Annotated in this window: 56 protein-coding genes and 2 tRNA genes (1 of these 58 only partly in view); 10 read left to right on the top strand and 48 right to left on the bottom strand. The window is 61.4% G+C overall.

The features are described from left to right. From dxr to rpsP, 23 genes are all read right to left on the bottom strand, one after another. On the bottom strand, positions 1–265 hold the 5' portion of the coding sequence (gene dxr, locus DXD49_RS05500; RefSeq protein WP_117794432.1) for a 1-deoxy-D-xylulose-5-phosphate reductoisomerase. The gene continues 923 nt to the left of window position 1, outside the view; the window shows 265 of its 1,188 coding nt (coding positions 1–265); it begins with the start codon at positions 263–265; the stop codon falls past the left edge of the window. Then, positions 265–1,164 carry a phosphatidate cytidylyltransferase gene (locus DXD49_RS05495; RefSeq protein ID WP_233540145.1) on the bottom strand — a complete coding sequence of 300 codons (900 nt, stop codon included), beginning with the start codon at positions 1,162–1,164 and terminating at the stop codon, positions 265–267. The genes dxr and DXD49_RS05495 overlap by 1 nt, the downstream gene beginning before the upstream one ends. A 2-nt stretch (positions 1,165–1,166) precedes the next feature. Further along, positions 1,167–1,961 carry an isoprenyl transferase gene (locus tag DXD49_RS05490; RefSeq protein WP_117794431.1) on the bottom strand — a complete coding sequence of 265 codons (795 nt, stop codon included), beginning with the start codon at positions 1,959–1,961 and terminating at the stop codon, positions 1,167–1,169. A gap of 1 nt (position 1,962) precedes the next feature. Continuing rightward, positions 1,963–2,499, bottom strand: a complete 537-nt coding sequence (gene frr, locus DXD49_RS05485) for a ribosome recycling factor (RefSeq protein WP_006236112.1) — start codon at positions 2,497–2,499, stop codon at positions 1,963–1,965. Between the two features lie 2 nt (positions 2,500–2,501). Then, a complete protein-coding gene (gene pyrH / locus DXD49_RS05480; protein ID WP_035138557.1) occupies positions 2,502–3,224 on the bottom strand; it encodes a UMP kinase in 723 nt (240 codons plus the stop codon). Positions 3,225–3,341: 117 nt separating this feature from the next. Then, on the bottom strand, positions 3,342–4,211 hold the full coding sequence (gene tsf / locus DXD49_RS05475) for a translation elongation factor Ts (RefSeq protein ID WP_022094736.1): 870 nt from the start codon (positions 4,209–4,211) through the stop codon (positions 3,342–3,344). 45 nt (positions 4,212–4,256) lie between these two features. After that, positions 4,257–4,985: a 30S ribosomal protein S2 gene (rpsB, locus tag DXD49_RS05470; RefSeq protein WP_117735161.1), complete on the bottom strand. Its 729-nt coding sequence runs from the start codon at positions 4,983–4,985 to the stop codon at positions 4,257–4,259. Positions 4,986–5,204: 219 nt separating this feature from the next. Beyond that, positions 5,205–6,101 carry a tyrosine recombinase gene (locus DXD49_RS05465; protein ID WP_117794430.1) on the bottom strand — a complete coding sequence of 299 codons (897 nt, stop codon included), beginning with the start codon at positions 6,099–6,101 and terminating at the stop codon, positions 5,205–5,207. 20 nt (positions 6,102–6,121) lie between these two features. Then, positions 6,122–7,459, bottom strand: coding sequence for a methylenetetrahydrofolate--tRNA-(uracil(54)-C(5))-methyltransferase (FADH(2)-oxidizing) TrmFO (gene trmFO, locus DXD49_RS05460; RefSeq protein WP_117794429.1), 1,338 nt, complete (start codon positions 7,457–7,459; stop codon positions 6,122–6,124). Between the two features lie 14 nt (positions 7,460–7,473). Next, positions 7,474–8,409, bottom strand: coding sequence for a DNA-processing protein DprA (locus tag DXD49_RS05455; RefSeq protein WP_369831604.1), 936 nt, complete (start codon positions 8,407–8,409; stop codon positions 7,474–7,476). Continuing rightward, positions 8,406–9,929: a YifB family Mg chelatase-like AAA ATPase gene (locus DXD49_RS05450; RefSeq protein ID WP_117794428.1), complete on the bottom strand. Its 1,524-nt coding sequence runs from the start codon at positions 9,927–9,929 to the stop codon at positions 8,406–8,408. The genes DXD49_RS05455 and DXD49_RS05450 overlap by 4 nt, the downstream gene beginning before the upstream one ends. Then, on the bottom strand, positions 9,929–10,414 hold the full coding sequence (locus tag DXD49_RS05445) for a YraN family protein (RefSeq protein ID WP_117794427.1): 486 nt from the start codon (positions 10,412–10,414) through the stop codon (positions 9,929–9,931). Before DXD49_RS05445 ends, DXD49_RS05450 begins: the two co-directional genes overlap by 1 nt. A 189-nt stretch (positions 10,415–10,603) precedes the next feature. Then, complete coding sequence (locus DXD49_RS05440) at positions 10,604–11,392, bottom strand: ribonuclease HII (RefSeq protein ID WP_117742722.1); 789 nt, start codon at positions 11,390–11,392, stop codon at positions 10,604–10,606. Positions 11,393–11,485: 93 nt separating this feature from the next. Further along, entirely contained in the window at positions 11,486–11,827 is a 342-nt protein-coding gene (rplS, locus tag DXD49_RS05435) for a 50S ribosomal protein L19 (protein WP_006236098.1), read from the bottom strand. Positions 11,828–12,039: 212 nt separating this feature from the next. Beyond that, entirely contained in the window at positions 12,040–14,790 is a 2,751-nt protein-coding gene (ppdK, locus tag DXD49_RS05430; protein WP_117794426.1) for a pyruvate, phosphate dikinase, read from the bottom strand. 403 nt (positions 14,791–15,193) lie between these two features. Next, positions 15,194–16,069 carry a pyruvate, water dikinase regulatory protein gene (locus DXD49_RS05425; RefSeq protein ID WP_117794425.1) on the bottom strand — a complete coding sequence of 292 codons (876 nt, stop codon included), beginning with the start codon at positions 16,067–16,069 and terminating at the stop codon, positions 15,194–15,196. Between the two features lie 34 nt (positions 16,070–16,103). Beyond that, positions 16,104–18,200: a glycine--tRNA ligase subunit beta gene (gene glyS / locus DXD49_RS05420; protein ID WP_117794424.1), complete on the bottom strand. Its 2,097-nt coding sequence runs from the start codon at positions 18,198–18,200 to the stop codon at positions 16,104–16,106. Between the two features lie 3 nt (positions 18,201–18,203). Beyond that, complete coding sequence (locus DXD49_RS05415; protein WP_006236091.1) at positions 18,204–19,115, bottom strand: glycine--tRNA ligase subunit alpha; 912 nt, start codon at positions 19,113–19,115, stop codon at positions 18,204–18,206. Positions 19,116–19,174: 59 nt separating this feature from the next. Next, positions 19,175–19,738, bottom strand: a complete 564-nt coding sequence (gene lepB, locus DXD49_RS05410; protein WP_117794423.1) for a signal peptidase I — start codon at positions 19,736–19,738, stop codon at positions 19,175–19,177. Positions 19,739–19,740: 2 nt separating this feature from the next. After that, positions 19,741–20,499, bottom strand: a complete 759-nt coding sequence (trmD, locus tag DXD49_RS05405; protein WP_117735151.1) for a tRNA (guanosine(37)-N1)-methyltransferase TrmD — start codon at positions 20,497–20,499, stop codon at positions 19,741–19,743. Positions 20,500–20,509: 10 nt separating this feature from the next. Beyond that, complete coding sequence (gene rimM, locus DXD49_RS05400) at positions 20,510–21,001, bottom strand: ribosome maturation factor RimM (protein WP_233502215.1); 492 nt, start codon at positions 20,999–21,001, stop codon at positions 20,510–20,512. Positions 21,002–21,035: 34 nt separating this feature from the next. After that, positions 21,036–21,281, bottom strand: a complete 246-nt coding sequence (locus DXD49_RS05395) for a KH domain-containing protein (protein ID WP_229042092.1) — start codon at positions 21,279–21,281, stop codon at positions 21,036–21,038. Between the two features lie 42 nt (positions 21,282–21,323). Next, on the bottom strand, positions 21,324–21,665 hold the full coding sequence (gene rpsP / locus DXD49_RS05390; RefSeq protein ID WP_117735148.1) for a 30S ribosomal protein S16: 342 nt from the start codon (positions 21,663–21,665) through the stop codon (positions 21,324–21,326). 201 nt (positions 21,666–21,866) lie between these two features. Between rpsP and dinB the strand changes: the two genes are divergently transcribed. Continuing rightward, positions 21,867–23,120 (top strand): DNA polymerase IV, encoded by a 1,254-nt coding sequence (gene dinB / locus DXD49_RS05385; protein ID WP_117794422.1) that lies wholly within the window; start codon positions 21,867–21,869, stop codon positions 23,118–23,120. A 96-nt stretch (positions 23,121–23,216) separates the two neighbouring features. Here the strand turns inward: dinB and rsfS are convergent, their stop codons facing one another. The 19 genes from rsfS to DXD49_RS05290 form a co-directional block, all read right to left on the bottom strand. After that, on the bottom strand, positions 23,217–23,672 hold the full coding sequence (gene rsfS, locus DXD49_RS05380) for a ribosome silencing factor (protein WP_022094751.1): 456 nt from the start codon (positions 23,670–23,672) through the stop codon (positions 23,217–23,219). A gap of 28 nt (positions 23,673–23,700) precedes the next feature. After that, positions 23,701–24,234 carry a bis(5'-nucleosyl)-tetraphosphatase (symmetrical) YqeK gene (gene yqeK / locus DXD49_RS05375; RefSeq protein WP_199412313.1) on the bottom strand — a complete coding sequence of 178 codons (534 nt, stop codon included), beginning with the start codon at positions 24,232–24,234 and terminating at the stop codon, positions 23,701–23,703. Positions 24,235–24,321: 87 nt separating this feature from the next. Next, on the bottom strand, positions 24,322–24,999 hold the full coding sequence (gene nadD, locus DXD49_RS05370; protein ID WP_117794420.1) for a nicotinate-nucleotide adenylyltransferase: 678 nt from the start codon (positions 24,997–24,999) through the stop codon (positions 24,322–24,324). A gap of 3 nt (positions 25,000–25,002) precedes the next feature. Next, positions 25,003–26,469, bottom strand: a complete 1,467-nt coding sequence (gene obgE, locus DXD49_RS05365) for a GTPase ObgE (RefSeq protein ID WP_199568963.1) — start codon at positions 26,467–26,469, stop codon at positions 25,003–25,005. Positions 26,470–26,554: 85 nt separating this feature from the next. Further along, positions 26,555–26,812 carry a 50S ribosomal protein L27 gene (gene rpmA, locus DXD49_RS05360; RefSeq protein ID WP_089573443.1) on the bottom strand — a complete coding sequence of 86 codons (258 nt, stop codon included), beginning with the start codon at positions 26,810–26,812 and terminating at the stop codon, positions 26,555–26,557. A gap of 33 nt (positions 26,813–26,845) precedes the next feature. Further along, positions 26,846–27,220, bottom strand: a complete 375-nt coding sequence (gene rplU, locus DXD49_RS05355; RefSeq protein ID WP_035138585.1) for a 50S ribosomal protein L21 — start codon at positions 27,218–27,220, stop codon at positions 26,846–26,848. Between the two features lie 67 nt (positions 27,221–27,287). Beyond that, positions 27,288–28,100, bottom strand: a complete 813-nt coding sequence (locus tag DXD49_RS05350; RefSeq protein WP_117794418.1) for a TIGR03936 family radical SAM-associated protein — start codon at positions 28,098–28,100, stop codon at positions 27,288–27,290. Beyond that, positions 28,097–29,974, bottom strand: coding sequence for a TIGR03960 family B12-binding radical SAM protein (locus tag DXD49_RS05345; protein WP_117794417.1), 1,878 nt, complete (start codon positions 29,972–29,974; stop codon positions 28,097–28,099). Before DXD49_RS05345 ends, DXD49_RS05350 begins: the two co-directional genes overlap by 4 nt. Before the next feature lie 10 nt (positions 29,975–29,984). Beyond that, a complete protein-coding gene (locus DXD49_RS05340; RefSeq protein WP_117794416.1) occupies positions 29,985–30,914 on the bottom strand; it encodes a YcjF family protein in 930 nt (309 codons plus the stop codon). An 18-nt stretch (positions 30,915–30,932) separates the two neighbouring features. Continuing rightward, entirely contained in the window at positions 30,933–32,159 is a 1,227-nt protein-coding gene (locus tag DXD49_RS05335) for an FtsW/RodA/SpoVE family cell cycle protein (RefSeq protein WP_117794415.1), read from the bottom strand. Between the two features lie 9 nt (positions 32,160–32,168). Beyond that, positions 32,169–34,238, bottom strand: a complete 2,070-nt coding sequence (mrdA, locus tag DXD49_RS05330; RefSeq protein ID WP_117735139.1) for a penicillin-binding protein 2 — start codon at positions 34,236–34,238, stop codon at positions 32,169–32,171. 13 nt (positions 34,239–34,251) lie between these two features. After that, positions 34,252–34,818, bottom strand: coding sequence for a hypothetical protein (locus tag DXD49_RS05325; RefSeq protein WP_117735138.1), 567 nt, complete (start codon positions 34,816–34,818; stop codon positions 34,252–34,254). 11 nt (positions 34,819–34,829) lie between these two features. Continuing rightward, positions 34,830–35,771 carry a rod shape-determining protein MreC gene (gene mreC, locus DXD49_RS05320; protein ID WP_117794414.1) on the bottom strand — a complete coding sequence of 314 codons (942 nt, stop codon included), beginning with the start codon at positions 35,769–35,771 and terminating at the stop codon, positions 34,830–34,832. A gap of 78 nt (positions 35,772–35,849) precedes the next feature. After that, the gene (locus tag DXD49_RS05315; RefSeq protein ID WP_006236061.1) at positions 35,850–36,881 is read right to left on the bottom strand and encodes a rod shape-determining protein; all 1,032 of its coding nucleotides are present in this window, start codon (positions 36,879–36,881) and stop codon (positions 35,850–35,852) included. A gap of 127 nt (positions 36,882–37,008) precedes the next feature. Further along, the gene (locus DXD49_RS05310) at positions 37,009–38,313 is read right to left on the bottom strand and encodes a tetratricopeptide repeat protein (protein ID WP_233505235.1); all 1,305 of its coding nucleotides are present in this window, start codon (positions 38,311–38,313) and stop codon (positions 37,009–37,011) included. A gap of 11 nt (positions 38,314–38,324) precedes the next feature. Continuing rightward, positions 38,325–38,867 (bottom strand): peptidylprolyl isomerase, encoded by a 543-nt coding sequence (locus tag DXD49_RS05305; RefSeq protein WP_117735136.1) that lies wholly within the window; start codon positions 38,865–38,867, stop codon positions 38,325–38,327. Between the two features lie 107 nt (positions 38,868–38,974). After that, positions 38,975–40,117, bottom strand: coding sequence for a zinc ribbon domain-containing protein (locus DXD49_RS05300; RefSeq protein WP_158564865.1), 1,143 nt, complete (start codon positions 40,115–40,117; stop codon positions 38,975–38,977). A 231-nt stretch (positions 40,118–40,348) separates the two neighbouring features. Further along, positions 40,349–43,072: an HAD-IC family P-type ATPase gene (locus tag DXD49_RS05295; RefSeq protein WP_117794412.1), complete on the bottom strand. Its 2,724-nt coding sequence runs from the start codon at positions 43,070–43,072 to the stop codon at positions 40,349–40,351. 75 nt (positions 43,073–43,147) lie between these two features. Continuing rightward, positions 43,148–43,224: transfer RNA gene (locus tag DXD49_RS05290), tRNA-Arg, on the bottom strand. Positions 43,225–43,428: 204 nt separating this feature from the next. On the opposite strand from DXD49_RS05290, the gene aroF reads away from it, so the two are divergent. The 8 genes from aroF (at position 43,429) to aroQ (ending at position 51,997) form a co-directional block, all read left to right on the top strand. Next, positions 43,429–44,451 carry a 3-deoxy-7-phosphoheptulonate synthase gene (gene aroF / locus DXD49_RS05285; protein WP_117794411.1) on the top strand — a complete coding sequence of 341 codons (1,023 nt, stop codon included), beginning with the start codon at positions 43,429–43,431 and terminating at the stop codon, positions 44,449–44,451. 3 nt (positions 44,452–44,454) lie between these two features. Then, positions 44,455–45,369: a prephenate dehydrogenase/arogenate dehydrogenase family protein gene (locus DXD49_RS05280; protein ID WP_117794410.1), complete on the top strand. Its 915-nt coding sequence runs from the start codon at positions 44,455–44,457 to the stop codon at positions 45,367–45,369. 36 nt (positions 45,370–45,405) lie between these two features. Then, the gene (gene aroB, locus DXD49_RS05275; RefSeq protein ID WP_117794409.1) at positions 45,406–46,512 is read left to right on the top strand and encodes a 3-dehydroquinate synthase; all 1,107 of its coding nucleotides are present in this window, start codon (positions 45,406–45,408) and stop codon (positions 46,510–46,512) included. Continuing rightward, positions 46,506–47,825 (top strand): 3-phosphoshikimate 1-carboxyvinyltransferase, encoded by a 1,320-nt coding sequence (gene aroA, locus DXD49_RS05270; protein WP_117794408.1) that lies wholly within the window; start codon positions 46,506–46,508, stop codon positions 47,823–47,825. Before aroB ends, aroA begins: the two co-directional genes overlap by 7 nt. A 1-nt stretch (position 47,826) precedes the next feature. Then, positions 47,827–48,924 (top strand): chorismate synthase, encoded by a 1,098-nt coding sequence (gene aroC, locus DXD49_RS05265; protein WP_117794407.1) that lies wholly within the window; start codon positions 47,827–47,829, stop codon positions 48,922–48,924. Between the two features lie 153 nt (positions 48,925–49,077). After that, complete coding sequence (gene pheA, locus DXD49_RS05260) at positions 49,078–50,223, top strand: prephenate dehydratase (protein ID WP_117794406.1); 1,146 nt, start codon at positions 49,078–49,080, stop codon at positions 50,221–50,223. Then, on the top strand, positions 50,224–51,474 hold the full coding sequence (locus DXD49_RS05255) for a shikimate kinase (RefSeq protein WP_117794405.1): 1,251 nt from the start codon (positions 50,224–50,226) through the stop codon (positions 51,472–51,474). A gap of 85 nt (positions 51,475–51,559) precedes the next feature. Further along, positions 51,560–51,997, top strand: coding sequence for a type II 3-dehydroquinate dehydratase (aroQ, locus tag DXD49_RS05250; RefSeq protein ID WP_117794404.1), 438 nt, complete (start codon positions 51,560–51,562; stop codon positions 51,995–51,997). A 62-nt stretch (positions 51,998–52,059) separates the two neighbouring features. Here aroQ and DXD49_RS05245 read toward each other — a convergent pair whose 3' ends face one another. The 5 genes from DXD49_RS05245 to DXD49_RS05225 form a co-directional block, all read right to left on the bottom strand. After that, on the bottom strand, positions 52,060–52,908 hold the full coding sequence (locus DXD49_RS05245) for an acyltransferase family protein (protein ID WP_158564864.1): 849 nt from the start codon (positions 52,906–52,908) through the stop codon (positions 52,060–52,062). Next, positions 52,889–53,047 carry an acyltransferase family protein gene (locus DXD49_RS10055; RefSeq protein ID WP_117794402.1) on the bottom strand — a complete coding sequence of 53 codons (159 nt, stop codon included), beginning with the start codon at positions 53,045–53,047 and terminating at the stop codon, positions 52,889–52,891. The genes DXD49_RS05245 and DXD49_RS10055 overlap by 20 nt, the downstream gene beginning before the upstream one ends. 75 nt (positions 53,048–53,122) lie before the next feature. Next, positions 53,123–53,199 (bottom strand) — tRNA-Arg (locus tag DXD49_RS05235). A gap of 54 nt (positions 53,200–53,253) precedes the next feature. Beyond that, the gene (locus tag DXD49_RS05230) at positions 53,254–54,021 is read right to left on the bottom strand and encodes an ABC transporter ATP-binding protein (RefSeq protein ID WP_006236046.1); all 768 of its coding nucleotides are present in this window, start codon (positions 54,019–54,021) and stop codon (positions 53,254–53,256) included. An 11-nt stretch (positions 54,022–54,032) separates the two neighbouring features. Then, a complete protein-coding gene (locus DXD49_RS05225) occupies positions 54,033–54,878 on the bottom strand; it encodes an ABC transporter permease (RefSeq protein WP_022094778.1) in 846 nt (281 codons plus the stop codon). 160 nt (positions 54,879–55,038) lie between these two features. On the opposite strand from DXD49_RS05225, the gene DXD49_RS05220 reads away from it, so the two are divergent. Next, positions 55,039–56,010 carry a glycosyltransferase family 2 protein gene (locus DXD49_RS05220; RefSeq protein WP_117794401.1) on the top strand — a complete coding sequence of 324 codons (972 nt, stop codon included), beginning with the start codon at positions 55,039–55,041 and terminating at the stop codon, positions 56,008–56,010. Between the two features lie 102 nt (positions 56,011–56,112). On the opposite strand, the gene DXD49_RS05215 is transcribed toward DXD49_RS05220, so the two are convergent. Next, complete coding sequence (locus DXD49_RS05215) at positions 56,113–57,567, bottom strand: sugar nucleotide-binding protein (RefSeq protein WP_117794400.1); 1,455 nt, start codon at positions 57,565–57,567, stop codon at positions 56,113–56,115. Positions 57,568–57,671: the final 104 nt, after the last annotated feature.

The following is a 57,671-nucleotide window of genomic DNA, read 5'->3' as shown; positions in this document are numbered from 1 at the left end:
CGCCGAGCTTCGTTCCCTCGGGCAACTCCTGCAGCACGGCGTCATCGCCATGAGCGACATCGGCCACGGCAACCGCCGAAACCGAGAACTCGCGGGCAGCGGCAACGAGCTCCGAGGTGCTGGAATTAACGGACAGCGCCGTCACCTGTAGGCGATCGGCATGCTGGCGGCACACATCGAGCGCCTGGGTGCCGATAGAGCCCGTACAACCCAGGATGGCAACACGGAGGCGTCCATCGGGGCCATACGTCGTCTGGAATGACATTACAGCACGCCTCCGATCATCAAAAGCAGCTGCGCGGTAATGCAGCCGAAGATAAGCGAATCGCTACGATCGAGCATGCCGCCATGGCCCGGGATAAGATTGCCGGAATCCTTGACGCCCACGCCACGCTTGATGCGTGACTCGATGAGGTCGCCGATAACGCCCAGGACGGACACGACCACGCCGCACAGCAGCGCATAGGGCAGGCTGAGCTTGTAGAAGTGCGTCGCCCACAGGATGAGCCAAATCAAAACCGAGCCCAGGATGCCACCAACAAACCCCTCCCAGCTCTTTTTTGGAGAGATCTTGGGAACCATCTTGTGCTTGCCGATACGGCTGCCCACGATGTAGGCAAACGAATCGGAGACCCAAAGGGACGCGCAAACGCCCACCGAAAGCAGAGCGCCGGCAAAACCGGGCACGGAATCGCGCAGCAGCACGATAGCCGACAGCATAAAGCCAGTGTAGATGGGACCCATGAGCGTCACGGCCACATCAGAGATGCGGGTACGCGGCGACCAGACATACCAAATGCCCACCGCGAGCATCAGGGCAAAAAGCAGGGCATTCAACAACATCGAATCGCCCAACGCCGACAGCGGAAAGAGCACGGCGGCAGCGATACCCATACGCTCGTTCGCCATCTTGCCATCGAGCCTTGTCATACGGAAAAATTCATAGCAGCATAGACCGCTCATGACGGAAACAAAGATGGCCGTGGGCACGATACCCAAAACCAGGCACAGGATAAAGACGACGGCGTAGACGATACCGGCGGCGGCACGGGTAATAAAGCCCGCCAGCCACGAACCGGTGCCACTCTTCGCTGCAGGCGCTCCCGCAGTGCCAGCTTTGCGCGCAGGCGTCTTGGGAGCAGATCCCTTGGGACGATCGGACACGATTAAGCCTCCTCGGTCTTGCTCAGTCCACCAAACCTACGGTCACGGCCCTGATAGGCCAAAATGGCGTCGACGAGGCCCCAGCGATCAAAGTCGGGCCAATAGGTATCGGTGATGTAGAACTCGGAATAAGCCACCTGCCACAGCAGATAGTTCGAAAGGCGCAGCTCACCAGAGGTGCGAATCACAAGCTCAGGATCGGGAAGACCGGCGGTATAGAGGTGGGAAGCAACCATGTCATCATCAATTGCGGCAGGATCGATCTTACCGGCGGCAGCGTCGAGCGCAATCTGACGAACAGCGCGGGTAATCTCGGCACGCGCGCCGTAGTTGACGGCAAGCGCCAGCGTCATACCGGTGTGATCGGCGCACTCGGCAAGACCGCGTTCAAAAACGTCGCGGGTCTTCTTGGGCAGCGCGGAAATGTCACCCAAAAAGACGACGCGCACGTTTTCGCGCTTCAGAAGCGGCAGCTCGTCGATAAACGTCTTGGCAAACAGATGCATCAAGACGTTGACCTCATGCTGCGGACGGTTCCAGTTTTCGGTAGAAAACGCATAGGCAGAAAGCACGTCGACGCCCAGACGCACACAGGCAGTAATGATCTCGCGAAGGGAGACGATACCCGCCTTGTGGCCCTCAGTGCGTGCAAGACCGCGCGACGTGGCCCAACGACCGTTGCCGTCCATGATGCACGAGATATGGTGCGGAATGTTATTGAGGTCAAGGTCGGAAAAACCGACGCCCGCAGGGGCGTCGGCAAAGTACTCGACCAGTTTATGCTCGTCGTATTGCACCTTAGATCTCCATGACCTCGGCTTCTTTTTCCTTCAGAAGCTCCTCGACCTTGGCGACATACTCATCGGTGTGCTTCTGGACCTTAGCCTGCTCGCGACGGACATCGTCCTCGGTGAGCTCCTCATCGCGCTCGAGCTTGTTGTTGAAGTCGCGACGGATGTTACGGATAGACACCTTGGCCTGCTCAGCGTACTCGCGACACTCCTTGACGAGCTCGCGACGGCGCTCTTCGGTGGGAGCCGGGAACGGCAGACGAACGACGGTGCCATCGGAGTTGGGGGTAATACCCAGATCGGAAGCGCCGATGGCCTTGACGATAGCGTTGATGAGCGCCTTGTCCCACGGCTCGATGAGCAGCATGTGGGCCTCGGGGGTCTTTACGGCGGCAACCTGCGTGACCGGCGTGGGAACACCGTAATAATCGACGGTGATGTCGGACAGAATGTTAGCGTTGGCGCGGCCGGTACGGACCTTGGAGAAGTTATGCTTGAGGGACTCGAGCGACTTGTCCATGTGGGCGGTGATGTTCTCTGCCATGCTTAATCCTCCTGATAGACGAGCGTGCCGACGGGCTCACCCGAAAGCGCGCGCTTGACGGTGTCCTCGCCATCGATGTTGAGGACCAAAATCGGCATACGGTTATCCTGGCACAGTGCCGTAGCCGTGGAATCCATAACCTGCAGACCGCGGACGAGCACCTCATGGTAGGTGATCTTGTCAAACCGGACGGCGTCAGCACACTTGACGGGATCCTTGTCGTAGATGCCGTCAACCTTGGTGGCTTTAATCAGAATCTCGGCGCCGATCTCGCACGCACGAAGAGCCGCAGCGGTGTCGGTCGTAAAGTACGGATTGCCCGAACCGGCGGCAAAAATAACGACGTTGCCCTTGGAAAGGTGATTGATGGCGCGACGGCGAATATAGGGCTCGCAGATCTCGTTCATCTGGATAGCGCTCATCACGCGGCAGGGAACATCGTTATGCTCGAAGGCATCCTGCAGGGCAAGCGCGTTCATAACGGTTGCCAGCATGCCCATGTAGTCGGCCTGAGCACGCTCCATGCCACCGGCAGCGCCGGCCATGCCGCGGAAAATATTGCCACCACCGACAACGACGCCGACCTCATGACCAACGGCGAGCAGCTCCTTGACCTGCTTGGCAAGATGGTCGGTAACCTTGGGGTCGATGCCATATTGGCCGTCGCCCATCAGTGCTTCGCCGGAAAGCTTCAGAAGCACGCGTTTATATCGGATGTCGGACAAAGCGATCCTCCTTAAATTTGACTTTTAATATGATAACAAAGGCTTAACGGGGAGCCATGAAAAAGCAGGCTGTGAGTAAAACCCACAGCCTGCTCATTACCAGATACAAGAGCTTATTTACTCGCCACGGACCAGACGGTCAAAGGCAACGACGGTAATGGTGTCGCCGAGCTCCTTGGAGACCTGCTCAGCGTACTTCTTGATGGTGAGGGAGCTGTCCTTGATGAACTCCTGCTCGGTGAGCACGGACTGCTTGTAGAACTTCTCCAGACGGCCGACAGCCATCTTCTCCTGGATAGCCTCGGGCTTGCCGGACTCGGCAGCCTGAGCCATGTAGATCTGCTTCTCGTGCTCGACGGTCTCGGCCGGAACCTGATCGCGGGTGGCGCAGATCGGGGCGACGGCGGCAACCTGAAGGGCAACGTCGTGAGCGAAGGTCTTGAAGGACTCAGCCTGAGCGGTCTCGGCCTTCTCGAAAGCGAACTCGACGAGAACACCGATCTTACCACCCATGTGGATGTAAGAAGCGAGCGCGCCGTTCTCGGCCTTGCGGGCGGCGAAACGGGAGATCTTCATGTTCTCGCCCATGATGTGAATCATCTCGGTGAGCTCGGAGGAAACGGTCTCCTCGCCCATCGGCTTCTCGAGCAGAGCGTCGACGTCAGCAGGCTCGGTGGTAGCGACAACCTCGGCGACCTTGGAAGCAAAGCCGGTGAACTTGGCGTTGGAGCCAACGAAGTCGGTCTCGCAGGAGAGCTCGAGCAGAGCGCCGGTCTTGCCATCCTCGGAGACGAACGCGGCGACAGCGCCCTCGTTGGTCTCACGGCCAGCCTTCTTGGCAGCCTTGGCAAGGCCGTTCTTACGCAGAACGTCGACAGCGGCGTCCATGTCGCCGTCAGCCTCGACGAGAGCCTTCTTGCACTCCATCATCGGGGAGTCGGTCATCTCGCGGAGCTGCTTGACCATAGCGGCGGTAATCTGGGCCATTGTGGTTCCTTTCAAAGAGATGAAAAAGAATTAACTAAGACTGATTTACTCGGCCTTGGGCTCAGCGGCCATCTCGGCCTCGGAGACCTGCTCCTTGCCGGAGCCAGCGAGGCAGGCGTCAGCCATGAGCTCGCACATAAGGGTGACAGCGGAGATAGCGTCATCGTTGCAGGGGATGCCGTACTCGACCTCGTCGGGATCGGAGTTGGTATCGATCAGGGCAACGACGGGGATATTCAGGCGCTGGGCCTCCTTGATGGCGTTCTCCTCGCGCTTGGTGTCGATGACGAAGAGAGCCTGGGGCAGACCCTTCATGTCGCGGGCGCCACCGAGGTTGGTCTGGAGCTTGGTGAGCTCCTTGCCGAGAACAGCCTGCTCCTTCTTGGGAAGCACTGCCATGCGGCCGTCATCGACCATGGCCTCGAGCTCCTCCATGCGGTTGATGCGGGAGCGGATGGTGACGAAGTTGGTCAGCATGCCGCCGAGCCAACGCTGGTTGATGTAGGGCATGTTGGCGCGCTCAGCAGCGTTCTTGACGGCCTCCTGAGCCTGCTTCTTGGTGCCGACGAACAGCACGTTGCCGCCCTTGGCGACGTTCTTGACGAAGGTGTAGGCCTGGTCGGCGTCGAGGATGGTCTGCTTGAGGTCGAGAATGTAGATGCCGTTGCGCTCACCGAAGATGAACGGCTTCATCTTGGGGTTCCAGCGACGGGTCTGGTGACCGAAGTGGCAGCCGGCCTCGAGCAGGGTGCGGATATTAATCTTGGTAGCCATGTTAAACCTCCTGTGGTTTGCCTCCGCGCGGGGTCATCCTCCAAAACCAACCCGGACATGTGCTACCAAAGCCCGGGCACCACGGTATGAAGTAGCCGCGCGTGCGTGATAAAAACCTGTTGCCGTGAAGCAACCCGATGAATGATAGCAGGAATGCATCTTCCTGCCAACCCGCAATCAAAACCACACACCTGAGTGCGGCGCAGGACGTCCCAGCCACTATTCGCCGCGGGGATGGGCTTGAGCCACGGCCCGCTTAAGCCGATCGGGCGTGAGATGCGTGTAGATCTGCGTCGTGGACAGACTCGCATGACCCAGCAGCTCTTGAACCGAGCGAAGGTCCGCACCGCCCTCGAGCAAGTCGGTCGCAAAGGTATGGCGCATCGCATGCGGGGCGATGTCAGCCGGAATGCCGGCGAGCGTCGCCAGCGTATGGAACCGCCGCCTGAGCATGGCGGCGCTCATGCGATTGCCGCGCGCCGATATAAGCAGCGGATGCGGCCCGGTAGCGGGGTCACGGCGCTTTGCCCGAGCAAGCAACTCCGGCCTGCCCTCCTCAACATAGAGACGCGTCGCCTCGAGCGCACGACGATACAGAGGGACGATACGTTCCTTGCTCCCCTTGCCCCACAGGCGCAGCGTGCGTTCGGACCAAGCGATGGACTCCATATTGAGTGATGCGAGCTCAGAGATACGCGCGCCGGATGCATAGAGCAGTTCGAGCATCGCCGCATCGCGCAGTCCCGCGGGAGTTGAGGTATCGGGGGCTTTGAGGAGCGCCTCCACCTGTTGATTCGTCAGCACACCGGGCAGATCACGCGGGAGCTTGGGCGAGGAAATTGCCGAGACCGCATCGCCCTCAACGATCCCCTCTGCCGCCATCCACCGATAAAGTGAGCGAATGGCAGACAAGTGCGCCGCAAGGGTCCGAGCCGCCACCTGGTCACGCGACAGCTCGGCCAAATAGGAGCGAACCGTCCGTACGTCGGCGGCACGCGCATCGACGCCTTCGCGTTCGCACCATGAAGCGAAACGCTCCAGCCGCGAAGCGTAGGCCGTCACCGTGTTGGGAGAAAGTCCCTCGACGCGAGCAATATAGGCGATGAACGAGTCGATGGTGTCGTACAGGTCAAAGGCTATGACCGGTCGCCTCCAAACAGATCGGGGCGAGTGGCCAGATAGGCATCCAGGGCCTCGAGGGCGCGGTCCGCGTAGGCCTGGTAGCGGTCGCGCTTGCTGCGGCGTTTGCCGTCCTCGAGCGGCGGCACGAGGCCAAAGTTGACATGCATGGGCTGGTAGCCCACGGTGGCAGGATCGGTCGCATAGCCCACGAGCGCACCCAGGGCGCCCACACGCGGCAACTCGACGCCCGCGGTACCGATAGCCTCGGCATAGGTGTTGAGCGCCGCGAGCAGACCGGTCGCCACGGCCTCCATATAGCCCTCGGTGCCGGTGATCTGACCGGCCAGGCGCACGCCGGTACCGGGCACGGCAAAGGTGCCATCGAGCACGTGCGGGGCGTCGACAAAGGTATTGCGATGCATGACACCGTAGCGGAAGAACTCGGCGTTCTCAAGGCCCGGCACCATATGGAAGACGCGCTTCTGCTCGCCAAAGGTCAGGTTGGTCTGGAAGCCCACCAGGTTATAGGCGGTCTTCTCCTTGTTCTCGGCACGCAGCTGAATCGCCGCCCAGGGGCGACGTCCGGTACGCGGGTCGGTGAGGCCGACGGGCTTCATGGCGCCAAAGCGAATGGCGTCCTTGCCGGTGCGCGCAACTTCCTCGGCAGGCTGGCATGCCTGGAACAGATCGCCGCCCTCAAAGTCCTTGAGCACCACGCGGTCGGCCGTGGTAAGCGCCTCGATAAAGGCCTCGTACTCTTCCTTGTTGAGCGGGGCATTGAGATAGTCGCCGCTCCCCTGTTCCTCGTAGCGCGACTGCGAGAACAGCACGTCCATATCAAGCGTCGAGGCATCGACGATCGGGGCCGCCGCGTCAAAGAACGCCAGGGCGTCGCCACCGACGAGCTTCATGACCTCCTCGCTCAACGCCGGCGAGCACAAGGGGCCCGCGGCAATGACCACATGACCCTCGGGAATCTGGGTGACCTCGCCGTGGACAACCTCGATATTGGGACGGGCGGCAACCTCGGCCTCGACAAGCTCGGAAAACTTGACACGGTCGACCGCCAGGGCACCACCGGCGGGAACAGCCGCGCGACGGGCGCAATCGAGCAGGACCGAGCCCATGCGCTCAAGCTCGGCCTTCAGCAAACCAGCCGCAGAGTCCGGACGGGTCGACTTAAACGAATTGGAGCAGACGAGCTCTGCCAGGTGATCGGTATGGTGGGCCGGGGAGCTCACCTGGGGGCGCATCTCGCACAGCTTTACGGCGAACCCACGATCTGCCAGCTGGATCGCGCATTCCGAACCCGCCAAACCGCCACCGATAACCGTCACCTGATCAAACAGCATCTGCAAACACCTTTCTAATTGACACGTTTTCCATTGTGACCGAAGGGGGTCTGGGCGTGAAGGGCAAACTTGGAGGGCGCATACCTTCCATCCATCATGCGCTCGATAAGACCCTCGAGCTCAAGCGAACCCAGGAGTTTGAGTACGCCGACGGCATCGAGCGAGACGAGCGCCGCGATGTCATCGACCTTGAGCGGAGAGGCGATGAGCGCATGCATCACTGTCTGCTGTGTTGGATCCAGGTCGGCAATACCGGGAGCATCGGGGCGCGAGTAGCGCAGGGTGCCGTAGATGCGTGAAATAGCCATCTCGATAGATTCCTCGTCGATGATGCAGCAGGCACCGTTCGCAATGAGGTAATTCGTGCCACGCGACTCGGGCGATAGGATCGACCCCGGCACGGCAAGAAGTTCGCGCCCCAAATCCATAGCAGCCTCGGCTGTAGAAAACGTCCCGGAAGGCATACCCGCCTCGGATACAAAGAGGGCTTGCGACAGGGCCGCGATCACGCGATTGCGGCGCGGAAAGGCAAACTTGCGCGGACCCATGCCCCACGGAGAGATCGACACGATCGCGCCACCCGTATCGAGCGTGCGAGTAATAAGCCCCGCGCTCGAACGCGGGTAAACCACGTCGGCGCCCGTCCCCAGCACCACGACGTGTTTGCCGCCGGCGTTGACCGCAGCCCAACCCGAGGCCTGGTCACAACCGACCGCGCCGCCCGAAACAACCGTCACTCCCGCCTCGACCGCCACCTTTGCCGCAAGCTCTGCCACGGCAAGACCATACGGAGAGGCCTTGCGCGCGCCGATGATGGAGAGCGCAGGCGTCGAAAGCACCTCGGGGTTGCCGCGCACAAAGAGCGTCTGTGGTACATCAGAAAGCTCCAAAACGGTCTCGGGATACAACGCGTCACCTGGATGCAGCTCGAAGGTCCCCTCGGTCATCATTGGTCCCTCCTTCCCTGGTACATCGCCGCCTCGAGCACGTGGTCCTGCGTCACTTGCTCGTTCTCGGCGACGTCGGCGATGGTACGCGCGATACGCACCAGGCGCACGATGCCGCGGCCTGTGAGATGCGTGCGCTTCGACAAGCCGAGCACACACTTCTCCGCCGCATCATCGAGCTCAAAGGTCGAAACGACGCCGTCAATGGACCGCGTCTCGTCATCCTCGGCCTCGGCATCCGCATCGTCCATACGGGACTCACGCCAGGCGCGAAAGGCGCGACCGCGCACAACGTAGTCACGCAACTCAGCCGACGACATACCCTCCGCACCCTCGATAATCACTTGGGGGTCGGGACGGGTCACATCGATCATCATGTCGATACGGTCGGCCAAAGGACCGCGCAGCTTTGCCCGATAGCGCTCCACCATCGATGCCGAGCAGCGGCATGGCACCTCGCGATCGCCCAAAAAGCCGCAGGGGCAGGGATTGCTCGCAGCAAGCAACTGAAAGCGCGACGGGAAGGTAAAGGCCCCGTCGACGCGCACGATCCTCACACAGCCGCGTTCGATGGGCTGACGCAGCGTCTGCAGCACACCCGTGGGAAACTCGGCAAGCTCGTCCAAAAAGAGCACGCCGCCATGAGCCAGGCTGATCTCACCCGGATGCACCGGGCGTCCTCCGCCGATAAGGCCTGCGGTTGAAATACTGTGGTGGGGACTGCGGAAGGGCCGGTGCCCCGCCAACAAGCCATCAATGTTCTCACCCAAAACCGAATGGATGCACAGCGCCTCCTGTTGATCCTCAACGGAAAGCTCGGGCAGGATGCCGGTCATACGGCGCGCAAGCATCGTCTTGCCCGATCCCGGGGACCCAATCATGAGCAGGCCGAGTTCTCCTGCCGCCGCAAGCGCCATGCCGCGTTTAGCGACTTCCTGCCCCAGTACGTCGGCATAGTCGAGCTCGGGCTCAAAGGTCGCCTCGACGCCCTCAGAATCCAAATAGTGCCGCGCGGCATCGCCCATACCATGAGCAAGCTGAGACAAATGATCGATGAATCCGCAATCCACGCCCGCAAGCGGCACATGCTGATCGGACCTGCCGGCGATAAAGGACAGCCCCATATCACGCGCCAATAGCTGAAACGCCACCTCGCCCTTGACAGGAAGCACCGTACCGTCCAAGCCAAGCTCACCTGCGATAAGACAACGATCGAGGTTGTCGCGGGGAATCTGACCATCGGCCGCCAATACCGCAATGGCGATGGGCAGATCAAAGCCGCTACCGGTCTTGCGAATATCGCCGGGCGCCAGATTGACCGTAATGCCCGAGCGCGGAATCTCGAACCCGGCGGAGCGCATCGCGCAGCGAATACGACCGCGTGACTCCATCACCTCCATACTCGGAATGCCGAGCATCTGGATGCCCGGAACGCCACCGGCAAGCGAGACCTCGACCGTGACGTGAATCGCCTCGACGCCGCGGATGCAGGCCGCGTGAACGGCAAACGTCTCGAACGCCATCACGACACCTGCCAATCGAATGCGTTGTACTGATGCTCGATCTCGGCGATATGCCCGCCGCGGATGGTGACGCCCACGGCATCGAAGCGAATCGCCTTGAGCGGATAATGCTCCATGAGATAGCAACTTGCGATGCGGCGATAGCGGCGTTGCTTTTGGGCGTCCACGGCCTCCTCGGGAAAGACCCGCGTGTTGCAATCCAGTGCAACGCGTCTGGTCTTGACCTCGGCCATCACCACGACATCGTCGAGCTCATCGAGCAGCACCAGATCGGCCTCACCCTCGGTGCAACGATAACCCTGCTCCAGCAAGGTGTAGCCGCGCTCGTTAAAGTAGTCGATGGTGATCAGCTCGCCCAGCATGCCCAGTTCGCGGGGGCTGAGTCCCTTGATAAGCTCAGGCGTCATCGCCCCGCAATCGAGCTCGCCGTTTTCCCAACGCTCCTTGAGCTGCTGCGTCTTGCTCTTTTTGCTTGCGGCACTCATGGGGTCTCCTTTCCCGCACACTGCATTGCCCCGATGATGAGGGCACCTTTCATGCGGGTAAGTACCGGAAACAAACCAAAAGCTGACCAAATGCCGTCAAAAAAAGGACCGTACGCAACAATCACGTTGCACACGGCCCGGTACCAGCAGGTTTATAAAACGCTAGGGGTCCCTTTCTCCACAATTGACCTAGAAAAGGCGCTCAGTCTGCAAAAAGTTTCCGCAAAAGCTCACGCGGTGCAGTGGACAAAGTCCATGTTTGCGAATGGCCTCGATATGCTCGGGGCTTGCATAGCCCTTCGACTCTGCCAGATGGTACTCGGGGTACTCGGCGTCGTACTCGACCATCATCTCGTCACGCGTGACCTTGGCCATGATGGACGCCGCGGCGATGCAGGCGATTTTGGCATCGCCCTTCACCACATCGCGCTCGTTAGGAACGGCGCCCAAGGGGTTGCCATCCATGAGGACGCAGTCGGGCTCGAGCCCCGTATCGGCCACGGCGCCCGCGACGGCAGCGCGGATGGCGCGGGCCATGCCCATATCATCGATATCCTTCGGCGCGATATGGCAAAAACCAATCGCCGTCGCCACCTCGGCAATCTTCACCGAGAGCAGCTCGCGTCGCGCCGGCGTGAGCTTTTTGGAATCGTTGATACCCCAGACGCGCGGCTCCATAGGAAGACAGACGGCGCACACCGTCAGAGGACCGGCCACCGATCCGCGACCCACCTCATCGACACCAACGACCACCCCATCGCCGCCAAGCTCATGCATAAGCTCGTACATGTCATTGACGCGCTCACGCTCGGCAAGCTCTTTGGCATGGCGTTTGAGGGCGCGTTCACAAGCCTTGATCACCTGCTGGCGCGGGTCCTCGCGATAATGCTCCACGAGGGCGGGAATCTCCTCAAACGTAGCGCTCGCCAGCTCACCGGCAACCTGCGATGCCGAAACCGAGCTCGTCATGTTGGCCATACCAGGCCCTCCTTGCATGCAAATCAGATAAAAAGAAGGGCCACCCGAAGGTGACCCTTGTGTCCAAACGAGTGGACAGACGCTGCGATCTTCTTAGCGCTTCTCGGGGATGCGAGCAGCCTTGCCCACCTTGTCGCGGAGGTAGTACAGCTTGGCGCGACGGACGCGACCATGACGAACGACCTCGAGCTTGGCGATCTTGGGGCTGTGAAGCGGGAAGGTACGCTCAACACCGACACCGAAGGACATCTTGCGGACGGTGAAGGTCTCGCGGGCACCGGCGCCGGCCATGCGGATGACGTCGCCCTGGAAGACCTGGATGCGCTCGCGGTCGCCTTCCTTAATGCGGTAGTGAACCTTGACGTTGTCGGCGACGCGAACCTGAGGAATGTCCTCGCGGATCTGCTGACGCTCGATTGCGCGGATGTAATCCATGTGCAATTCCTTACTCTTCTAGAGGTGCCGTACCATCTTGGCCGGCACGTAGTTGAACAAACGTATTTGAGTATACACGCGCGGGTTTCTGCTGCAAGAACAATTTTTTACGCAGACAAAAAGACAAAACCCGCACATGATAACCGCCCGCCTCACGAATGAGACGGGCGGCATGAAGGGGGGGGCTACACTAGGCGTCTACACCCAAAACGTTAGGCAGAACGCTTGGCCTCGAGCTTGGCCTGAGCGGCGGCCAGGCGCGCCAGGGGCACGCGGTAAGGCGAGCAGGACACATAGTCCACATCGGCCACGTTGAACAGGCCCTTGATAGACTTAGGGTCGCCGCCGTGCTCACCGCACACGCCAAAGTGCATGCCGGGGTTGGTGGCGCGGCCCTTCTCGACAGCCATGCGCACCAGCTCCAGCACCGCCGCGTCGATGGTCTCGAAGGGGTTGTCCTTCAGGATCTTCTTATGCATGTACAGCGGGATGAACTTGGCCTCGGCGTCGTCGCGCGAGAAGCCAAAGGTCGTCTGGGTGAGGTCATTGGTGCCAAAGCAGAAGAAGTCGGCGTGCTGGGCGATCTCGTCGGCGACCATGCAGGCGCGCGGCAGCTCGAGCATCGTGCCCACGGGAATGTTGAGCTCGACGCCCTCCTCGGAGGATACCTCGGCGATGACACGATCGATGACCTCGCGGGTTTGGACATGTTCGGCAGTGATGGAGACGAGCGGAACCATGATCTCGGGACGCGGGTCGACGCCTTCCTTGATAAGGCGGGCGGCAGCCGTGGCCACAGCGCGGACCTGCATGAGCGGCAGATCGCCAAAGACGACGGACAGGCGCACGCCGCGCAAGCCCAGCATGGGGTTGGACTCGACCATGCCGTCAATGCGACGCAGGCGGGCGCGCAGGGCAGTGAGCTCCTCCTCGGGAGCGCCGGCGGCCTCCTTCTTGGTGATGGCGACCTCGAGCTCGCGAGGATTATCCAAGAACTCGTGCAGCGGCGGATCAAGCAGGCGAACGACCACATCGCGACCGGACATGGTCTTGAACATCGCCAAGAAATCCTCAGTCTGGACCTTGAGCAGATCGGCCAGGGCCTGCTGCTTCACAGCCTCGTCGTCGGACAGGATGAAGCTCTGGATAATGTTCTTACGGTCGCCCAGGAACATGTGCTCGGTGCGGCACAGGCCTATGGCCTCGGCGCCAAACTCGAGCGCGAGCGCGGCATCCTCGGGGTTGTCGGCGTTGACGCGCACGTGGTTGGCGTGACCGTCGGTCTCGTCCAAGCGGATCTCGTCGGCCCAGGACAGGATGGTGTCCAGATCGCCGGTGAGCTCAGCGGAGACCAAATCGACAGCGCCATCGACGACGATGCCCTGAGTGCCATCGATGGAGATGATGTCGCCCTCGTGCAGCACGCGGTCGCTGCCCTCGATGAGCACGACCTTCTCGGCCGCGTCGATATGGAAACGCTCGACACCGCAGACGCAGGGGGTACCCATGCCACGGGCGATAACGGCGGCGTGGCTCGTCTTGCCACCATGGCTCGTCAAGATGCCCTCGGCGGCAACCATACCCTTCAGGTCATCGGGGTTGGTCTCCCAGCGGACCAGAATGACCTTATGGCCCTCGGCAGAACGCGCGACGGCGTCATCGCTCGAGAACACGACCTCACCCACGGCGGCACCGGGGCTGGCGTTAAGGCCGTGTGCAAGCGCCTCGTACTTCTTAGAGGAGTCGAACTGCGGGTGCAGGAGCTGGTCGAGCTGCGCAGGGTCGATGCGGCTCACGGCCTCCTCACGGGTGATGAGGCCTTCCTCGACCATCTCGATAGCGATGCGCAGAGCGGCGGTGGCGGTACGCTTGCCCACGCGGGTTTGGAGCATCCAGAGCTTGCCCTGCTCGATGGTAAACTCGATGTCGCACATGTCACGGTAGTGATCCTCAAGCGTCAGGAAGACACGCTCAAGCTCCTCACCTGCGGACTCGAGGCCCGGGGTGGTCTTGAGGTCGGCAATGGACTCGGTGTTGCGGATGCCGGCGACGACGTCCTCGCCCTGGGCGTTGACCAGAAAGTCACCGTAGAACTCCTTGGTGCCGTCGGCCGGGTTGCGCGTAAAGGCGACACCGGTCGCCGAGGTCTCGCCCTTATTGCCAAAGGCCATAGCCTGAACGTTGACGGCGGTGCCAAGGTCGTCGGAAATGCCGTGCTGCTTGCGGTAGATGCAGGCGCGCTCGTTCATCCAGCTGCCGAAGACGGCCTGGATAGCAAGGCGCAGCTGGAGCTCCGGATCGTGCGGGAAGACAGGCTTGCCGTCGGCGACCTCGAGCTCGGGGTACAGGGCGGCCTCGACGTACTCGGAGAAGATACCCTTGAACGTCTCGACGAGCTCCTGCAGATCCTCGGCCGAAAGCTCGGAGTCGACGCGGGCGCCGGCGACCAGGCGGGCATGGGTCAGGGCATTCTCGAATAGGTCGGCGTCAACGCCCATGACAACGTTGGAGAACATCTGGATAAAGCGACGGTAGCTATCCCAGGCAAAGCGCGGGTTTTGCGTCTGGGCGATGAGACCCTGAACCGAGTCGTCGTTGAGGCCCAGGTTGAGAACCGTGTCCATCATGCCGGGCATGGAAAACGGAGCACCCGAGCGAACCGACACGAGCAGCGGATCGTTAGCGTCACCAAGCTTCTTGCCGCAGCGGTCCTCGAGGTCTGCCTCGGCGGCAACGATCTCATCGAGTGCGCCCTCGGGCCAGACGTTACCGGCACCGGAGTACTCAACACAGGTCTGGCAGGTAATGGTAAAGCCACCGGGGACCGGCAGGCCGATGCGGCTCATCTCGGCAAGGTTTGCGCCTTTGCCGCCAAGCACGAAGTTCATGGACTTGTCGCCCTCAGTGACACAGGTGCCCTGAGCGTCGGTTCCAAAACGGTAAACCCTCTTGCAATCGCTCACGATACTTCCCCTTCCATGCGCTCTCGCGCACGACCGTGGTAACGAATCGACCCGCCGGATGCGGGCCGTGAGGGAACTATACGGCGGGTTTTGAGCGGGCTTGAGCAGAGGATGCGCGGTTTGGTAAACGTGCTAAAACTGGCGGTAAACGGTAGGTAAAGGTGGTTACCTTATGAAGATACCAATGCAAGTAACTTGCAGGTCAAAAGCGGTAATAACTGCTAAATCGCTTTACCATAATCATGCATTATTTTGAGGTAGTCTCTTTGGGTGGCTAATTTGGGACGGGGCTATTTTAGCTACCCCACACGAGCGTTCGGCCCCAAGCCGTATCCGGATTATGGGTAGCTAAAATAGCCCCGTCCCAAATTAGCTACCCAAACACAACCTTATCCCAAATGGGCTACGTTTGTTGGGCCCGACGGGCGGCGCGGCGTGCGCGGGCTTCTTTGATTTCCTCCAGATGGCTAATGATCTCGGAGGCGCTCTCCTCGATCGCCTTGCCGTCGGTACGCACCACAAAGCAGCCCAGGCGCTTCATGAGGGCACGGGCTTCCTCGAGCTCGCTGCGCACGCTCTCGGGCTCGGCATAGGAACCGGCGACGGCGCGGGCGTAGTCATCACCCAAGCGGCTATCGCGAATTTCGGAAATCACATCGACGGTCGAAATCAAGCCGAACAACCGCATCGGGTCGACCTCGAAAATTGACTTCGGCGGCTCCATGCCATGGGCAAAAGGAACATTGGCAACCTTGTAACCCTGATAGGCCAAATACATCGACAGGGGCGTCTTGGACGTGCGCGACACGCCCAGCAGCACGATATCGGCACCCGACAAATCGTCGCAACCACGCCCGTCATCGTGCTCGACAAAATACTCCATGGCCTCGATGCGGTGGAAATACCGGTCATCGGTCTTATGGATCACACCCGCCACTCCTTTTGGCGGCACGCCAATAAGCGACGACAGCACCGCAAGCGTCGGACCGATCAGATCGACCGAGCGAATGTGCAGCATACCCAAGTAGTCGAGCACGCGAGCACGAAGCGCCGGGTTGACGATGGTGTGGAACACGGCAATATCGCGATGGTCGGCATCGACGCGCGGGCCCACAAACGACTCGACCTGCTCCACTGAGTTCACCTTGGGCAGGCGCAAGAGACGAAAAGCCCCTTCATCAAATTGCCCGGACGCCGCAAGCACCACCTCACAAGCGGTATCACCGAGCGAGTCGGAGATAACGATAACGGTTGGACGAGCGGTGACCGGGCAATCCATGCGGGGCTCCTTTTGCGCTTACTCGCAGGCTAGCTTACTTTTTGCGGGCAAGCTCACCGATGTTGGCGATGCCGGAGAAAACGGCCTCGAAGCGGTTGAGCAGCTTAAGGCGATTATCGCGGAGCTGCTCGTCCTTGTCCATGACCATAACCTCGTCAAAGAAGCGGTCAATGGGGGCACGCAGGGCGGCAAGGGCGGCAAATGCCGCAGGGTAATCCTCGGCAGCAAGGGCTGCGTCGACGGCAGTCTGAGCGGCCTCGGAGGCGTCGGCGAGAGCAAGCTCGGCATCGCCCATCAGGCTACGGTCGTACTCCGCACCCAGCTCGGGCTTGGAGATATGCGCGGCGCGGGCATAGGCGGTGGCCAGGTTGTCGAAGGTCTCGGCGTCGTTTTTGCGGGCCTCGTCGAGGGCAGCGCAGCGGGCGAAGAAGACGGACGGGGCAATGATGTGCACCGCGGAGACGGCGGCAACGGTATCGGCCGGGATCTTCTCGTCGCGGGCCATGCTCACCAGGCGGCCATGGAAGAAGTCGCGAACCTGCTGGGCGACCTCGGCGGCGTCGAACTCAATGCCCTGCTCACTGTAGAGCTCAAGGGCGAAGTCGATCAGCGACGTGGGATCGATCGGCAGACGGTCGCGCAGGATGTTGATGATGCCGATAGCGGCACGACGCAGCGCATAGGGGTCCGAAGAGCCGGTCGGGGGCTCGCCGATGGCAAAGATACCGGCGATGGTATCGAGCTTGTCGGCGCAGGCCACGATGCAGCCAGCGGTGCCCTCGGGCAGCTCGTCACCGGCAAAGCGAGGACGATAGTGATCGCGAATAGCATGGGCGACCTCGTCGTTCTCCCCCATCGCGCATGCGTAGTAACCACCCATCACGCCCTGCTGGCTCGTGAACTCGACGACGGCGTTGGAAACCAGGTCGGCCTTGCACAGATGCGCGGCGCGAGCGGCATCGGCAGCCAGGTGGGCGCCCAGATGGGCCTCGCGTGCAATAGCGAGCGCGAGCTGCTCAATACGCTCGGACTTGGCGAGCACGCTACCGAGCTTCTCCTGGAAGGCAACCTTGGCCAGACGCTCACGGAACTCGTCGAGGGAGATCTTCAGGTCCTCCTCGTAGAAGAACTTTGCGTCGTCCAGACGGGCGCGCACGACGCGCTCGTTGCCGTCGATCACGCGCTCGGCGTTCTCGGGCTTGCTGTTGGAGACGACCACAAACTCACGCGTGAGCTTGCCCTCGCCGTCATAGATTGGGAAGTAGCGCTGGTTGGTGAGCATGGACTCGCAGATAATCTCGTGCGGGACCTTGAGGAACTCCTCGTCGAAGGTACCGACGAGCACCGTCGGCCACTCGCAAAGGTTGATGACCTCTTCAAAGACCTTCTTGGGCGTATCGACATGGCAGCCGGGGCGAGCAGCCTCGACTTCGGCGATACCGGCAAGGATGGCCTCACGACGGCGCTCGGCAGAAAGCACACCGGCTTCCTCGAGCACCTGCTCGTAAACAGCGGGGCTGGCGACCACATGGTCACCGGGGCCAAGCACGCGATGGCCGCGCGTGGTATTGCAGCTCGTCACGTCAGCAAAGGACACGGGCACGACATCCTCGCCCAAAAGGCAGCAGATCCAGCGGACCGGACGCACGAACGTGGCGTGCTCGTGACCCCAGCGCTGAGAGCGGTAATTGGGCCACTGCAGGCCGGCGATGGTCTTCTCGCACAGGGCCGTCAGAATCGGGGTGGCCGGGGCAGAAGGGATGTTCTTCTCGGCAAAGACGTACTCACGGCCGTCGGTGTCCTCGCGACGGGCCAGGTCCTCGGCAGCCACACCGCACTTGCGGGCGAAGCCCTGGGCGGCTTTGGTGGCGTTTCCGTCGGCGTCGAAGGCGATGTTGGCCGCGGGGCCACGCTTAACCTCGTGAACCTCATCGGTCGCGGTGGCGACGTCGGCAACGAGCGCAGCCAGGCGACGCGGGCTCGAGATCACGCGGACCTCGCCGTGGGCCAGACCGGCCTCGTCGAGACCCTTGGCAATCATGGTGCCAAGCTGCTTGACGGCATTGTTCAGCGGTGCAGAGGGCATTTCCTCCGTACCGATCTCAAACAGGAAATCCTTAGCGTCTGCCATGGCTTACGCCACCTCGCCTTCCTGGTCGGCATTCTCGTTGACTCCGGCGACCTCGGCCATGTAGGCCTCGCAGCACGCCTTGGCGACGGCGCGGACGCGCAGAATGTAGTTGGCGCGCTCGACTGCGGACAGCGCACCGCGGGCATCGAGCAGGTTGAAGGCGTGGCTGCACTTCATGACGCAGTCATATGCCGGCAGCGGCAGCTTGCGCTCCAGGCAGGAGTGGCACTCAGCCTCGTAGTCGTCAAACTTCTGACGCATCATTTCGACGTTGGCGACCTCAAAGTTGTAAGCGCTGAACTCGCGCTCGTTCTCCAGGAACACGTCGCCGTAGGTCATGGGCGTGCCGTCGGGCAGATAGCTCCACACCAGGTCGTAGACCGAGTTGACGCCCTGGGCGTACATGGCGATACGCTCCAGGCCATAGGTGATCTCGACGGGCACGGGGTCGACCTCGATGCCGCCCACCTGCTGGAAGTACGTAAACTGCGTGACCTCCATGCCATTGAGCCAGACCTCCCAGCCAAGACCCCAGGCGCCGAGCGTCGGGCTCTCCCAGTCGTCCTCGACAAAGCGGACGTCATGGTCGTTGGGGTCTAGGCCAATGGCGGCCAGCGAACCCAGGTAAAGCTCCTGGGCGTTGACCGGTGAGGGCTTGATGAGCACCTGGAACTGATAGTAGTGCTGCATGCGGTTGGGGTTCTCGCCGTAGCGGCCGTCGGCAGGACGGCGGCAAGGCTGCGCATAGCAGGTGCGCCACTCGGCGGGACCGAGCGAGCGCAGCGTGGTCGCGGTATGAAAGGTACCGGCACCGACCTCGGAGTCATAGGGCTGCATAATGACGCAGCCCTGCTCGCCCCAGTACTGCTGGAGGCGCAGGATGATGTCTTGGAAGGAAAGCGATGAAGCGTTCATGCCTCTAATATCCCCTCGTCGAAACGATTACACGGTTAGGTACTGTACTATAGCGGTTTTTAGTCGACAGCGCCGATACGGTTGAGCGGCCAGTAGCGCACAAGCGCCACGGCGATCAAGTCGGAGCGGTCGACCGGGCCAAAATAGCGGGAGTCAGCAGAGTTCTCGCGGTTGTCGCCCATCACCCACACGCACCCGTCGGGAACGGTGTAGGGATAGCTCACCTGAGCGCCAGGGGCCTGGACCGAAAGCGGCCAGCTCATGCCGGTCGTATAGTCCTCATCGAGCGTCTGGCCGTCAACGACCACGTGTCCGTCCTGAAGGTCGACCGTCTGGCCGGCCGTGGCAATAACTCGCTTGACGAGAACATCGTGCTCGGAGGTGCCATCGGGGTTGTGGAATACCACAATATCGCCCTGTTTGACGGGCTGACCGAGCTCGAGGCTCACCTTTTGCGCCAGGATCTGATCGCCAATCTCGATCGTAGACTCCATGGAGCCGGTAGGCACCACAAAGGGTTCAACCACAAACGAGCGAATCAAAAAGGTGGCGACGAGCGCAATCGCGACGACCACGATCCACTCAAAGGCACCCTTTAGCACGGAATGCTGCGATGGAACCATTCTCACTCCTCGCTTAGCGAATACGACGCGTCCAAAATCTCTTGCGCGTACGCGCGCTCCTCAGGCGTAAGCCGCGCCGTCTCGATCAGATCGGGTCGCCAGCGGCAGGTACGCTCAATGGCATTCTTACGGCGCCAGGCGTCAACCTTGGCATGATCGCCACTCACGAGCACCGGGGGCACACCCTCGCCGTTGAACTCGGCGGGGCGGGTGTACTGCGCATATTCGAGCAGGCCACCGTCCTCGGCAGTCGAGAAGGACTCATCCACGTTGCTCATCTCATCGCCCAGGGCGCCGGGGATGAGGCGAACGACAGCATCGGCCACGACCATGGCGGGGAGCTCGCCGCCCGTGAGCACATAGTCGCCGATCGACAGGCGCTCGTCGGCATACGCATACGCGCGCTCATCGACGCCCTCGTAGCGACTGCACACAAACAGCAGGCGCTCACTTTTGAGTAGGCGCTCGGCCACATGCTGCGTAAAAGACTCGCCACAGGGGGTAAAAAACACCACAGTGGGCTTGGGACCCTCTGCGCTAATGGCCTCGACGGCCTCGGCAATAGGCTCGACCTTCATGAGCATGCCCTGCCCGCCGCCGTACGGCTCGTCATCGACGGTACGATGGCGGTCGTGCGTCCAGTCGCGCAGGTTATACGCCTTAAAATCAAAAAGGCCGGCCTTGCGGGCGCGGCCCAAAATCGACGTGGACATGACGGGCTCAAACATCTCGGGAAAGACCGAAAGGGTCTCGATCAGCATGTTGTCCTCCCTACTTGTCCATATCGATCAAACCATCCATAACGTGGACGGAAATTGCCCCCTGATCGGGAAGATCGAGCACAACCTGCTCGATCACGGGAATCAGTACCTCGCCGTACCGATCGCCCTCGACAACCCAAACATCGTTGGCGGGCGTCGACATAATCTCGACAATCGTGCCGAGCGAGCCAAAGCGCTCATCGACCACCTCGCGACCCATCAGGTCGGTATAGGCGGCGTCGAGCGAATCGAGCTCAAAATCGTCACGATTTGCCAGCACATAGCATCCCGTGATGCCCTCGGCGGCCGTCAAGTCATCAATGCCCTCAAACGCGACCAGATCGCCATCGCCCGTATCGTTAACGGATGCGACCGTGCAAAAGCGGTCGCGCTTGAGTGCCGGCGGCGTCAAGGCGACGCGCATACCCGGCTCCAATACAGAAGGAAGCCCCCGCAGCGGCTGCGCGAGGACCTCCCCCTTCCTTCCGTGCGGCTTGACCACACGGGCGATGTTTTTGTACTGGGACCTCAAGGTCCTAGCCCAGAACCTCTACCTCGACTGCAGTGTCGAGGCGAGCGGCCAGTGCACGGGCGAGCGTGCGAATGGCCTTGATGGTACGGCCACGACGGCCGATGACCTTAGCGACGTCATCCTCGGCAACCGAAACCTCAATAGTAGAGGCGTCTTCGCCATCGATGACCTCAAGGCTCACGGAATCCGGGTCGTCGACGATCTGAACAACGAGATATTCGACGAGATCGGCGATGCGATCTGAGAGCATTGCCTCACCCTCGAGCTGTGCAGCGTCAACCTCAGGCACGATTTACTCCTCGGCGCCCTCAGCGGCCTCAGCGGCAGCCTTAGCGGCCTCGGCCTCTTTGGCGAGCTGCTTCTTGGACTTCTTGACGACGGTCTCGGTCTTCTCGCCCTCGTTGGCGGCCTTGACCAGAGCGACGACAGCGTCGGTGAGCTGAGCGCCCTTGGCCTGCCAGTCGGCGATCTTCTCGAGATCGAGGTTGATGGTCTTGGGGGCGGTCATCGGGTTGTAGCGGCCAACCTCCTCGATGATACGACCGTCACGCGGGGCGCGGGAATCGGCGACGACGACACGGTAGTACGGACGCTTCTTAGCGCCGTGACGAGCAAGGCGAATCTTGACTGCCAAAGGAAACTCCTCCAACCAAGCAGCTTTAGGCTGCAACTACAAACAAACAGTTGAACATAATACGCCATCGACGCGGGCAGGTGAAGTCCGTGAGACCAACTTCTTCGGTGTAGTCGAAGGCAAATCCATATCTTAGACAAGAATTCGCGATTTGCAAGCACATCCACGCACCCCACATGAGCTGCGCGGTATACTCATGCCATGAAAAGACGCGAACATACATACGGTTATGAGGATGCTGCGGGCGTCACGCCGCCGCCCTGGACGGGACCGGCGGTGGGCCTCATGGACCTCGACGCGTTTTTTGCGAGCGTGGAGATGCTCGACCACCCCGAGTGGCGCGGCAAGCCGCTCATCGTGGGCGGTGACGCCGATTCTCGCGGTGTTGTATCGACCTGCTCCTACGAGGCACGTCGCTTTGGCGTGCATTCCGCCATGCCCTCGGCCGAGGCACGGCGCCTGTGTCCGCAGGCCATTTGGACGCATGGGCATTTTGATCGCTACCGCGAGGTCAGCGCGCAGGTCATGGCGATTCTCGCCGACGAGACCCCGCGCGTTGAGCGCGTATCCATCGACGAGGCTTTTATCGATATCACACCGGGTCGCTTTGCGCCCGAAGACCCGTTGCAGGTTGCACGACGCATAAGCGACCGCGTGGCAGCGCTCGGCGTGACCTGCTCCATCGGTGTCGGCTGCAACAAAACGGTCGCAAAGATCGCAAGTGAGCGGGACAAGCCGTTTGGATTGACCATCGTGCGTCCCGGAACCGAACAGCGCTTTTTGGCCGCGCTGCCGGTATCTGCCATGAGCGGCATCGGGCGCTCGGCCGAAGAGCGACTGCGCCGCATGCGCATCTACACGCTCGGCGAGCTGTCACGTGCACCGGAATCCACCTTGGCCTCTATTTTTGGTGTCAACGGCGTACGCATGCGCCAGCGTGCTCTGGGACTCGAGGTTTCCGAAGTCACGAGTCTTGATGAGGAACGCGAGGTTAAATCGGTGAGCAATGAGCGCACCTTTGCGAAAGATTTGACTGAGCGTGGGGACATCGAAGCGGCGATTGCACTGTTGGGAGAGTCAGTGGGACGCCGTCTGCGCCGTCAGGGACTAACGGGCGCCACGGTGACGCTCAAGCTCAAGTATTCGTATGGAAGCGGGCGAACGGCGCAGCGGCGGCTGCCTCATCCGACCGACGATGAGAACATCTTCGTGGCGGTTGCACTCGAACTGCTCGACAACATCTGGCAGGAAGGCATGCATGTTCGCTTAGCTGGCATCGGCATGAGCGATTTCGATCACCAAGGCGGGATCCAAACCGACCTGTTCTGCGAGATCGATGACCGCGGAGCCCAATCCAGCGACCGCCGCGACCTCTCCGTCGCCATCGACGCCGTCCGAGACAAATTCGGCGACACCGCCCTATCCTTCGGCCGCCAATCCCGCTTCAACGATTAACCACCTTTGGGTAAAAAGAAAGCCGGGTAGCTGCGGAAAACCGCAACTGCCCGGCGATATGCGTGAGGTTAGCTAAACCCCGTCTCAAATGAGCTACTAGAGGAGGTTGAGGGGGAGCTGGGGGGCGTCGCCCCAGAGCTTTTCTAGGCGGTAGAAGTCGCGGGCTTCGGGAGTGAAGACGTGGACGACAACAGAACCGTAGTCCATGAGCATCCAGGTCTTCTGCTCACGGCCCTCGATGGAGAACGGATGCTCGCCGCAAGCCTCGGCGACCTTCTCCTCGATCTCGTCGACGATCGAATCGACTTGGCGGTTGTTGGTACCGGTGGCGAGCACAAAGTAGTCGCACACATCGGAAAGCTCGGTCAGGTCGAGCACCTGCACGTCCTCGCCCTTCTTGTCGTAGGCGGCCTGCGCGGCGGCGCGGGCGACATCCTCGGCGGCGACACCGCTCGCGGACAGCGAGGCGGCGGTGCGGTCGGACGTGGCGGCGAAGCTCTTGTGCTCCACACCCTCAAGAATCTGCTCGTCGGTCATGGTCTCGTCGGCCATGGAATACCTCTTTCTAGACGCACCCGAGCTAGCGCAGCTGGGCGTAATGGTTGTAAATCGTAATAGCCGTGGGATAAAGATAACGCCCGGTCTGAATCACATAGACCAGACCCTGCGCAAAACAGGAGAAGAACAACTCGTCGAGCGAGGACTTCCCCACCATCTTGCGCAGCGCATGGGCATAATCGCCGTGGCGGTTGGGTTCGATGGCATCGGCAACAAAGACCACCATATCGAGCGGCATCATGTCGCAAGCGCCCACGGTGTGACGGTCGACAGCCTGAAAGACCGCCGGCGACAGCTCGGGAAAAAGCTGCGGAAGCTCACAGGCGGCAACAGGGCCATGCAAAAGCGGCGTCGCAGCGGAAGGAGAGCCGGCAATCTTAATGCCATAATGCAGAGCGCGCGTGACCAGCTCGTCGTCGGAGAGCACCTTGTCCCAGTCATGGATCAGGCCGGCGGCGGCGGCATCAAAGCGGTCGACACCGTACACCTCGGCTAGGTGCAACGCAGTCTCGGCAACACCAAGCGAATGGACATAGCGCTTGCGCTTATCCTTCATGCGAACATCGAGCAGCCCATGAATACGCGCCAGCAGCGCGCGCTCATCGCCCTCAAACTGATCCTCTACCGGCAACGTAGACCCCCATCACTCAAAATCTTTTTGACCCAGATCGGCATACAGCCCGCGTTTACGAATATAGCCGAGCACGGACTCGCTCGTAAGATAGCGCACACTCATACCGCGGGCAACTCGCTTACGAATGTTGGTCGAGCTGATCGCCAGCGCCGGAATCTGGATATAGCGCACGTCGAACGGCAGACCCGACTCTTTGATTCGGGCAAGCGCCGTATCGATATCAAAGCCCGGTCGCGTCGCCGCAATAAAGGTAGCAAGCTCAGCGATTCGTTCGGCATCATGCCAGGTCACAATATCGATAATTGCGTCGGCGCCCGTAATAAAGTAGAGCTTTACCTGCGGCGGGTAAAAGTCGCGAAGGGCATGAAGCGTATCGGCCGTATAGGTTACGCCCGGACGGTCGATCTCGAACCGGCTCGCCAAAAAGGCCGGGTTCGCGGCGGTGGCGAGAACCGTCATGGCATAACGGTCCTCGGCAGGCGTCACCGGCTTGTCAAGCTTAAAGGCAGGCGTGCCCGCCGGCATAAAGAGCACGGCATCCAAGTCGAGGGACTCGCGCGCCTGCTCAGCGGTCACCAGGTGTCCGTAATGGATGGGATCAAAGGTGCCACCCATAATGCCAAGCCTAAACTCCTGCCCAACCTCTAGAGGAAGCTCGGGCAGACCGATTCCACCGCGCAGCGACATGGCTTACTCGCCCTCCGGAGTCTCGACATCGTCCGCGGCATCCGCCACATCGACAACCTCGACGCCCTCATCCGCAGCATCGGCCACGTCAATGGCCTCAACGGCAACGTCCTCGCCAGCATCCTCGAGCTCCTCGTACTCCGAGAAGTCCTCGGCGCCCTCAAAGTCAAAGGCGCGCTGGCAAATGCGGACCTCGTCGCCCGCACGGCAGCCGGCCTTCTCGAGCGCATCGTCGACACCCATGCGCGCAAACTTATGCTGCAGGTAGATGATGGCTTCCTCGTTTTCCCAGTCGGTCTGGATGACCATGCGCTCAATCGCGCGACCAACCACACGGAACGCACCGGGCTCTTCCTGGACAATGCGGAACCGCTTCTCACGCTGCAGGCGGCGGCGCTCCCACTCATCGTCGCGCAGAACGACCGGCTCATCAGAGACCGCCAGCTCGGCGCGAAGCTTAGCCACCTGCTCGCCCACGGCAAGCATCAGCGTGTTGAGGCCGGCGCCAGTCACGGCGGACACGGCAAAGAACATATGGCCATCGTCGAGCGCCGCACGCTTAAGGTCGGCAATCTTGTCGGCCGTGCCCGGCGCATCGCACTTGTTGGCGACAACGATCTGCGGACGCTCCGAAAGCTCGGCGCCATACTGCTCGAGCTCGCGGTTAATAATGCGATAATCCTCGACCGGATCGCGATCCTCAAACCCGCCCGTCATGTCGACGACGTGCATGATCAAAGCCGTGCGCTCAATGTGGCGCAGGAACTGATGGCCCAGCCCCTTGCCCTCGCTCGCGCCCTCAATAAGGCCGGGGACGTCGGCAACGACGTAAGAATATTCGCCGGCACGCACCATGCCGAGGTTTGGCACGAGCGTGGTAAACGGGTAGTCAGCGATCTTGGGACGGGCGGCACTCATGCGCGCAATGAGCGAAGACTTACCCACCGAGGGAAAGCCCACGAGCGCGGCATCGGCCATAAGCTTCATCTCGAGCTCAATCCAGTGCTCCTCGGCCGGTTCGCCCAGCTGAGCGAACGCGGGCGCGCGGCGCACCGACGTCACAAAGTGGGTATTGCCCAGGCCACCGGCACCGCCGGGCGCCACGACGACGCGCTCGCCATCGTGCACCAGGTCGGCAATCTCGAACATCGGGGTCTGCGTCTCGGGGTCGAGCTCGCGCACCACGGTACCCATAGGGACCTTAAGAATCAGGTCCTCGCCGCTCTTGCCATTGCGACGAGCGCCCTGGCCGTGCGTGCCGCGCTCGGCGCGGAAGTGATGCTTAAAACGGTAATCGATCAGCGAAGACAGCTGAGCATCGGCCTGGATGACGACATTGCCGCCACGACCGCCGTCGCCGCCATCGGGGCCGCCCTTGGGAACAAATGCCTCGCGCCTAAACGACATGCATCCGGCTCCGCCGTCGCCGCCGCAAACGGTAATGCGGCTGATATCGGTGAACTGTGACAACAGAATCGCCTCCTACAAAAAAGAGGGAGACCCTTGAATCCTAAAACTCAAGTGCCTCCCACATATGTGCTCTATGAAGGGTGAATTACGCGTTCGCGAGCGGGCGTACGCTGACCCTGTGCTTGATACCCTTGTGGAACTCAACGGTACCGTCGACCAGCGCGAACAGCGTGTCGTCCTTGCCACGGCCAACGTTCTCACCCGGGTGGATGTGCGTGCCGTGCTGACGGACGAGAATCGTGCCCGTGGTTACCGTCTGGCCGGCGAAGCGCTTCGTGCCAAGGCGCTGACCGCGGGAGTCACGGCCATTACGGGAGGAACCGAGTCCTTTTTTGTGTGCCATTGTGTATACCTACTCTTTCGTTACGAGTGTAATCTACTCGGCGACGGGAGCCTCGGCAACAGCCTCGGCCTCTGCCTTGACAGCCTTCTTGGCGCGGGACGTAGCCTGGACCTTCACGATCTTCAGCTTGGTGAGCTGCTGACGATGACCCTTCAGACGACGATAGCGCTTACGCTTGTGGAACTTGAAGACCAGCTGCTTCTCGCCCTTGAACTGCTCAACGATCTGAGCGGTAACCTTGGCCTTGGCCAGCTTGTCGGGATCGGTGACGATCTTCTTACCATCGTTGAGGAAGATGACCGGCAGGGTGACCTTGTCGCCCTCATTGCCCTCGATCTTCTCGACGGTGATGACATCGTCGGTGGCGACCTTGTACTGCTTGCCGCCCGTGTTAACGATTGCGTACATGTTTACTTGCCCTTCATGCATCAGTTAGTGCAACAGCCGAATATAGTAGCAGGCGATAATACCCCCGTCAACGAGTATGTGGAGCAAATCCACAAGTTCGCACAGGTATGGGGCTGACGAGTCGGCCCTCGTCGTCCTCGCATGCTTGATTCTGACGCTCGACATCGTAGGAGCAGATGGTCACGAGGTCTTGCATACCGGTGGAAACAATAGGTGCATCCACGCCCGGGGTCAAGCCCTGCAACAAAACATCAGCAGCGGAAAGCAAAATTTCCGGACGCATGGAGCCCTCGTTGTCGGCATGGGTGTCGAGCATGAGCACCAAATGGTCCGGGCGATCCCCCGCCGTGAGCTCATAGCCCACGAGCGTGTGATCCAAATCCAAGCGCTTGCTTTTTTTGCCGCGCGCGTAGTCGATGCCATGGTCCGCGCGCAGTGCGTCGATCGCGCGACGCACCTCGTCGGCGCTTACGGGCGCCTCGGGATCCAAGTGCAGGTCAATGCGATACGACAGGCGCGTGAGCTGCGCCGTCAACGCCGACGTGCGCACGTCGATGTACGCCGCCTCGATGGGTGCCAGATCGGCCGGAGACGCCGCAGCCAGGCGCCCAAACGCCTCGTCGAGCGCCACGAACTCGGTCATAAACAGGTCATACCACTCGCAGGTCGACGACGTACCCACCGGTAGCGCCGAAGAGAAGCCCACGCGCATGTGCGGAGAGAAGCCCTGCGTGACGGCATAGGGAAGTCCCGCACGGCGCACGATGCGCTCAATGGTATGGATTACTTCGAGATGGCCCAGGTACTTAAGGCGATCGCGCTTGCCATAGCGAACACGAAGTCTAAAGAGCGTGGGGTTGTCGGTCAGGCGCTCACTCATGCGCGATCACCCATCAATACATTCTTGGCGTGGAGCGTGGGGCAGATTCCGCAGCCGGTGCACGACGTGCGGGTGCAGTCGGGAGTCGTGACACCCTCGAGCGAGCGTCGGTACTCGCGCTCGAGGAAGCCGCGCGTGCAACCGGGGCTCACGTGCTCCCACGGCAGGCGCCAGTCCAACTCGTAGGGCAGGTGCACGAGCTCATTGAGGTCGATGCCGTTTTTGGCAGCAGCCCCCTTCCAGTTATCGAGCGAGAAATGCTCTACCCAGGCGTCAAAGCGAGAGCCCGCGCGCCAAGCATCGATGATGACGGGCGTCATGTCACGACCGGCGCGGGACAGCGCGGCCTCGATGAGCGAGGTCTCGGCATCGTGGTAATGCACGCGGACGGCACGGTTGCGAACGCTCGTGATAAGCAGCTTCTGGCGACGCTTGACGTCGTCGTAATCGAGCTGCGGGCACCACTGGAACGGCGTGGCAGCCTTGGGGATAAAGACCGAAACCGAGATGGACACCGAAATCGAGCCGCGACGAGCCTTGGGCACCACGGAACGACCGAGTTCCAGCACGTGATCGGCCAGATTGGCGATGGCCACGATGTCCTCGTCGCGCTCGCCGGGAAGGCCCATCATAAAGTAGAGCTTCATGCGGTTCCAGCCGGCCTCGAAGGCCGCCTTGGCCGCACGGTCCAGGTCCTCCTCGGTCACGTTCTTGTTAATGATGTCGCGCATGCGCTGACTGCCGGCCTCGGGCGCGAACGTCAGGCCGCCCTTCTTTTCGCCGGCGACCGACTCGGCCATATCCACGCCAAACGAATCCAGGCGCTGCGACGGAATGGACACGCGAATACCCGTATCCTCCAGGCGACGGTTGAGCCTGCCGAGCACGTCGCGAATGCAGGAGTGGTCAGTCGTGGAGAGCGAGGTCAGCGACACCTCGTCATAGCCGGTCTTTTCCAGACCCTGAATCACCGACGAGACGATCTGGTCGGCCGAGCGCTCGCGCACCGGGCGATACGTCATGCCTGCCTGGCAAAAACGACACCCGCGGGCGCAGCCGCGCAGGATCTCGATAGACAGGCGGTCGTGGACCAGCTGTGCATAGGGTACGCACGACTGCGACAGCGGATTGGTGGCACCAAAGTCCTCGACGACGCGCTTGTAGACCACAGTCGGCGCATCCTTTCCCTCACGCGGCACGGTGTAGCCATGCGGCGAGCAGGGCTCGTCGTGACGAACCTCATAGAGCGACGGCACGTAGTTGCCGGCAATGGATGCAAGCTGCTCAACAATCTGCGCGCGCGGGACCCCTTCGTCACGCAGACGTCGATGCAGCTGGCAGGTCTCGAGCAGCGATTCCTCGCCCTCGCCAATGAGGATAGCATCGAAGAAGGCCGCGTACGGCTCGGGGTTGTACACCGAAGGACCACCGGCGATGACAATGGGGTCGTCCTCGGTGCGGTCGGCCGCCAACAGCGGAATGCCAGCGAGGTCGAGAGCCTCGAGGAAGTTCGTCACCGCCATCTCGTGCGGCACATGCAGGCCGACGATATCAAACGAAGCGACGGGGGCGGCACCTTCGAGCGACAGCAGCGGAATACCCGCCTCGCGCATGGCGTCACCCATATCGGGCCACGGCACATAGCCGCGCTCGCAGGAGATGCCCTCGGCCTGGTTAAGAATGTTGTAGAGGATGGCGATACCTTGGTTGGGCAGACCGACCTCGTATACGTCCGGATAGATCAGGCAACAACGGTAATCGGCATCGGCCTTGGAAAGCGTGCCCCACTCGTGATCGATATAGCGGCTCGGTTTCTCGACCTTGGCGAGCAGCGGCTCAATTAAATGAAAACAATCTTGGTATGCAACGCGCAACGGAAAACCCCTAAGCAGCGAGATCGGATGCGTCCTGGTAGGACGCCATAGGACGGGTAGCGCCCGCGACCGTGGTCACCAGATCGCGAACGCGGGAGAACGTGGCAGTGACCACCTCGTTGGCACGGCTGTAGTCGACATCGCGCTCGTAAAGCGAAACGAGCGCACGGCCCATACCATAGGTGCCCGCGGCGGCAGTGAGCGCCTTGACGGCAAACCCAATATGCGGCGTCTGCTTGACGAGCACGCGGGTGACCGCGCGGATCACAAGACCGCCGGCAAGCACGCCCGCGACCTCGTAGCCGCGCTCGGGCTTAATGCCGCGCCCAAAGACGGCAGCGAGCTCAAAGAGCATACCCACCTGCGCCAGCGCCATAACGGGATAATCGGCGCCCGGCAAAAACACCAACGCACCGGTCGCCATATTGGTAAGCGCGCACGAGGTGATAATACGATTGGCCGCCGCGATGCGCATGAAGGCAAAGTTCGCCGCAAAAGCCGTTTCCTTGTCGGTGCGATCGAGAATCCAGCGGGCAAGCGTCTCGAGCAGATACGTCTTATCGGTTGCCGCTACCACGCCGAGCATGGGCGTGGACTCCTCGATAAACGGCGCCTCCACAGCAGACTCGGCAAGCACGCATACGGGCGCGCCGGCGATCACGAGCTCCTGCACGGCACTCTCCAAGCGGTCAGAACCACACGAGAGCACCAGTGCCACATCAGTATCGGTCTTTGGAGCAATTCGCTCCTCCCCCAGACGCTCGACGCGCACAATGCCCGAGGTCGTCTGCGGCACAAAGGCGTCACGCACCGTCTCGGCCAGAAAGCGCGAGGCGGACGAATCCAGATAGACCGAGACGCGCACCGGCGTATCGGAATCCTTCTTAACGGACGCGCCCATCTTAAAAGCGCGGGTCAGCTTATCTACGGGAATTTTCATAGCAAACTCCTCCAGCGGTTACGCGGCGCCCGAACGATGCCGCCATATGGATTGTACGATACCCACCGTCAGCAGCTGAATCATCATCGAAGACGAACCAAAGCTAATAAACGGTAGCGGAATACCGGTAATCGGCATCATGCCGATGCACATGCCGATGTTTTCGAAGGTCTGGAACGCCCACATGCCAACGATGCCCACACACGAAAGACGCAAAAACAGCGACTCACACTTAAAGGCGACGCGAATCGTCGAAAAGATCAACAGCACGTAGAGGCACAGGAGCAAAAAGGAACCGCAAAAGCCAAAGGTCTCGGACAGGAAGGCGAAGACGAAGTCGGTGTGGAACTCAGGCAGAAAGCCGCCGGCCGACTGCGTCGCATGGCCCAAGCCCTTACCAAAGAAGCCGCCCGAGCCAACGGCGATAAGCGACTGCTGCAGGTTGTAGGCATCGTCCGAATCGGCATTATCGGGGTCGATAAAGACCGTCAGACGGTTCATCTGATACTGCTTGATGAGCACATCGTGGCCGAGCAACGAATCAAAGACCGAATCGAGCGCCAGGACGAGGGCCACCAGGCCCACGAGCAGGGCTAGGGTCGACAGCACCCATTCGCGGCGCGCACCGCTCATACAAATGACGATGGCGCCCGAAACCAGCACGACCAGGCCCGAGCCCAGGTCGCCCATGGCAACGACGGCCAAAAACGGAATGGACAGCATGCCGCAGAGCTTGACGTAGTCGCGAGCGGTATCGATACGACCGTTATACTGCGAGCCAAGCGTAGCAATAAAGAAGATGGTGATGAGCTTGGCAAGCTCAACCGGCTGGAATGTCAAGCCGATACCGGGAATCTTGATCCAGCCCGTCATGCCCAGACCGCCCGTATAGGACAGACCCGGAATCTTGGGCGAAAAGATCACGATCAGGTCGATGACGAGCAACGCCGTCGAGAAATTGGAAATACCGCGCAGGTCGATACGCCAGACCAGCACCGCCAGCACCGCACCGATGCCAATTCCCAGCAGATGGCGTGAGAACGAGGCATCGGCCTTAAACTGCGAAGCCGACCAGATAATGATGGCACCGTAGGCGACAAGCGCCACAGTAGCCACGAGCACACCGATATGCACCTTTTGGCGAAACGTGCCGCGCGAGGCCGAAAGTTGCTTGTTGACGCGGTCCAGGCTGCTGCGAGAGCCGGTCTTGGTTGAACGGAACAGATCCGCCGGAGAAAAACCCATCGCAACCTCCTATCGAACCGAAGAATCGCCCGAGGCCGAAGAGGTATCGGGCTCGTCATAAATCACGCCGAGCACGTCGCGCACGACATGCATCGCGGTATCTGAGCCACCGCCGCCCTGCTCCAAGACAGTAGCGATGACATACTTGGGGTCATCGGCCGGTGCATAGGCGCAGAACCACGCGTATTCGTCCTCGCCGCTTTTCTCGCCCGTGCCCGACTTGCCGTATACCTGCGGCGTCAGGGTGCCAAAGTGAGCCGCCAGGGACGTCGATGCCGTGTAAATCACGTCGTGCATGCCGTTGCGAACAAGAGCCAAATCCGAATCGCTGTTGATCTTGGCCTCCAGGCGCTTCTTCTTGCCCTTGCCGTTGTACTTATAGGCATCGCCGTCGCCATCGCGCGACACGGCAGACAAAAACACGTGAGGCACGTACTGTTTGCCGCCGTTGGCAAGACCCATATAGGCGCACGCCATCTGCAGGGGCGTCACCAGGATGTCGCCCTGGCCGATGGCAATGTTGGTCATATCGCCGGCATTCCACTTACGATCCTCGGCAGAGGCATCGGTGAAGTACGACTCTTTCCATTCGGCATCGGGAATACGGCCCGCGCCCTCACTCGGCAGATCGATACCGCAGGTCTTGCCTAGGCCCCAGCGACGAAAGACCTCCTGCAGGCCCTCGGGATGTTGCTCGTCATAGAAGAACGCCTTGCCCATGTCGTAGAAGACGGGGTCGCACGAGTTGGCGATACCCGACTGCAGCGTCATGGTGCCGTGGCCGGAATGCAGCCAGCAGCGCTTGCCCCAAGCCTTGCCCAAGCCCGTCCAATAGCCCGTGCAGTTGGTAGTCTGCGTTGAGGTGTAGGTTCCAAACTCAAGACCGGCCAGTGCCGAGAGTGGCTTGATGGTCGAGGCCGACATGTACTGTCCGCTAATGGCGCGGTTGAGCAGCGGGTGTGAACCCTCGTCATCATTGAGCTCGGTCCACACGTCATTTGAGACGCCGCCGATAAAGACGGACGGATCGAACTTGGGCTCGCTGGCCATGCCCAGGATCTCGCCATTGTTGGGATCGAGACACACCACGGCGCCGTTGCCGGCATTGCTGTAGCCAGTGGTCTTGGCAAGCTCGATAGCGCTCGCCAGCGCCGTCTCACAGGCCTGTTGGATCTTAAGGTCGAGCGTGAGCTTAATGTCGGAGCCGGCCTTCGCGGGCACGGCGCCGGCCTGACCGGTCACATTGCCCGAGGCATCGACCTTGACGGTCTGCTCGCCACGAATACCCTGCAGCAGGTTTTCGTAGTAGCTCTCAACGCCCGCTTGGCCCACGATATCGCCCGACTGGTACGTAATCCGGCCAGCAGAAGCATCATCAACGCCAGAGGTTTTCTTATTCTGGGCCTCGAGCTGCTCTGAGGTAATGGTGCCTGTATAGCCCAAAATGTGACAGGCCGTCTCGCCGTACGGGTACTGGCGCTCGGTACGCTCGGCAATCTTGACGCCCGGGAACTCGCCGGCATGCTCCTGAATATAGGCAACCGTGGAGCGACGGACATCCGTCGCGATGGTATGCAGGCTCTGGGCGCCCTCGGAATTGTCCTGGATATTGCGAAGGACCGCCACGTAGGGCATACCGAGCACGTTGGCAAGATGGCGAACCAGAACCTCATCCTCGGCAAGGTCGCGGTAGGCCACGACAGCAAGTGAGGGACGGTTCTGGACAAGCGCCACGCCATTGCGGTCGAGGATGCGGCCGCGCACAGCGGGTGTGGTAACGGTGCGAGTCTGATTGCTATTAGCCTGCTTCTCGTAATAGTCCGACGAGACCATCTGCATGCCCCACAGCTTGACGGCAAGCGCCGCAAACATCGCGCCCACACCCGCGGTGAGGATGGAAAAGCGGCCCTTAAAGGCGGTCGCCGCGGTATTGCCCTCGCCCTCGGTGGCGCGCGGGGCCGTTCCATGCTGCGTATCGTAGGTAAAACGGGAATCGCCCCGACGCATGATGACCAGCGCGACCACGATGGCCACGACCAGCACGATACCGGCGATAATAACCGTCATCTGGGAAGACATCTACGGGCCTCCCCTATTTGAGCTTGCGGGTCTTGGGCTTAAAGCGCATACCCGTCTGGCGTCCGCCACGTGCGGAGAATCCATAGCCGGACTGCGGCACGACGCCGGACATCAAAAACGGAATGGCAACCAGACCCGTCAGGATCGAGGACGGCAGCGCATGGCCGAAAATCGCCACGACAAAGCTCGTCTCCAAACCCATAAACAGCAAGATGATGCTGTAGATCACATTAATGACGAGCGCGAAGGTGCCCACCGTGATGCCGCGCGCACTCGGGGTACCGCCCGTCTGACCGGCGGCGCTGTGCACCAGGGCAAAAGAACCCACGGTCAGCAGGAGCGACATAACGCCCACCGGCACGGCAGCGGACAGGTCATAGAACAAGCCGCTGCAAAAACCACACGCGACGGCACGGGTCGGGTCGCCCGAGAACACGCTTAGGCACACAAGAATAATCATAAAGTTGACGCGACCGCCCGCAATTGAGATCTGCGGTGCGAGGCCTGCCTGCAGCAGCACGCACACGATGGCGGCGATTACAAACGTGCGGGAGCTCATCCCCTGCTCGTGTAGATCCATGGACATGCCCCCTATTCGCTCGAGCCGGAATCGGTCGTCTCGGACGTGTCGGGACTGTCATCCGAGCTCTCGTCCTTCGTCTTGGTCGCAGCATCGCGCGACGTTCCCTGCGGCGTGCTGTTGGCCGTGCTCACGTCCTCATCCGAGGCCGACTGTTCGTCGGTCAGCGAGGTAATGACCAGCACTTCCTCGTTGTTCTCGGCCGTCGTCTGAGCGCGCACCACAATGGTGTAGTACACATCGTTTGCCGATTTCTCAACCGACGAGACGGTGCCGAGCGGTAGACCCTTGGGGAACACGCCACCGATGCCCGAGGTCACGATGATGTCGCCAACCTTAACATCGGAGTCGACGCTCACGTACTCAAGACGCAGCGTGCCGTCAGCCTGACCCTGCAGCATGCCCTGGGCGCGCGTGTCCTGCACCATGGCGGACACGCCCGAGTTCTCGTCGCCAATCAAGCGCACGGTCGACGTTTTGGCCGATACCTCGATAATCTGGCCGATAACACCGGCAGAACTCGTCACGGGCATGTTGATGGTAAGGCCGTCGGCAGAGCCCTTGTCGATGGTAACGGTCGAGGTCCAGGCATCGCCAGAGGCACCAACGATACGAGCAGCGGTCGATTTGAGGTTGTAGGTCGACTGCAGGCCGACCAGCCCCTCCAGACGCTCAGCGGTCTTTTGAGCCTCGGAGAGCTCAGCAACCTTAGAGGTCAGTTCCTCGTTTTGCTTCTTAAGCTCGTCAAGCGTGTCCTGCGACGCCGTAAGGTTAGAGAACACGTTGCCGATCGCATTGAAGGGAGCCGCCACAGCCGAACCCACAAAGCGCACCGGCGAGGTAATCGTCGTCACGCCCGAACGCACGGCATGAATCGGTCCTGCCTCGCCCTCGCGGATGTAAAACGTGAGCAGCAACACCGAAATCAGGCTGAAAACAATCAACGGGCGCATACCCGTTGATTGTCGCTTGGTATTCAGATTTGTGGAGAAACCCGAAGATCGTGCCAAATGGAATCCACCTTTTGGAAATTAAGCATTGGTCTGGACGAAGCCGCCATCAAACGCATTGGCCTCGAGCACGCGGGCACAGCCGTTAACGACGTTATCGAGCGCCGTGGGGCTGACGTTGACCGAAACACCGGTCTCATCGCGCAGGCGCACGTCGAGACCGCGCAGCAGCGCGCCGCCACCAGTCAGCAAAATGCCGTAGTACATAAGGTCCGAGGCAAGATCGGGAGGCGTAGCGTCGAGTGCGTCCTTGACGGCCTTGGCCATCTCGTCGAGCGGCTTGTTGAGCGCGCGACGGATCTCCTCGCTCTCGATGCGCACGGTCTTGGGCAGACCGGTGATCACGTCGCGGCCGTTGACCTCGACGTCGAGCTCGTCCTTGAGCGGCACGGCGGAGCCGACCTTGATCTTGATGTCCTCTGCCGTACGCTCGCCGATGGCCAAGTTGTAGGCATCACGAACGTGCGTGAGGATGGCCTGATCGAACTCGTCGCCGGCAATACGGATGGACTGCGAGACGACGATGCCACCCATAGCGATAACGGCAACCTCGGTGGTACCGCCACCGATGTCGATGACCATGGAGCCGGTGGGCTCCTCGACGGGCAGGTCGGCGCCGATAGCAGCGGCCATGGGCTCCTCGATCAGGTAGGCCTGGCGAGCGCCAGCCTGGATCGTGGCCTCAAAGACGGCACGCTTCTCGACCGACGTGACACCGGAGGGAACGCAGACGACAACGCGCGGACGCGGGGTCCACGGATAGCGCTTCTCGGAAGCCTTGTCGATAAAGTAGCGGAGCATGGCCTCGGTAACATCGAAGTCGGCGATGACGCCGTCCTTCAGGGGACGAACTGCCACGATGTTACCAGGCGTACGGCCGAGCATGCGCTTTGCCTCGATACCGACCGCCAGGATGCGCTCGTCGTTCTTGTCGATGGCGACGACAGAGGGCTCGCGGATGACGATGCCCTTGCCGCGCACAGAGACAAGCGTATTTGCGGTGCCGAGGTCGATGGCAAGATCGCCCGCATAGCTACCGAAGAACATATCCATCAAAGAAAACAACGCAACTCCTGATGTGTTGGATGATTGCTGGAAAACTACTAGCTCATCATACTAGCGCAAGCCCGGCACCTCACTTGCGGTGAAGCGCCGGGCAAAGCTAAATCCCATAAGGTCACTACTGGTTGTCAGCAGCCGAGAAATCCATATCGAGCGAGGAAACGGCCCAGCCGATATGGTTGCCGGAGCGCACGAATTTAACGGTGTACTCCTGCTCGCCTCCCTTGGACAGCGATGCCTTCACCTTGGCGGTCGTCTCGGTCATGGACTGATCCATGCCCTCGACTGACACGGTGGCACCCTGCGGAATCGAGGAGATGATCATCGACTTGGCGTCCTCGGACAGGCCCGAGGCCAGGCAAGACTCGGCCTTTGCGGTGTCACCGTCGCCGGCAGCCTGGAACAAATCGGTAACGACAGACTCCTGAGACGGGAAGCCAAAGCCGCGCGTGTAGGCAAAGCCCAGACCGCCCGCGGCGATCAAAATGAGCAGAAGCAGCACGATGAAGACTTTGAGACCCGTGTGGCGATGGCGGCGACGAACCTTGGCCTGCTTACGATCCTGACGGTCCTGCTGGACCATCTCGGACTCGGACAGCGTAAAGAAGCCGGTGTCCGAGGGATCGGGCATAAACTGACCGGTCGCGCCCGTAGGATCGAGCGGATCGACGGCAGGAGCGTCCATCGCGGGCGCCGGAGCCGTGGACATAGCCGTCTGGGCAGACAGCGCGGCAAGCGAATCGTGCACGCGGGCAAGCTCGTCGGCCTGCTCGGAGGTGAGCTGGTAGATGCCATCGGCAGTAGCGGCGTTAAAGGCGTCGAGTGCGTCGGAGGGACGGCCGGCGGCAGAAAGCGCCTGACCCATGCCGGCGTTGAGCGCACGTGTGTCGTCGCGGGGGCCGGCAAAGTCGATAGCCGTGCGGTAGGTCTCCACGGCATCCGCCGGACGGCCGAGTTTAATGAAGCAACGACCGAGCTCGCCGAGTGCGGCGGCAGGAGCCGGATTGGCGCCGTCGATGGCGGCCTGACGGAAGGCAGTACCCGCGTTGGCATAGTCGCCCGACTGGAACAGCGCATTGCCCAGGCCCAGATAGGCCTTAAACGGCGTGGCATAGGAAGCATCCTGCGTAGCAGCAGAGAACGCCTGAGCGGCCGTCGTGTAGTCGCCCACGGCGGCGAGCGCCTTGCCGCGGTTGGTGAGCAGCGCACCGCGCTTGCCGTAGGTGCCGTCGTTGAGGGCGGCGGCATAGGCCTCGGCGGCCTCGGCATACATGCCCAGGTGCATCAGGGCGTTGCCACGAAGGTGATCGGCCTCGCCCATAATCTCATCGGGAGTCTTTGCCGCCCCAAGCATCTGGGCTGCAGCGGAAAAATCACCCGCGCGGTAAGCGGCGCGGCCCTGTTGGATCAGCTGGCTATTCAAGGAAGTCCCCTTTACTCGTGAACGATCTCGACATGGACGATCTCGTCGCCGGCACGCAGCTGCGAAATCACATCGAGACCCTCGACCGTGGCACCAAAGACGGTGTAACCGGAATCGAGGTTATGCTGGGCACCCAGGCAGAAGTAGAACTGCGAACCCGCGGAATCGGGGTCCATGGAGCGTGCCATGGCAAGGGCGCCATCGACATGGCTGTTGCGCGGATTGGTGGCAAACTCGCCCTTGATGCAGTAGCCGGGGCCACCGGTACCGGGCATGCCGTCGGGGCCCTCAAGACCGGCAGCGACGTCGGCGCCGGACATGTCACGGGTATTGGGGTCGCCGCCCTGGATGACAAAACCGGGCACATAGCGATGGAACTTAAGGCCATCATAGAAGCCCATCGTGGAAAGCTCGCAGAAGTTCGCGACATGAATGGGAGCGCCCTCGCCGTCAAACTTGACCTTGATGGTACCCTTCGACGTCTCGATTACAGCGCACTCGTCGCCGACAAGCTGATACTCGGGCGTGTAGAGCTCTTTCTTAAAACCAAACATGTGGTTCCTTCCTCGTGCGTTTAAAGCATATTTGTACGAATTGTAGCAATAAGCACGGGCTTACATCAATTGCGCACGTAGGTTATGCCGACTATGGCGAACTAATTTTAGGAACGCTGCTGCGGCTTCCAGGAGCCCACGTTGGCGTCGTACTGGTTCAGCGCGCTGTTGCCGCCCTGCGCGATGGGCGCCAAGATCTCGCTTTGGTGGGAGCTCATCGACTCGCCATCGGGAATGGCCAGCGAAATGTCCCAGCTCTGGCAGATCACGTCGACACGCTCGTACATCCACTCGGCAAGCTGCTTTAGGTGGGCGATGTCGTCCGCATAGACCGTATCGTCCTGTACTTTCAGGTTGTTGAGCTCATCTAGCGTCTTTTTGATCTGGTCGCGCAGGGCGTAAGCACTCTGCGACAGCTCCTGACGGGTGGACAGCGGCGTTCGGAGATAGCCGTTGTTGAAGGAATCGATGACCTCGCCGATCTGATCCTCGTCACCGTAGGACACGATGGTCTGATACAGACCGTCGAGCCTGGTATAGAGCCGATCATCGGTCAGCACGGTTTCTTCCTGGACCACCTCGGCAGAATCGTCCTGCTTGGTATCGTCCTCAGTCGCCTCGCCCTTTTGGCGCGTAGGGAAGGTCGTCTGCGCGGCCTGGCCAAACTGGTCATAGAAGCCGGGCATAACACCCATGGGATCGGCCGTCACGAACCAATAGGCCCCACCGCACACGACGGCAAGAACCGCGATGACGATAAGCGGCTTGGGAATATGACGCTTGTGCTTGTGATAAGCGTCCTCATCGGGATGCACCTTACGCTTGGGTTTTTGAGGATCGTCGTGCAGGGAAACCGGTGTGGGAATAACGACCTTGGGGATACCGAAATCCTTATCGAAAGCCGGCAGCACGCAGGTCTCATTGGGGTCGGCGGCGTCCGAAAGAACCGCGGCTGCCGAGGCGGGCGCATGCGGCACCTCGGTATCAATCTGCTCTTGCGTTAGGCGCGGAAAGCCCGCCGTGCGGCCCGCTGCCAGGTCGGATGCGGCCGCGTCCTCGGAGAGAATACCCGGAGCGGGGCGTCCGCATTTGGGGCACGTACGATCATGCGGAGAAAGACGGGCACCGCAGCCCTCGCAGAACACAAACTCGGTGTGCTCGGGACCATCGCCCGGACCCACATAGGCGTTGCAGTAGGGGCAGAACGAGGCGCCGTCCTCGATAGTCTTAAGGCAATGCGGGCAGATCACGGCATCCTCTTTTCGAAGCAATTCAAACAATCGAGGTTAGAGCATAACATCGCCACGGCCCCACAGGAGCAAGGCACCAATTCAACATCGGAGGGTAGCTAATTTGGGACGGGGCTTTTTTAGCTGCCCTGGCCGCCAATTGGCCAAATCGATCGCGCCATCAGCCTGGGGGCCATCAGCCGGGGTAGCTAAAAAAGCCCCGTCCCAAATTAGCTACCCTGTAAGGTGCGGTTACAACTTCTTTTTCTTGGGCATCGAGACTTTGATGCCTTGGGCGGACTTGGTTACGCGGGAGCGCTTGGCGCCTGTGGGATTCTTTTTCTTGGGCTGGGCCTGGGCCACGCCCTCGAGTGCGCGGGCCTCGGCCTCGCGAGCGGTGCGATCTTCGCGGCGCTGCGCCATGTCGGCGGCGACGCGCTTGGCAAAACGTTCGGCCGTCGAGCCCGTCGAGCTCACCTTGCCGCCACCGCGACCCAGGCGGACGCGCACACCGCGGCCAAAACCAGTTGCGGCATGACGACGACGCGGCTTGAGCGAATCCATCATCGTGGCGAGCTTAAAGAACACCGAGCAGGTAAAGACCACGATAACAGCCAAGATAACCATCTGGCCCATCGACAGGTTGGCAATAGACAGCAGCTCCGGGAATCCGATAACGCCCACCAGGATGCCGGCGACTACAAACACAAAGAGCACCACACGTAAGGGCGTGAGAGGCTGCGAGATGCGCCAGATTAGGCTGACGCTCGCCGCGCACGACGTAAGCAGGCACATCGTAGACAGCGTGAGCTGGTTAAAGCCAAACACGCGCGCCACAAAGATATCGAGCGCCGCAGCCAAAATGACCGCAATCGACGCCGGCAGTGCACGCTTGAGTACGTTGCTCAAAAACGCACCCTTCACACGAGCATTGTTGGGCTCCAGGCCCAACACAAAGCCCGGCGCGCCGATGCAGAAGAAGTTAATGAGTGTCATCTGGATGGGCTCGAAGGGGTACGGCGGCAGCGCGATGCACAGCGCCGCCAGGCCCATCGAGAACAGCGTCTTGGTCAGGAACAGCGAGGCCGAACGCTGCAGGTTGTTGATGGAGCGACGGCCCTCGGCCACCACGGCGGGCATCGAGGCAAAGTCGTTGTCGACGAGCACGATCTCGGCCACGTTGCGCGCGGCATCGGAGCCGGCCGCCATGGCCACGGAGCAGTCGGCCTCCTTGAGCGCCAGCACGTCGTTGACGCCGTCGCCCGTCATGGCCACGGTGTGCTCGCGGCGCTTGAGCGCCTGCACGAGCTCACGCTTCTGCTGCGGGGTCACACGACCAAAGACATGGTAGCGGTCCACTGCGGCATCGAGCTTGGCCGGCGTATCGAGCGTCGTGGCGTCCACATAAGCGTCCGCCCCCGGCACGCCCACCACGCGCGCGATCGACGACACCGTACGCGGGTCGTCGCCACTGATCACGTTGAGGGTCACGCCCTGCTCGTTAAAGTAGCCAATGGTCTCGGCCGCCGAGGTACGAATCTCGTCGCGGATGGTCACAAAGCCCATGGGCTCGGCCTCGCCCACCATATCCCCATCGGGCGTAAAGCCGTCCACGCGCGCCACCACGAGCACGCGGCAGGTATCGGCAAGCTCGGCGACACGGTTCTCGACCTGCGAAAACACACGATCAGAGAGCACAAACTGCGCGGCACCCATCACATAGGAGCCCTGCGCAAAAGAAGCGCCACTCCATTTTTTAGACGACGAGAACGGAATGACCGACAGCGGCTCAGACACCTCGACCGGGCGATCGGCGTAATAGTTGAGCAGCGCCTGGCAGGTCTCGTTGGCATCGGCCGAAGTCGCACGCGCGACGTTAGCCAGCGCAAAATCGAGCACTGTGGTATCGACGGGAACAGCCGCCTCCTCCGAGTCCACGCCAAAGCCAACACCCTCAACAGGCAGCGGGTAGGTGCCCTCGACCTCCATACGACCCGACGTGATGGTGCCCGTCTTGTCCAGGCACAGCACGTCGACGCGCGCGAGCGTCTCGATGCAGTAGAGCTGCTGCGCCAGCACCTTGCGGCGGGCCAGGCGCACCGTGGCGATGGCGAGCACCGACGAGGTCAGCAGCACCAGGCCTTGCGGGATCATGCCCAGCAGGGCGCCCACCGTGGACAGCAGCGCCGACGAAGGCACATGACCAGCCAACAGCTCGGAGAAGCACCACGAAAGCGCGCTATCGCCCGGGGTTCCCGCGGCATCCCACAGCCCACTTACACTCGAGGCGAACAGAGCCAGGCCAAGCGGAATCATGATGATGCTCGCAAAGCGCACGATGGCGTTAAGCGCGTTCATGATCTCGGAATTGACCTTTTTGACGTACTTGGCCTCGTTATTAATTTTGGCCACGTAGTTGTCGGCGCCGACATGGATCACGCGGGCGCGCAGCAGGCCCGAGTCGATAAAGCTGCCGCTCATGAGCTCGGAACCGGGCTGTTTCTTAATAAGGTCGCTCTCGCCCGTCAGCAGGCTCTCGTTCACGAGCGCCTCGCCCGAAACCACCACGGCGTCAGCGGGAATCTGGTCGCCGCGCCCCAGGCGGATGATGTCGTCGAGCACGATCTGGTCCAGGTCGAGCTCCACCTCGGCGCCATCGCGCACCGCGATGGCCTTCTTGGAGGTCAGCAGCGTGAGCTTATCGACCATCTTCTTGGAACGCATGGACTGAATGACGCCAATAGCGGTATTGAGGAACACCACGAACAGGAACGTCAGATTCTTAAACGAACCGGTCAAAATGACCAGGAAAGCCAAGATCACGTTGATCAAATTGAACAGCGTGCAGAGGTTCTCGATGATGAGCTCTTTGACCGACTTGGTCTTGAGTTCCATGTTGCGGTTGATTTTACCGGCGGCGATACGCTCCTCGACCTCGGCGGTTGAGAGTCCGCGCTCGATATCCGTTGCTGCCATACCACGTCCCATCACGTCGCGTCGGTATAAGAAAACCGCCCGGACCATGCGAGGTTCGGACGGTCTTACGTTCGATGGTGCCCCATGTTGGATTCGAACCAACGGCCTTCTGCTCCGGAGGCAGACGCTCTAATCCCCTGAGCTAATAGGGCGAACGACTGGCATTATACCCAAGTGCACCACGGGCTATCAAAATAAAAGAAAAAGCTTTGCAATTCCGAGGAAGACGAGCCGCAACGGCCCACTTTAGAAGGCAAAAGCGAGTCAGATAGTATAAACTCTCATGCACCATATATACACGGCTCGCGATGCGGGCCGTTTTTGCAAAAGTTATCCATCGAGGTGAGAGGCACACCATGATTGCAATTTTAAAGCAGAGCGCCAGCGACGAGGCCGTAAGCCATATCGTCAGCTGGATTGAGAAAAAGGGTCTGAAGACCGATGTCTCGCGCGGCGAGAACGAGACGATCATCGGCCTGGTGGGCGATACGACCAAGATCGACCCGTTCCTGCTCGAGTCCATGGACGTCGTCGAGCGCGTGCAGCGCGTCTCCGAGCCGTTCAAGCGCGCAAACCGCAAGTTCCACCCCGAGGACTCCGTCATCGACTGCGGCCACGGCGTCAAGATCGGCGGCGATCAGTTCCAGGTCATCGCCGGCCCGTGCTCCGTCGAGGGCGAGAACCTCATCCGCATCGCCCGCCGCGTGAAGGCCGCCGGCGCCACGATGCTGCGCGGCGGCGCCTACAAGCCCCGCACGTCCCCCTACGCCTACCAGGGCATGGGCCCCGCCGGCCTCGACCTGCTGTGCGAGGCGTCTGCCGAGCTCGACATGCCGATCGTCACCGAGATCATGGACCCGCGCGACGTGCAGGTCTTCTTGGACAAGAAGATTGACGTCATGCAGATCGGCGCCCGCAACGCCCAGAACTTCCCCCTGCTCAAGGAGGTCGGCAAGACCAAGACCCCGATCCTGCTCAAGCGCGGCATGTCCGGCACGATCGACGAGCTGCTTATGGCCGCCGAGTACATCATGAGCGAGGGCAACGACAACGTCATCCTGTGCGAGCGCGGTATCCGCACCTTCGAGACCCGTACCCGCAATACCTTCGACCTCAACGCCGTGCCGGTGCTGCACCACCTGTCGCACCTGCCCGTCGTCGCCGACCCCAGCCACGCCACCGGCTACACCCGCTACGTTGAGCCCATGGCGCTCGCCGCGACCGCCTGCGGTGCCAACGGCCTGGAGATCGAGGTCCACGACGAGCCGAGCCGCGCCTGGTCCGACGGCGCCCAGGCCCTCACCCCCGATCAATTCAACGACACCATGCGCCGCATCCGAGCCATCCGCGAGGTTGTCTGCCAAGAGACCATGGAGTAACCCATGGGTACGGTGAGAAACGCGCGCGTTAACCAGGGCGGCCCCAAGTGCGCCGGTATCGTCGGCCTGGGCCTCATCGGCGGTAGCTTTGCCCGCGGCTATGCACAGGCGGGCGTCCGCGTGCTGGCCTGGGACCCCGATGACGATGTCATGACGGCCGCCAGCATGGGCACTGTCGCCGGAGAGCTCAACGACAAGACACTCGGCGAATGCGACATCATCGTCCTGGCCTGCTACCCCGAGGCCTGCATCGAGTGGCTCGAGGCGCATGCACAGGCACTCGCCGACGCCACCGACACCGACGCCATCATGGGTCCTGTGGTGATCGACACCGTGGGCGTCAAGGGCATTGTGTGTGAGCGGGCCTTTGAGCTTGCCCGCGAGCACGGCTTTTACTTTGTGGGCGCGCACCCCATGGCGGGCACGCAGTACTCGGGCTATGCGCACTCCCGCGCCGACCTGTTCCAGGGCGCCCCGCTCGTGCTCGTGCCGCCCGCAGTGGACGATGCGCTCAAGCTGGAGCTTTTGGGCCAGGTGCGCGAGATGGTGCGCCCCTTGGGCTTTGGCAAGTTCAGCGTGACCAGCGCCGCCGAGCACGACCGCGTCATCGCCTTCACGAGCCAGCTTGCGCACGTGGTATCCAACGCCTACGTAAAGAGTCCGACCGCCCAGGTCCACCACGGCTTTTCGGCCGGTAGCTACCGCGATCTCACCCGCGTGGCGCACCTCAACCCGCAAATGTGGTCCGAGCTCATGATCGACGACGCCAACGCGCTCGCCTTCGAGATCGACCATCTGATCGAGTCGCTTGGCGCCTACAGCCGCGCCCTTAAGGACCGCGACCAGCGCTATCTGGAGAATCTCCTTGCCGAGGGCGACCGCATTAAGCGCGCGCTCGACGACGAGGCCTCCCACTAGACCACCTATCACGCCAGGTCGAAAGGACCGAAGCTTATGGCGATTACCATCGATATCGACACCGCACGCCCCTACCAGGTGCATGTAGGCACGTTTTTGCTGGAGCAGGCGGGACCGCTCGTGCGCGCCACTGCCGGCGGCACCAAGGCCGTCATCGTGACGGACACCAACGTGGGCCCGCTCTACCAGATGCCAGTTAAGCAGAGTCTGGAGGCATCAGGCTACGAGGTGAGCATCTGCACCTTCGAGGCCGGCGAGGCCCATAAGCGCGCCGAAACCTATGTTGCCATTTTGGAGTTTGTGGCCGAGCACGAGCTTTCGCGCTCCGACGTGATCGTGGCGCTCGGCGGCGGCGTCGTGGGCGACGTGGCCGGCTTTGTGGCCGCCACCTACATGCGTGGCTGCAAGTTTGTGCAGATCCCCACGAGCCTGCTCGCCATGGTGGACTCGTCGGTGGGCGGCAAGACGGCCATCGACCTGGCTGCCGGCAAGAACTTGGCCGGCGCCTTTTGGCAGCCGAGCGTGGTTATCGCCGACGTGGGGTGCCTGGCCACCCTCACGCCCGAGCAGTTCGCCGACGGCTGCGGCGAGGTCGTCAAGCATGCCGTGATCGCCGACCCGGAGCTTTTCGCCGAACTGGAGAAGACCCCGCTTACGCTTGAGCTACTCAACCGCGATGTGGCCCGCGTAGCGCTCATCATCGCCCGCAATATCGACATCAAGCGCGCCGTGGTCGTCGCCGACGAGCGCGAAACCAACCAGCGCAAGCTGCTCAACTTTGGACACAGCGCCGGACACGCCGTCGAGGCCTGCGAGCACTTTGAGCTCGGACACGGCAACTGCGTGTCGATCGGCATGGGCATCATCACGCGCGCCGCAGCCCTACACGGCGTCTGCGATGCCGAGCTGCCCGGTCGTATTGAGGAACTCTGCGCCCGCCATGGCCTCAAGACCCACTGCGACCTAGATGCCGATGCCATCTTTGCCGAGGCGCTCCACGACAAGAAGCGCGCGGGCGACACCATCGACCTGGTGATTCCGCACGACATTGGCCACTGCAGCATCGACCGCACGCCGCTTTCCACTTTCCACGAACTCATTGCCGAAGGCCTCGGCCAGAAGGGAGACGCATCCGCATGCTAGCCCGCATCACCCCGTCCCCGCTCAAGGGCACCGTTCCCGCCATCGCATCTAAGTCGATGGCGCATCGCCTGATCATCTGCGCCGCGCTTGCCAACGGCGAGACGCACGTTACCTGCAACACTACCTGCGCCGACATCGAGGCCACGGTGCGTTGCCTCACGGCGCTCGGCGCCCGCATCGAGACCGTCGAGGACGGCTTCCAGGTCCACCCCACCATGAAGAGTGTTGAGTTTGGCCTGCTCAAGGCCCTTGCCGGCGGCACGCTCGACTGCGGCGAGAGCGGCTCCACGCTCCGCTTTATGCTGCCCGTCGCCTGCGCGCTGGGTGCGAATGCCACCTTCGTGGGCCAGGGCCGCCTGGGCGCCCGCCCGCTCTCCCCGCTCTCGGACGAGATCATCGCCGCCGGTTGCGACCTGCAGGGCCTGGGCGGTTTTCCGCTCAAGACGAGCGGACGCATGCGCCCGGGCACCTTTGTGCTGCCGGGCAACGTGAGCTCGCAGTATATCTCCGGCCTGCTGCTGGCAGCCCCGCTGCTGGCCCAGCCCTCCTGCGTGCAGGTGACCGGCCTCATCGAGAGCCGCCCTTACATCAACCTGACAATCCAGGCCATGAAGGCCTTTGGCGTCGAGGTCAACGTCGAGCGCATTCCGGCCAAGGACGGCCAGCCCGAGGTCACGAACTTCCGTGTGAGCAGCGGCTCGTACCGCACGCCCGGCAGCGTAGCCGTCGAGGGCGACTGGTCCAACGCCGCCTTTTGGCTGAGCGCCGGCGCCATCGGCACCGACCCAATCACCGTCGAGGGCGTGTCGCTGAGCTCCGCACAGGGCGACCGTAACGTGCTTGCCGCGCTTTCGCGCTTTGGCGCCCGCATCGTGCGCTCCACCAACGCCGCCACCGTGCAGTCCGACAAGCTCGCCGGCTTTGAGATGAGTGCCCACGACATTCCGGACCTGGTGCCCGTCATCTCGGCCGTGGCATCGTTGGCGCAGGGCCGCACGTTCATCCGCGATTGCGCCCGCCTGCGCATCAAGGAATCCGACCGTCTGGCCACTACCACCCGCGAGCTCACCGCACTGGGCGCGCAGGTGCGCATTGCCGGTGACGACCTCATCATCAAGGGCATCGACGCTTTTACCGGCGGCGAGGTCGATTCGCACAACGACCACCGCATCGCCATGATGGCTGCCATCGCTGCGAGCCGCGCCACTGGCGAAGTTGTGATCCACGGCGCCGAGGCCGTCAACAAGTCCTATCCCGATTTCTTCGACCACTACCGCCTGCTGGGCGGCAAGGTCACGCTCGAGGAGGAATAGCATGTCCTCGACCTTTGGCAACGTATTGCACCTGAGCATCTTCGGCCAGTCGCACTCCCCCGCCATCGGCTGCTCGCTCGATGGCATTCCGGCAGGTATCGCTGTTGACCTGGAGCAGCTGCAGGCTTTTTTGGACCGTCGCGCCCCCGGCCGTGACGAGACCGCAACCAAGCGCCGAGAGGCTGACGCCGCGCACATCATCGCCGGTGTGGTCGATGGGCACACCACCGGCGCACCCATCGCAGCGATCATTGAGAACACCAACACGCGCTCCAAGGATTACTCCGAGTTGCGCCGCAAGCCCCGTCCCGGACATGCGGACTTCCCTGCGCGCGTGAAGTATCACAACATGCACGATGTCGCTGGTGGCGGGCATTTTTCCGGCCGCCTAACGGCACCCTTATGCATCGCCGGCGGCATTGCGCTGCAGGCACTCGAGGCCCGCGGCATTCAGGTCATGGCGCACGTCGCGCAGATCGGCGGCATCTCCGACCTGCCGATGGACGATATGGTCTATCGCGAGGCCGACCGCAAGGCGATCCTAACGAACGATCTTCCTTGCATTGACGCCGCCGCAGCCGGCCGCATGCGCGAGGAGATCCTAGCCGCGCGCGACGAACTCGACAGCATCGGCGGCATCGTGGAGTGCGGCATTTACGGGCTTCCCGCGGGCATCGGCGACCCCATGTTCGACGGCATCGAGAACCGCATCGCGCAAATCGCGTTTGGCATTCCCGCCGTAAAGGGCGTGGAGTTTGGCATGGGCTTTGCCGTCGCCGCCATGCGCGGCAGCGAGAACAACGATCCGTATCGCATCGATGCCGAAACCGGCGAGATCGAGGTCGAGTCCAACAACGCCGGCGGCATCCTGGGCGGTATTTCGACCGGCGCGCCCGTCATGTGGCGCATGGCCGTAAAGCCGACGCCCTCCATTGGCCGTGAGCAGCAGACGGTGGACATGGACGCTATGGAAAATGCCGAGCTCTCGGTCCACGGCCGCCACGATCCCTGCATCGTCCCCCGAGCTGTCCCCGTAGCCGAAGCAGCAGCTGCCCTCGCGATTTGGGACGCCCTCCTCGAGGACGCCGCCCAGCGCTAATCCGCCCACCCCAAGGGTAGTTAATTTGGGACGGGGCTATTTTAGCTACCCCGGCAGTTAACGCGACGTTTTGGCCGATTTGCTGCCGGGGTAGCTAAAATAGCCCCGTCCCAAATTAACTACCCCAGGCAACGATTTACGAAAGGGGCCTCCATGGACCTTGCCGACATCCGCCAGGCCATCGATGGCATCGACACTACGCTTCTCAGCAGCTTTGTCGAACGCATGGACATTGCCACCGAAGTCGCCAAATCAAAAATCGAGATGGGCAAGGCCGTCTTCGACCCCGCCCGCGAGCGCTCCAAGCTCAACAACCTCGCCAGCCGCGCACCCGAGCGCTACGAGGCGCAGACCATCACGCTGTTCCGCCTCCTCATGAGCATGAGCAAGGCCGAGCAGCAGCGCTACATCAACGAGCTCAAGGGCATCACGGTGTCGCAAAAGGCCCATGCCACGGCTGCAGCCTCCGACACGCCCTTCCCTCAAACGGCCACCGTCGCCTGCCAGGGCGTCGAGGGCGCTTACAGTCAAATCGCCGCGTGCAAGCTCTTTGACGTGCCCGATATCGCCTTCTTTGAGACCTTCGAGGGCGTTATGCGCGCCGTACGCGACGGCTTTTGCGAATTTGGCGTGCTACCCATCGAAAACTCAACTGCCGGATCGGTCAACGCCGTCTACGACCTGCTCGCCCAGTTCGATTTCCACATCGTGCGCTCGCTGCGCCTCAAGATCGACCACAATCTGCTCGTCAAACCCGGCACCAAACTCACCGACGTGCGCGAGGTTTACAGCCACGGCCAAGCCATTGCCCAGTGTGCGGGCTTTATCGAGTCCCACGACCTGCACGCCACCAAGTACCCCAACACCGCCATGTCGGCCGAGATGGTCGCCAGCTCCGGGCGCACCGATGTTGCCGCCATCGCATCGCGCAGCTGCGCGACACTCTATGGCCTGGAGGTGCTGGAGCCCAACATTCAGGACTCGGACAACAACTACACGCGCTTTGTCGTCATCAGCCGCGAGCCGCGCGTCTACCCCGGCGCCAACCGTACCTCGCTCATGATCACCACGGCCAACGAGCCGGGTGCGCTCTATCGCGTACTCGAGCGCTTCTACGCGCTCAATATCAACCTCATCAAGCTCGAGAGCCGCCCCATCCCCGGCCGCGACTTTGAGTTTATGTTCTACTTTGATCTGGACTGCCCCTTTGGCAGCAAGGCCCTCGACGACCTGCTCGATTCTATCGACGACGTGTGCGAGAGCTTCACCTACTTTGGCAGCTACACGGAGGTGCTCTAGATGACCGATACCGCCGCAACCCGCCCCTACGGAGTGCTGGGCCGCGTGCTGGGCCACAGCTACACCCCGACCATCTACAAGAAGCTCGCTGGGCTCGATTACGTGCGATTTGAGCGCGAGCCCGAGGACCTCGCGGCCTTTATGACGGGCGACGAGTGGGAGGGCACCAACGTGACCATCCCCTACAAGCGCGCCGTCATGGAGTATCTGGACGAGCTGAGCCCGCTCGCCGAGCGCATGGGAAACGTCAACACCATCACGCGCCTGGCCGACGGCCGCCTGCGCGGCGACAACACCGACTACTTCGGTTTCCAGTGTCTGGTCGAGGAGCTGGGTGTGGAGATTGCCGGCAAGAAGGTCCTCGTGCTCGGAGCCACCGGCGGCGCCGGCACTACGGCAAGCATGGTGCTGGGCGACCTGGGCGCGATCGTGGTGCCCGCGGGACGCACGAGCGAGGTCAACTACGACAACATCGCACAGCAGTCCGACGCCGCGTTGCTCGTCAACTGCACCCCTGCGGGCATGTTTCCCCACTGCCCCGACGCGCCATGCACGCTCGAGGGCCTCGACGCGCTCGAGGGCGTCATCGATATCGTCTACAACCCCGCCCGCACGGGACTCATGCTCGAGGCCGAGCGTCGCGGCATCCCCTGCATCGGCGGCCTGCTGATGCTCGTGGCCCAAGCGGCACAGGCAGTCGAGCGCTATACCGGCCAGGTCACCCCGCACGAGCGCATCCTGGACGTAACGGAGCGCCTGTCCCGCCGCGAACAGAACATCGCGCTGATCGGCATGCCGGGCTCGGGCAAGACCCGCGTGGGTGAGCAGATTGCCCTGCTCACGGGACGCGAGCATATCGACCTCGATCGCGCCCTCGAGGAGCGCCTGGGCATGCCCTGTGCCGACTTTATCGACGAGCACGGTGAGCCGGCCTTCCGCAAGCAGGAGACGGCGGCGCTGTCCGACATCTCCAAGCGCAGCGGTCTGGTGCTCTCCACCGGCGGCGGCGTGGTCACGCGCGACGAAAACTATCCGCTGCTGCACCAGAACAGCCAGATTGTGATGCTCAACCGCAAGCTCGACGAACTCGCCCACAAGGGACGCCCCATCACCGCCCGCGACGGTATCGACAAGCTGGCCGAGCAGCGCATGCCGCGCTACCGCGCCTGGGCCGACTACATCATTGACTCACGCGACTGCGCCGCCAAGACCGCGGTCGCCGTCCTCGACACCCTTCCACCAGCCCTCTAGCAAAAACCACCACAAAGGGGACAGGCACCTTTGTGGTGGTTTTCCGTTCCGCCGCACCGCCCGCCCAACCGCAAAGGAAGCAACCATGAAAGCACTCGTCATCAACGGTCCCAACCTCAACATGCTCGGCATTCGCGAGCCAGGCATCTACGGCAGCGATAACTACGACCGCTTGGTTCAGATCTGCCAGGAGGCAGGTGCCGCACAGGGCTTTGACGAGGTCGAAGTCTTCCAGTCCAACCACGAGGGCAGCATCGTCGACAAGATCCAGGAGGCCTACGGCAAGGTCGACGGCATCGTCATCAATCCGGCTGCCTACACGCACACAAGCGTCGCAATCCTCGATGCCCTCAAGGCCGTGGCCATCCCCGCCGTGGAGGTCCACATCAGCGCCGTCGAGACGCGCGAGGACTTCCGCCAGATAAGCTACGCCCGCCTGGCCTGCTTTGCCACCATCACCGGCGAGGGCCTGCAGGGCTACGCTCACGCGTTGGAGCTGCTGAAGGAGCGTCTCGAAAAGTAAGCCTGCAACACTACCGAATAAATAGCAGCGGGGAGGGCCAGCTTGGTCCTCCCCGCTTTTAATTACGCCTTCTTGATGACGTACGCCAACCCTATGTCGCACCCGCAGCGCACAATCGACGCAAGGAGCCATGGCACTGGCAACGCCATAAGCAACGGCATGGTCTGCCAGGGGATAAACCAATCGACCGTGTGGATTGCAAAGATGGCAAGACTGGCCTGTCCGCAGAACACGAGCGCTTGTTCAAAGGACCCCAAAACCGGTACGTCTTTCAACTTCTCCAGCGCCATGGAAACCCAACACACGCAATAACTGCCGGCAAGAGCGGCAACTGTCGCAACCACAAACCCATCCACGCGGCGGCTCGAAAGCTCAAGCCCACTCAGCGCGGCAAGGACAAGCCAAGTGACACCGGCCCCAATAAACAGCAGGGGCTTGCTCGCGCTCGGCTCGAGCCTCCTCTGGCGCGCCGTATAGCCAATCCACATCAGCAAGACGATGTAGCAGCTCAGATCCAAATCGAGTGGCAGGTAAACACCCATTAATCGAGACACGCTCAAACCGCAAAAGGCAATCGCGGCACAGACAACGCCCTGCCAAACAACCCCAATCCCGCGGTGATCAAACAGCCGCACGAGCACACTAAACAGCAGGCGCGAGGTAAACAGCGCGGCCAAAAACCACGCCATGCCAACGGCAGCGACACCAAGCCCAGGGATATCAACGCCCGAAGCAAACACAAGCGTCTGAAGTCTCGTAACCAACGTAGCTGCCGTCAACGGAGCGCCGCTCATCAAGAACGTCGGCACCTGCCACGCCAGTGCAAGAACCACATACGGCACCAGCAGGCGCGACACCGAACCACTCAGCAGCTCACGCCACGGCTTCGGCCTAAACGTATAACCCGGCAAGAATAAAGAACAACGGCATGTGAAACGAGAAGATCGCGTGCCGCAAGGGAGAGGGATTTAGGACGGTGTGCCCCACAATGACCAGAATAATTGCAATCCCCTTTGCAATATCGATCCAGTCGAGCCTTTTGCTTCCCATGGCGAACCCTTCAAAACCGCAGTACACAAGATGAAAAAAGCCCAGACCACCAAGCGGTCTGGGCTTAATAAACGATGGTGCTCCATGGCGGATTCGAACCGTCGACCTTGGGATTAGAAGTCCCCTGCTCTATCCAACTGAGCTAATGGAGCAAATAACCGCACGCCCAAGCAAGCACAAGCCTGTCAGGCGCAAGTAATTATAACCTAGTTGAACTGCTCGCGGTACGCCTTGCAGACCTCATCGACCGGGCCGTCCATGCGAAGGTCACCCTTCTCAATCCAAACGGCACGCTGGCAGATGCGCTCAACCTGCTCCATAGAGTGCGAAACGAACAGAACCGTCACGTCGCCGCTCTGGATAAAGTGCTGGATGCGGGCCTCACACTTTTGCTGGAAGAACACATCACCGACGGACAGCGTCTCGTCAACGATCAGAATATCGGGCTCGGTAATCGTCGCGATTGCAAAGGCGATACGCGCCACCATGCCCGAAGAGAAGTTCTTAAGCGGCATATCGACAAAGTTCTGCAGCTCAGCGAACTCGATAATGCCGTCAAAGTTGGCGTCGATGAACTCCTTGGTATAGCCGAGCAGGGCGCCGTTCAGATAGATGTTCTCGCGGGCGGTCAGCTCGGGGTCAAAGCCGGCGCCAAGCTCAATCAGCGGCGCGATGTTACCGTGCACCTTAACGCTGCCCTCGCTAGGCTCAAGAACGCCAGCGATAATCTTGAGCATCGTAGACTTGCCGGAGCCATTGGTGCCGACCAGACCCACAACCTCGCCGCGATGAATATCAAACGAGATGTGCTTAAGCGCCCTAAACTCCTCAAAGAACAGCTCGTGCTTGGCAAGCTTAATGAAGTACTCCTTGAGGTTGGTCAGCGACTCGGACGCCATGTTAAAGATCATGGTGACGTCGTCGACCTCGACAGCCAGAGGCTGCTCGCTGTAATCAACAACAGATTCAGTCATCACAGCACTCCTTAGATGTAGAGGATAAATTTGCGCTCGGACTTATGGAACACGGTATAGCCAATAATAAGCGCAAGAACCGCCCAAGCGACGCACATACCAAACGTCATAAGCGAGGGCGTAGTCTGGAACAGGAAGATATCGCGCATAAACTGCAGGTAGTTGAACATGGGGTTCGCATACATCAAGATACGCACGAGATGCGGCATTTGCGCAATATAGTCAGTCGTCCAGAAGATGGGCGTAATGTAAGTCCACGCCGTAATGACGACGCTCCACAGATGCATAACGTCGCGGAAGAAGACCGTAAGGGCAGAGAGCATCATGCCCAGGCCCATGCAGAAGCACATAAGCAGCAGCAGGCAAACCGGCAACAGAATCAGGTGCCAAGAAGGCATAACGCGGAACCACAGCATGACGATGGCGACGGCGACCAGCGAGAAGGCAAAGTTGACCAGCGAGAAGAGCACCTTCTGCACCGGGAAAACCCAGCGGTGCACCTTAACCTTCTTGAGCAGAGGGGCAGCGCCCACGATCGACGTCAGGGCCTGGTTAGTAGACTCAGACATGACGGCAAAGGTGATGTTACCCACGATCAAGTACAGCGGGTACATCTCGGGCGTCATTGAGCCATTGCGGCCCTGGCCAAAAATCGTCGAGAACACGATGGCCATGACGATCATCATCAGCAGCGGGTTGAGCACCGACCATGCGACGCCCAGAACGCTACGGCGATACTTGATCTTAAAATCCTTGGTAACCAGCTGACGAAGGATAAACGCGTCCTTCTCAAATTCGTTCTTAGCAAACGTCGCAGGCAGACTGCGAGTTTCTTGTTGCTTTGTCTGATCCGACACGGATGCAACTCCTTTACTCGTAATCGTTGACAAACGAACAGTATAGACCCGACGGCCATGCAAACGATTCGCGCAACAAAACTGGAGAACTAACCCACATCTTAGGATGCCAGGCCCAAACGGCTATACTTTCTAGGATTGAATGTATAAGGAGCATTAAGTGAATTCTGAATCCATCGCCGTCATCATCCCTTGCTACAACGAAGCGCTCACGATCGGCCAAGTCATCGACGACTTTCACCGCGAGCTTCCGCAGGCGACGGTCTATGTCTATGACAACAACTCGTCGGACGATACCTCACGCATTGCCACCGAGCACGGCGCCACAGTCCGCTTTGAGCCCCGTCAGGGAAAGGGCAACGTGTGCCGCCAGATGTTTCGCGATATCGACGCCGATTGCTACCTGATGGTCGACGGAGACAACACCTACCCCGCCGAGGCGGCCAAGGCCCTCTGCGAGCCCATCCTTAACGGCACGGCCGACATGACCGTAGGCGATCGCCTTTCCAACGGCACCTACGCCGAGGAGAACAAGCGTGCCTTCCACGGCTTTGGCAATAATCTGGTCCGCGCCATGATCAAGTGGATCTATGGCTACAGCTTCGATGACGTCATGACAGGCTACCGCGCCATGAGCCGCCCGTTCGTTAAAACCTTCCCTGTGCTTTCCGAGGGCTTCCAGATCGAAACCGAGCTCTCGATCCACGCCGTCGACCACCGCTGGCGCATCAAAGACGTGCCCATCGAGTACCGCGACCGTCCGGAAGGCTCCGAGTCCAAGCTCAATACCGTGAGCGACGGCATTAAAGTCGTTGCGATGATCGGCACGCTGTTCAAGGACTACCGCCCGCTCAAGTTCTTCAGCCTGGTTGCGCTTCTGTTTGCGGTGATCGGCCTCGCCCTGGGCATGCCCATCGTTGTCGAGTATTTCCAGACCGGCCTCGTTCCGCGCTTCCCCACCGCCATGCTCGCCGCGTCGTTTATGTTCCTGTGCGGACTGAGCCTTGCGACCGGATTCATCCTGGATTCTGTGGCAAAGGTTGAGAAAAAGCAGTGGGAGGTCAACGTGTACAGCAAATACGCCTACGATGACCAGCCCGGCCACCCTACTTCCAAGCCAAGCGAGAGGTAGATCTTCCGCAAAATACTATTGGCTCCACTGCGCAGATAGCCACCAACAAGAAAAGCCGCCGATAAAGAACGGCGGCTTTTACTCTCGAAAAGTTAATAGCGGCTAGAGCGTCTTGAGGTACTCCCCCAGCTCTTCCTCCCAGTCGGGCATGTGGAAGCCGGCAGCCTCGAGCCTGGAAAGGTCGAGCGCGGAGTGGACCGGGCGCGGGGCGACGGGACCGGCGGCGCTCGCGTAGTAGTCGGCGGTCGATACCGGCAAGACTTTCTCCCCGTTGCCGTTGGCCGCCTCGAAGACGGCGCGGGCGATGTCGGCCCAGGACTTGACGGCGCCGGAGCCCGTGCAGTTATAGGTGCCGTAGGGGGCGTGCGTCCCCAGCACGTGGAAGATGGCCTCGGCCATGTCGCGCGTGAAGGTCAGGCGTCCCAGCTGGTCGTCGACCACGGTGACCTGCGTGAGCCCGTCCTCGGGGTCTGCGACGCGGTCGGACAGCGCCTTCATGGTCTTGACGAAGTTGTGCCCCTCGCCGATGACCCAACTGGAGCGCATGATGTGGTGGCGCGGGCACCCGGCCACGGCGATGTCGCCGGCGGCCTTGGTCTGGCCGTAGACGGACAGCGGGGAGAAGGGCTCCTCCTCGTCATGGACCTCGACCGTGCCGTCGAAGACGTAGTCGGAGGACACGTGCACGAGGGTGATACCGTGCCCGGCGCAGGTGCGGGCGAGAAGGGCGGGACCGGTCGCGTTGGCCTTCCAGGCGGTGGCGCGGCCCTCGGGGGTCTCCGCCTTATCCACGGCGGTGTAGGCGCCGCAGTTGATCACGGTGCCGTAGAGAGACCAGTCGTATTTCGAGTAGGCCGCCGGGTCGGACATGTCGAAGGTGTCGATGTCGCAGAAGTCGAAGTCCTTCGCCACGCCGCGCTCCTCGGCCAGCGCGCGGACCGCGCGGCCCAGCTGGCCGTTGCAGCCGGTGACGAGCGTCCTCTTGGGCGCCATGGGGACGACGTCCCTGAGCATCGGGTGGTTGAGGTCGGCCTCGGAGACGGTGGCCTCGTCGAGCGGGATCGGCCACTCGATGGCGAGCTCGGGGTCGGCGAGGTTCACGAAGGTGTAGGTCCTCTTCAGCTCGAGGGACCAGTGGGCGTCCACCAGGTAGGTGTAGGCGGTGCCGTCCTCCAGGGCCTGGAAGGAGTTGCCCACGCCGCGCGGGACGTAGATGGCCTTCGACGGGTCGAGCGTGCAGGTGAACACCTTGCCGAAGGTCTCGCTTCCCTCGCGCAGGTCGACCCAGGCGCCGAAGACCGAGCCGCGGGCCACGGAGATGAACTTGTCCCAGGGCTCCGCGTGGATGCCGCGGGTGACGCCCCTCTTCTCGTTGTAGGAGATGTTGTTCTGGACGACGCGGAGGTCGGGGATCCCGAGCGAGGTCATCTTGGCGCGCTGCCAGTTCTCCTTGAACCAGCCGCGCGAGTCGCCGTGGACGGCCAGGTCGACGACCTTCAGGCCCCCGATGCCGGTCTCCGCGACGGAGAGGTCCTTCTCGAATGCGATGTCTGCCATGTGGGAAAAGCTCCTATCGAAGAGGTTGGATAACCGGGGGCGCCCGCGCGGGGACGCAGGATCATCCCCATGCCCTGCGGCCCCGCGCGGGCACCCCGCGGCGC

The sequence above is a fragment of the Collinsella sp. TM05-38 genome (assembly GCF_003466445.1).
GTDB lineage: Bacteria > Actinomycetota > Coriobacteriia > Coriobacteriales > Coriobacteriaceae > Collinsella.
Note: the sequence above shows the minus strand (reverse complement) of the source record. Positions and strands in the feature narration are given on the sequence as shown.

Excerpts from the sequence above, each read along its gene's own strand:
- aroC (WP_117794407.1), top strand. The coding sequence starts at position 47,827 with ATGTCCTCGACCTTTGGCAACGTATTGCACCTGAGCATCTTCGGCCAG.
- DXD49_RS05230 (WP_006236046.1), bottom strand. The coding sequence starts at position 54,021 with ATGACTGAATCTGTTGTTGATTACAGCGAGCAGCCTCTGGCTGTCGAG.
- DXD49_RS05445 (WP_117794427.1), bottom strand. The coding sequence starts at position 10,414 with ATGAGTGCCGCAAGCAAAAAGAGCAAGACGCAGCAGCTCAAGGAGCGT.
- mrdA (WP_117735139.1), bottom strand. The coding sequence starts at position 34,238 with ATGTCTTCCCAGATGACGGTTATTATCGCCGGTATCGTGCTGGTCGTG.
- DXD49_RS05395 (WP_229042092.1), bottom strand. The coding sequence starts at position 21,281 with ATGCTCTCAGATCGCATCGCCGATCTCGTCGAATATCTCGTTGTTCAG.
- aroA (WP_117794408.1), top strand. The coding sequence starts at position 46,506 with ATGCTAGCCCGCATCACCCCGTCCCCGCTCAAGGGCACCGTTCCCGCC.
- dinB (WP_117794422.1), top strand. The coding sequence starts at position 21,867 with ATGAAAAGACGCGAACATACATACGGTTATGAGGATGCTGCGGGCGTC.
- DXD49_RS05295 (WP_117794412.1), bottom strand. The coding sequence starts at position 43,072 with ATGGCAGCAACGGATATCGAGCGCGGACTCTCAACCGCCGAGGTCGAG.
- aroQ (WP_117794404.1), top strand. The coding sequence starts at position 51,560 with ATGAAAGCACTCGTCATCAACGGTCCCAACCTCAACATGCTCGGCATT.
- tsf (WP_022094736.1), bottom strand. The coding sequence starts at position 4,211 with ATGGCCCAGATTACCGCCGCTATGGTCAAGCAGCTCCGCGAGATGACC.
- aroB (WP_117794409.1), top strand. The coding sequence starts at position 45,406 with ATGGCGATTACCATCGATATCGACACCGCACGCCCCTACCAGGTGCAT.
- yqeK (WP_199412313.1), bottom strand. The coding sequence starts at position 24,234 with ATGAAGGATAAGCGCAAGCGCTATGTCCATTCGCTTGGTGTTGCCGAG.
- trmD (WP_117735151.1), bottom strand. The coding sequence starts at position 20,499 with ATGCTGATCGAGACCCTTTCGGTCTTTCCCGAGATGTTTGAGCCCGTC.
- DXD49_RS05215 (WP_117794400.1), bottom strand. The coding sequence starts at position 57,567 with ATGGCAGACATCGCATTCGAGAAGGACCTCTCCGTCGCGGAGACCGGC.
- DXD49_RS05440 (WP_117742722.1), bottom strand. The coding sequence starts at position 11,392 with ATGGCCAACATGACGAGCTCGGTTTCGGCATCGCAGGTTGCCGGTGAG.
- glyS (WP_117794424.1), bottom strand. The coding sequence starts at position 18,200 with ATGGCAGACGCTAAGGATTTCCTGTTTGAGATCGGTACGGAGGAAATG.
- rpsB (WP_117735161.1), bottom strand. The coding sequence starts at position 4,985 with ATGGCTACCAAGATTAATATCCGCACCCTGCTCGAGGCCGGCTGCCAC.
- DXD49_RS05415 (WP_006236091.1), bottom strand. The coding sequence starts at position 19,115 with ATGAACGCTTCATCGCTTTCCTTCCAAGACATCATCCTGCGCCTCCAG.
- rplS (WP_006236098.1), bottom strand. The coding sequence starts at position 11,827 with ATGGATTACATCCGCGCAATCGAGCGTCAGCAGATCCGCGAGGACATT.
- DXD49_RS05335 (WP_117794415.1), bottom strand. The coding sequence starts at position 32,159 with ATGGGTTTTTCTCCGGCGGATCTGTTCCGTTCAACCAAGACCGGCTCT.
- aroF (WP_117794411.1), top strand. The coding sequence starts at position 43,429 with ATGATTGCAATTTTAAAGCAGAGCGCCAGCGACGAGGCCGTAAGCCAT.
- DXD49_RS05305 (WP_117735136.1), bottom strand. The coding sequence starts at position 38,867 with ATGTTTGGTTTTAAGAAAGAGCTCTACACGCCCGAGTATCAGCTTGTC.
- rsfS (WP_022094751.1), bottom strand. The coding sequence starts at position 23,672 with ATGGCCGACGAGACCATGACCGACGAGCAGATTCTTGAGGGTGTGGAG.
- DXD49_RS05325 (WP_117735138.1), bottom strand. The coding sequence starts at position 34,818 with ATGGATCTACACGAGCAGGGGATGAGCTCCCGCACGTTTGTAATCGCC.
- pheA (WP_117794406.1), top strand. The coding sequence starts at position 49,078 with ATGGACCTTGCCGACATCCGCCAGGCCATCGATGGCATCGACACTACG.
- DXD49_RS05350 (WP_117794418.1), bottom strand. The coding sequence starts at position 28,100 with ATGAGTGAGCGCCTGACCGACAACCCCACGCTCTTTAGACTTCGTGTT.
- mreC (WP_117794414.1), bottom strand. The coding sequence starts at position 35,771 with ATGCGCCCGTTGATTGTTTTCAGCCTGATTTCGGTGTTGCTGCTCACG.
- DXD49_RS05255 (WP_117794405.1), top strand. The coding sequence starts at position 50,224 with ATGACCGATACCGCCGCAACCCGCCCCTACGGAGTGCTGGGCCGCGTG.
- rplU (WP_035138585.1), bottom strand. The coding sequence starts at position 27,220 with ATGTACGCAATCGTTAACACGGGCGGCAAGCAGTACAAGGTCGCCACC.
- DXD49_RS05340 (WP_117794416.1), bottom strand. The coding sequence starts at position 30,914 with ATGAAAATTCCCGTAGATAAGCTGACCCGCGCTTTTAAGATGGGCGCG.
- frr (WP_006236112.1), bottom strand. The coding sequence starts at position 2,499 with ATGGCAGAGAACATCACCGCCCACATGGACAAGTCGCTCGAGTCCCTC.
- DXD49_RS05280 (WP_117794410.1), top strand. The coding sequence starts at position 44,455 with ATGGGTACGGTGAGAAACGCGCGCGTTAACCAGGGCGGCCCCAAGTGC.
- DXD49_RS05425 (WP_117794425.1), bottom strand. The coding sequence starts at position 16,069 with ATGGATTGCCCGGTCACCGCTCGTCCAACCGTTATCGTTATCTCCGAC.
- DXD49_RS05455 (WP_369831604.1), bottom strand. The coding sequence starts at position 8,409 with ATGATGACCGAGGGGACCTTCGAGCTGCATCCAGGTGACGCGTTGTAT.
- DXD49_RS05315 (WP_006236061.1), bottom strand. The coding sequence starts at position 36,881 with ATGGATATGTTCTTCGGTAGCTATGCGGGCGATCTTGCCATCGACCTC.
- nadD (WP_117794420.1), bottom strand. The coding sequence starts at position 24,999 with ATGTCGCTGCGCGGTGGAATCGGTCTGCCCGAGCTTCCTCTAGAGGTT.
- DXD49_RS05450 (WP_117794428.1), bottom strand. The coding sequence starts at position 9,929 with ATGGCGTTCGAGACGTTTGCCGTTCACGCGGCCTGCATCCGCGGCGTC.
- trmFO (WP_117794429.1), bottom strand. The coding sequence starts at position 7,459 with ATGCTGTTTGATCAGGTGACGGTTATCGGTGGCGGTTTGGCGGGTTCG.
- DXD49_RS10055 (WP_117794402.1), bottom strand. The coding sequence starts at position 53,047 with ATGGGAAGCAAAAGGCTCGACTGGATCGATATTGCAAAGGGGATTGCA.
- lepB (WP_117794423.1), bottom strand. The coding sequence starts at position 19,738 with ATGGTTCCATCGCAGCATTCCGTGCTAAAGGGTGCCTTTGAGTGGATC.
- rpmA (WP_089573443.1), bottom strand. The coding sequence starts at position 26,812 with ATGGCACACAAAAAAGGACTCGGTTCCTCCCGTAATGGCCGTGACTCC.